Here is a 57,671-nt window from a genome sequence, read left to right as displayed (position 1 = left end):
GGACTGGACTTTGAAAAACCAGCCGATTATTAAAATGCAGGGTGGGTATGAAGAAGCGCCACTTGATGGCTGCCTGAGGTTATACGTCGCATTCCTCTCCTGGGTTTCGGGTGCACGCCTTAGGGATGTCATTGCAGAAATACAAAAACTCTACCCCAGCAGCGGGCAGAAGACGAATTCGTCGGTGATCAACTTTGAATCTTTTGCCGAAAACTTAACCTGGAAATTGATGTTTCTTGTGTCACTTATCCGGGCTTCGGAAGACAATATTTTATCTCACACTTCCACATTTAACGCAGTCCACTTCGTCATGAGATCTCGGTTTGGTTGTATTGAAGCTGCCATTCCTTTACTGTTTAAAAATAAATCAAGCCATCCGCCAATTAATAGGGTCAAAGTTCATGCTTTACTGGCGCAAGGGTATTCCAGCGCAGACGTTGCATCAGGTAAGCATAGAGATTACGATGAACTTACCAGCCGTGAAAAACGGCTCCTCCGGACTCATGTCAAAAACTTTGTCAGGGAGAGTTTTCAGGAACTGTTCAGGCAGTTCAATTATGTATCACAAGAAACAACTACTGAGGTACGTAAAGCGAACGAAAAAGTTGCCAAAGAGTATTGGTCCTATGCTGACAGGCATGTGAAAAATACCACGACCACCAAAGCCTCTGAAGCACGCTGGGTTGAAACCAGAGAAGAAGATGTGCATGCACTGACAAAAACGATCCAATCTGATGAAAAAGAAGGCCCTTTGTTGCTTCTTAAAGGCCCAGACTTTATCCAGCTACAACTCTTTTCAGCCGACTTTGATGGCGAGGGCTCTGAGAGTATTCAAATCAAAAAGCAGAAACAATACACCGTTTATTTTTCTGCCGACAGCTTTCATGCGCAGCATAACGACGTCGATCCTACGCAAGAAACGGCATTAATTGTTGATTTTCTGCCTAAGGCGGGAAGTGCTCAATACCCGCCAGGTATACGCCGCCTGTCTCCAGCTGCTTTCGGTATACTCATTAGCCTATGCGCAAGAAGTTTTATTACTGATATTGCCCAGTACCTTGAAGTGGTAGTCAACTACCCTTCTCCAGGAACGATTGGTACCAAGAAGCTATACGAGATATCTGATCGATACCTTAAGCAATCCTCCGGCTTTCCAGAGGCACTATTTGAAGCTTGGGCGAAGTTCACAGAAATTGATGAGTGCAGCTACATCGTAGAGTAACAGGTTTGTGGGTAGCTCCTCAGAGTACTTACTTCATCGTAATTCTCGAGGAGCCCCAGAGTGCTTGATAACAAAGATAAAGAAACAACAAGGACACCCACTGTTACTGTTATTTGCTTACCATGGTTATGGCAGTTTCGACTTAGGATTGCCCAAGATTGTTCATTATGTGTATCAAAAGCGCTTCTAAAATAAGGTAGCTGTTGGTGTTTGCTCATTTTTCGACACTAAAACTAGTGTATCACGCACGACAAGGGCGCTGTAATTTGCACAGCTTGAGGGGTTATCGCTAAAGGCGTTATTTGGTTAAGCTAGCAAGCGTTCACAATTTGCTAGATTTGTGCGCCGTCGTTTTTTAAGGGTTCCACAATAAGCTGTGAGTACTTGCTCTCGACCCACCGCGCCGCGGAAAACCCGAGAAAATTGTGTAGTGAGCTTCATCCAGTTATCAGGTTCGATGTTTAGTCGAGACAGAATAGGTTGAGACTCAAAGATGGCACCGCTTTTGTCGGTGCGAATACATTGACCGGTAAGCTCAACTAATTCTATATAAAACTTGAGTTCAAAAGGCAGCCCTTTTGGCATATGTTTTCGGGGGCTTCCCGCAAACCGTAATAGGCTTTTTGGTTGTTCCCTTGCCTTGCATGGTCGATACGCTTTTTGATACTGGTAAAGTCAGAGGTTTCAGGTGTTGGGGCTAATTTAGCTCGAATAGGGTTTAAGTCAACGTATGTCATACAAGCAGCTAATGCTGCTTCGTCCAGCAAGGGCTGAGATTTAAATCGTCCTTCCCAGAACCGGCCTGTACACTCATCCTCTTTATTTGCTCTACGGGCAATATCCTCGTTGAGTACCCGCATAAACCAACTAATATCAGCCAGTCTTTGTCTGTATTTGGAAGTATATTCACTGAGTATCAACTGCTCCGACTCGCTTAGAGGCTCTTCCTCGATAAACTTACCTTTAAACAGCTTGTGCCAGCGTATTACAACGGCTTTATCTGATAAGCGCTTGGCCTTTTTATCATCAACGTGCAGAACAAGGTGAGTGTGGTTACTCATCACCGCATAAGCACAGACGTCGATACAGAAAACAGCTGCCAATATCAGGAGCTTTTCTTCAACCCAATCACGGCGATGTTCATAGGATTTTCCGGTCAATTTATCTTCACCGCATAAAAACGCGCGCCTCACGCAACGGGAGATACAGTGGTAGTATTTGGTGTCGGTTAAGCTGATTTGATTTTTACGGGCAGTAGCCATCCTTTGTTTTCCTCAATCCTTTGAGTGCAGAATTAGAGCGTAGACGACTTTTAAAAAAGGCACAAATTAGTGGTGGGTGTCTTTGGTTTACTTGCTCAAAATCAAGATACTAAAGGCGCATTCAGCGCCTTTTTTATAACGGTTCAAATTAATCCGTCTTAAAAATCTCATAACTCATTTCCCCTTATGGGTTTCTGAAGTTTGCATTCTAAAAGCCAAAGCAGAAAACTTATTTATTAAATACAATTTCTTACTAGATATTTTTCTATTTATTTAAATCGTAAGTTTGTGGTACTACGCACTTAAAAAGACAGTATGAGTAACAATCAGGCACAATTCATCAAGACGTCAGGTTTTTTGTATTTGAACTGCTAATGTCAGTGGTTCTTAAATCACCATTAAGGACAAACCATGAAGTCGAATTTAGCTTTACTCACCCTATTATTTTTAAATCTCAGCGGTTGCTCTATGAATCATGCTGAAGATAAAACCAATGTAAAAGAAAGTATGTATTTTGGTGAGCAGCCACCGGGTTTAGTGCCGAAGATCTTTGAGCCTAAAATAGTTTCACCAAACGGGGAGTTTGAAAGCGGTACATTCACGCCAGATATGCAGTCTTTTTACTTCACCAAAGCGATAGGCGAAGACAAAAAGCGAGGCTTCTTTGTTATCCATAAAGAAAATAGTCAGTGGGGAAAGGCGTCAGAAACAGATCTACGTTGGCCGCAGTTTTCTTATGACGGAAACAAAATGTTTATAGGCAAAATGTATCGAGAACGCGAAGGAGATGGTTGGTCAGAGCCTAAAAGCCCTGGCGCGTTCATAAAACATATGGCGCATGGACGATCGGTTTCTGCGAGTGGCACTTATTATTTCACCGGATATAAAGAGCGGGGCATTGTTGGCGCTTTGTATTATTCGCGTCTTATTAACGGGCAGTATGAAGAGCCTATAAAGCTAAGAGACGATATGAATCAAGGAGAGTACATTGCAGGTTCTATGATAGCGCCCGATGAGTCTTATTTGATTTGGAGTGTGCAACGAGCTGAGGGTTTTGGACAATCTGATCTCTATATTAGTTTTAAAAAGCAAGATGGTACTTGGTCAAAGGTTATAAATATGGGGGCTGCAATAAACACGGAGAAACAAGAAAGCTCTCCTCAATTATCACCTGATGGAAAATATTTTTTCTTTAATCGAGGCGATTGGCATGTGAATGGAAGCGGTAAACGTGTTTATGAAGGAAAACAACATTGGGTAGATATCCAAGTGATTAAAAACTTGAGACTAAAAAGTGAGTCTACTTAATTATCTTGTGGTTTCAAACAAAGGCGCATTTGGCGTCTTTTGATTAATATCTATAGGGCACGTGACCGCTGAACGAGTATGCTATTTACGAGTTACATTTTAAGTAACCAAGTTACAAACTGCTTAGCTTCTAAGGTATTGCTAAGGCTTACTTTTCTGAAATTTGAATGATCTTTATAAACAACATTTTGTTTGTTTACAGAAATCGATGAAATTGGTGGGGGGGCTTCTATGTCAGGGGCGGAGCATACTTTGATTACTTATAAGCCAAAGAACACCTGTGCCCTAAATTTGTCGTTCCAGCCAGCTGTTTTCAATTTGCTGCGTTGACTCGGTAAGCCGCATTCACACTGCTTGAGCATATTCATTACAAAGCACCTGAATAGGGCCATATTTTCCACCGCACCATCGAGACAAATTCTTGATGAATCCTCTTTAAAGGGGGTTATAAAGACACCCATAATTATTTGTCATCAAAGCTGCACTATCCATACACAACCTAATACGATTTGCATTGGCTTAACCGAAAAACGAAAATGATTTCTGTCCAGCAAACAATACTGACAGCCACTACTATTTGCTTACCATGGTTATGGCAGTTTCGACTTAGCTTTGTACAAGGTTGTTCATTATTCGTATCAAAAGCGCTTCTAAAATAAGGTAGTTGTTGGTGTTTGCTCATTTTTCGACACTAAAACTAGTGTATCACGCACGACAAGGGCGCTGTAATTTGCACAGCTTGAGGGGGTATCGCTAAAGGCGTTATTTGGTTAAGCCAGCAAACGTGCACAATTTGCTAGATTTGTGCGCCGTCGTTTTTTAAGGGTTCCACAATAAGCTGTGGGTACTTGTTCTCGACCCACCGCGCCGTGGAAAACCCGAGAAAATTGTGTAGTGAGCTTCATCCAGTTATCAGGTTCGATGTTTAGTCGAGACAGAATAGGTTGAGACTCAAAGATGGCACCGCTTTTGTCGGTGCGAATACATTGACCGGTAAGCTCAACTAATTCTATATAAAACTTGAGTTCAAAAGGCAGCCCTTTTGGCATATGTTTTCGGGGGCTGCCAGCGAAGCGTAATAGGCTTTTTGGTTGTTTCCCTAATTTCGCATGGTCAATGCGCTTTTTGATGCTGGTGTAGTCTGAGGTTTCAGGCGTTGCGGCGATTTTGGCTCTAATTGGGTTTAGGTCTACGTAAGCGAGACAAGCAGCCAGTGCTGCCTCATCCAGTAATGCTTGGGATTTAAACCGTCCTTCCCAAAACCGACCTGTACAATTATCTTCGTTATTTGCTCGGCGGGCGATGTCTTCGTTAAGTACCCGCATAAACCAGCTAATATCTGCGAGCCTTTCTCTGTACTCATCAACCAACTCGTCGAATATCAATTGTTCCGACTCGCTGAGAGGCTCTCCTTCAATAAACTTTTGGCTTATCCAATTACCTTTAAACAACTTGTGCCACCGCATCACAATCGCTTCATCCGAAAGACGCTTAGCCTTTTTATCATCAACATATAAAACAATGTGAGTGTGATTACTCATCACAGCATGAGCACAGATATCAATACAAAACACAGACCCCAACATCAATAGCTTCTCTTCAACCCAATCCCGGCGATGTTCGTATGATTTTCCGGTGAATTTATCTTCACCACACAGAAAGGCACGCCTCACGCAACGGGAGATACAGTGGTAGTATTTGGTGTCGGTTAAGCTGATTTGGTTTTTACGGGCAGTAGCCATCCTTTGTTTTCCTCAATCCTTTGAGTGCAGAATTAGAGCGTAGACGACTTTTTAAAAAAGGCACAAATTAGTGGAGGGTGTCTTTGATTTACACAATTTACCAAGTGGAGGGTGTCTTTGATTTACACATTGATTTACACACACTAACCTTATTGACTATCTGTGGTAAGCACTAAGCTCTGCAACATATTTGTGGTAGCCATTTTCTTCTAGAGCTTCGATTATATCGGCAACGGGGGAATGCTGTGTCCCGGGCTATTAATGCGGTAATGGTGTCTGCGTGTGTTTGTTCAAATTGAATCTTAAACTAACTACGCAGTGTGTTAAAAAATATTTAAACTTGTTATGTTTTATTTAAATTTGTTATGTGTTAGGTTTGCAATGCCTTAAATTTCAAGGGCTTTTAAATTTAATAAATGTATAAAGGACTAATATACAATGAAAGTATTAAACAAAGTTTTGGGTGCAACCGTTTTAGCGTTAGGTGTATCTGCAGGGTCGGCTTCTGCTGCTGAAGTAAAAATCACAGAAGTAGATTATGGTAGCGTGGTCATCCAAACTGCTGAAGTTGTGTTAAACCACAGCCAAGCAGGCACTTTCTCTATGAATGTGAGCGAAAACCATTTAACGGTAAATGCTCAAGACTCTAATGGACGTAAGTTCCGCTGCGTAATGAATGGCACTGTAAGCTACAGCGATCCGACTATTCTTGAAAGAGTAACGAACATCGCAGCGACAATCTCTGAAGGCGACAGAGTACAATTTGAGGTGCAAAAAAATGTATTACCTCAAGTTTGTCATGTTAAAAAAATGCTAAGCTTCTAAGCTTTGCTATTTCGCAATGGAAAGTGTGTACACCTTCCATTGCTTTAGGTACTTTTTCTCACATCCATATACAGAGTGTCTATTTACCGTTAATTTTGACTACCCAGTGATAAAAGCTTGGGCAAAGTCATGACGGCTATATCTTATCAAACCACTGAATTATGCAATGACCCACTAAAAGTTGATTCAAGTAGGTAGGCAATAAATAAGTATCCTCTCGATCCTTTCAATTTTTTGATGATTCTCACTTTAATTACCATATAGGCGATAAAGGGATTATATCTACCGCTTTTGCCAACCATCCTTGATACAGTGTAAATACCTGTTTGGTGTAAGCTTGCTGATGATGAAAATCGAATGCGGCTTGATCGATGAAACGTTCGACTAAGGTGAGTTGGGTGCTAGCTTCGTTTTCATAAAGTTCAAAGCGTAAACATCCTGCTTCTGCTCGAGTGGCTGGCAAGATCTCTTGGATGGCGTTAATACAATCTTGATAGTGCTCGGTTTTAGGCGTGATATGGGCGATAAAGTTGACGTTATTGTGGCTGTTGGCCATGATATTTCTCCATAATGCGTTTAGTAACGGCGGTAACTGGGGCTGATAAAACATAGGCGGCGATGAACGAGGCCGGCCAAGCATTAGCAAAGGCATGCGCCCATCGCGTGGTGAAGTCTGCCACTAATCCCAAATTGATGTACGTGACCCATCCAGACACCATAAACGACAGGCACAATGACAGCAGTAATGTAAAAATGAGTTTTTGCATGTTTCCTCCTTTGGCTGTTGGTATGATTGTAGGGAGTTGCCAGCCGATCAGAATGGCAAAAATGGAAAGCTAAGATTGCGGAGATAACCATGCTAGATGACTTACGACTCTTTGTTGAGGTAAGCCGCCGAGGAAGTTTTGCGAAAGCGGCAGAAGACCTTGGCATAGGCGCGCCGACCTTATCTAAGCGGATGTTAGCGCTGGAAGAAAAACTCGGTTATCCGCTCTTACTGCGTAGCGCCAGAGGACTTACATTAACGAATCATGGTCAGGCGGTGGTGGATAAAATGGCGGAGTCTTTGCTCGCCTTACAAGCGCAAAGTGAGGCGTTATCAACACTAGAAGCGTCTACTTTTCACCTGTTATGCCCGCAAAACTTAATGATTGGTCCTTTGTATAATGCGCTGCAATCGTTTCAGGCCCAGCATCCTGAGCTCCAATTGCATGTGGAGCCTGCTAATAGCGTGGCCTTACTCAGCCAAAAGCGGTTTGATTTAACCGTGCGAGTTGGGGAGCTGGATGATTCAAGCGTCTATCAAAAGCGGCTGGGGCAAATTGCGGTAAGAGCGGTGGTAGCCAAGAATATTGCGACTACAAAAACCTTGTTTTTGCCCTTTAAAGCATCGCAACTACCCGCAACCGATGAGTGGCGAGCACTGCTGGCGCAGTTTAGCCACGTCTCTTATGTGGGTGATATTACCTTAGTGCGTAAATTGGTAAGCTCGGCTAACGGTGCGGGCGTATTGCCGATGACAGAAATTGCAGCGTTGGCAGCGCAATCTCAAACCGCATTTAGCTATATCGGTGACTGCCAATTTACTCGCAGTATCTACGCACTTTGGCCAAATCAACGGACTCTACCGACTTACACCAGAGATTTTATTGAGTTACTGCAAATGCGGTGTCAGGAGCTTGATTATCTGCAAGGGGCAGTTTTATCTTTGAACTGAACACTGCCACAACCGCATTTTTATCCTAAGCTCAGATTTCGCTCAAAATGCACAATATCGACATCAGGCTTTAGTTTATAGAGCTGTGCTAACCGTCCGCCTGACTTGACCTTTTCATCCAGTGCTTCAAACATGTTTGAGGCTTCAATTCGTCTTACCAAGCTCTTGCGCTGAATGGGTTTGGCGATAATGGCTTCAATGGCGGTTTTGAGTTGTCCAATGGTAAATTGATCAGGCAAACAATAAACCGGGATCATGGAATATAACGCCTTTTGCTGCAGCCTTGCCTTGGCCTTTTCAATAATGTGTTTATGATCAAAAGCCACGGCGAGATCTGGGATCTCGCTAAGATCCACCCATCTCACATCATCTACCGAGTCAATTTGCGTTGCCACTTGCTGAGGTGAAATCAAGGCGTAATAAACCAAGGTAACACTAAAGCCTCGCGGATCACGATTGATCCCAGAAAAGGCCTGAAGTTGTTCAAGGTATTGTGGGGCGACACTGGTTTTCTCTTTGATCTTACGCAGCGCGCTCATATCCGTGTTGTCATCCAGTTCAACATCAACAAACCCTCCAGGTAATCCCCAGCGGCCTTTAAAGGGAGCGTTAGCGCGTTTCACCAGCAGCACTTTTAAGCTGTCCTGCAAAATTGTAAATAACACGCTGTCTACCGTGAACAGTGGGTTTTGGTATTGGGTTAAATCGTAATCAGGGCTCATGATATTTTTAGTTTGTGTCTTTTAGACACAATAAACAATTGTAGCCAGTATGGCAAATATACTGAATATCCCTATGTTAAAAATAAACATTAAATGTCTTTTAGACATAAAGTTGTTGATTGATCAAAAAATGTTTGATACCTTATTTGTGTCTTAGGGACATTATTAAGGAAAGGTTATGAAAGTCACGAGTTATGAATTCTCTGGAAACAAAAAAGATGTTAAATATGAAGCGTTTACCTTCTCTGGTGGGGAAGAGCATATTCGTTTCAAGGCATTTGATTTCCGTGATTGCAAAAAAGTTCAAATCACAGCCAGAGTGACCAATTCTTCTCATGTCATGCGTTTACTGATGGCGGTGGATGCATTGAAGCGACTTTGTTTGGCGCGGACGCCAATAGAACTAGTGTTACCCTATTTCCCCTACGCGCGCCAAGACAGAGTATGCGTAACGGGTGAGGCGCTAGGTGCAAAAGTGATGGCGTCACTTATCAATCAACTGGCGCTAGACAAAGTCACCGTGTGGGATGCACATAGCGACGTTGTACCTGCACTCCTTGATCGAGTGGAGAATGTTGAGCAAACGACATTGATATCTCAGTGTCCGGCTTTACAGCAACAGTTGCAGTGCGGTGCACTCAGTTTAGTTTCACCAGACGCTGGAGCGAGTAAAAAAACACTGAAAATTGCGCAGCATTTTGGTGGTGAGGTTGAGGTTATCCAAGCACAAAAAGTACGTAATCTTAAAACGGGTGAAATTGTACAAACGCAGGTACTCGGTGAGGTAAAGGGTAAAGATTTACTGATCGTTGATGATATTTGCGATGGTGGCAGAACCTTCACTGAACTTGCTAAGGTACTAAAAGCACAAGGCGCTAACTCAATTGCGCTATACGTAACACACGGTATTTTCTCTCAAGGATTAGGCGTTTTTAGTGGACTGATCGATACCGTTTACACGACTAATTCGTGCCGTGATAAAGGCGACTTGGTCGAACACCACGATGTGCAACTCAACATGATTGAATTATAAGGAATATAGCCATGACAATTACCGCAGCAAGTATGCAAAAAGACGTGTATAAAGAATTTCACAGCCGCGCTTATCACCCTGAAGTGACAGAGGTTTATGCAAACTTTACCTCACGCAGTGGCAAATTAAGCAATGTTGCAAATAACGATAAAGTGGCTTTTGTGGGGCTGCAGTATTTTATCAAAAGTTACTTACAAGAAGAGTGGCAAGACTTTTTCGCAGCAGACAAGCACACCGCAGTGGCAAATCATAGACGGATCATGACAGCAATGTTGGGCTATCCGGTGGATGTAGGTTATCTCGAGGCGCTACACGACTTAGGCTATTTACCGCTGAGGATTAAAGCGCTGCCAGAAGGGACTTTAGTGCCGTATCAGGTGCCGCCCATCACTGTGGTCAATACCAAGCCTGGATTTGAATGGCTAACCAATATGATTGAGACGGTCTTAAGCTGCGAAAACTGGCCAATCCAAACGAGCGCTACCACCTCAGTTGCATATTTAAAAGTGTTCCGAGAATTTGCTCAAAAAACCGGTTTACCCCAGGAGATCGTGCCGTTTCAGGGTCATGATTTTAGTTTTCGCGGCATGTTTGGTAAGCACGCTGCGGCTATGAGTGGTTTCGGTCACCTTGCGTCTGGTCTTGTAGGGACGGATACCATCCCAGCAGTACTATTTGCTGAAAAGTACTATGGCGCGGATGTCGACAAAGAGCTGGTTGGCTGCTCAGTAGATGCAACCGAGCACTCTGTAACCTGTTCTTGGATCCAAGAAGGTGAAATCGAGTTTTTCCAATATTTGATGCGTGAGCAGTCACCGACTGGGATCCTCAGTGTGGTCTCTGATACTTGGGATTTTTGGAAGCTAGTCACCGAGTATTTGCCAGAATTAAAAGCAGAGATCATGGCGCGTGATGGCACTGTGGTGATCCGTCCTGACTCCGGAGATCCGGTGAAAATCCTGACTGGGTTTTGTGTCTCACCAGTATCAGAATATAGCGAGTTGGTTGACTCTCAGCAGCAAGCGCAAGAAATGGCGATGACAGATGGCTTTGAAGCGTATCGTTGGCAGGGAAATTACTATTCAGTTGAACCACACTCAACGCAGCTGCAGGAGTGTGAAGTAAAAGGACTGATTGAATGTCTCTGGGATACCTTTGGTGGCACTGTGACTGATAAAGGCTTTAAATTGCTAGATGAGCATATTGGTGCAATATATGGCGATGCAATTACCCTTGAGCGTCAGCGTCAAATTCTACAGCGACTGATGGACAAAGGATTTGCGTCCAAAGTGGTGCTCGGCATTGGCTCATACAGCTACCAACATGTCACCCGCGATACCCATGGCTCTGCGGTAAAAGCAACTAGTGTGGTTAAAAATAACCAGCGTGTGGCAATTTTTAAAGAGCCAAAAACCGACAGCAAAAAGCGCTCAGCAAAGGGACTGCTGAAAGTAGAACGCGTAAACGGTGAGTTGATCTGCAAGGACAATGTCACCGAGGAAGAAGAAAAGCAAGGCTTGTTAGAAGTGGTGTTTGAAGATGGAAAATTACTAAAGGAAACCACTTTGAGTGAGATCAGAGCTTTGATCAGCGCGCAAATTAGTTAGATTCCATTGTTGTTCTCAATTATTTTTTGGTCGCGATAGGTTCCAGCCATCGCGACTTTTGTGCTTCACAATTGTACAGCTAATAATTACAATCAGTACAAAAAGCGCCTCCCTATGTCTGACCGATATACAGTTTTATATGTAGAAGATGACCCAAGCAGTGCCGAGATCTTACGTTTATATCTGGCAAAAGCGGATATGCAGGTTGTCCATTTCGATAACGCCCCAGATGCCCATAGGGCGCTGCAAAATCTAACATTTCAACTCGCTATTTTAGATGTCATGCTACCCGGCGGTGATGGCCGTGAGCTACTAAAAGAAGCCGTTGCGCGCAACATTCCTACCATTATGGTGACCGCCAAAGTGTCTGAAACCGATCGTCTTGAGGGGTTTGAGCTTGGTGCGGATGATTATGTATGTAAGCCTTACAGCCCACGAGAAGTTATCTCACGAGCAAAGGCACTATGTAAGCGTAGCTATCGCGGTCAGCAGAGTGCTGCTTTGTTGTTTGATGGCTTAAGTATCAACCTTGAGAGCAAATCCGTAACGGTAACACAGCAAACACCAGCGTTAACGGCTGTGGAGTTCGAGTTATTACTGACCATGGCCAAGCAACCGCAACAAGTATTTAGTCGGGCGCAATTAATTGAACAAGTATGGGGAAGTGATGCGCCTATTACGGATCGGGCAGTCGATACTCACTTGGCTAACTTGCGTAAAAAACTAGGTGACAGTAAGGCTGAGCCCAAGTTTATCGCCACTCGTTACGGGCAAGGCTATCAATTTATCGCGCGTAAGGTGTCTTCATGAAGCTAAAAACCAAATTTACCTTACTCGTGGCGCTTTGTACCTTTGCGCTACTCGGGAGCTTCTATCAGCTATCTAAAAACTCAGCCGAGCGCACTTTTTTAGCATTTAATAAGCAAAGTGCGGTGACGTTTGGTGATTCATTGCTTGATGATGACTTAGTGGAAGAAGCATTGACTGGCAAAACCTTTGCGAGCCCAGAAGCGACGTTAACGTTTTTAGCATCAACCTTTCCTGAGCAGTTATTTATTTGGCGAGATGCTAACTCAACAGCGGATGTAAAAATCCTCAGCCCCGAGCTCACCATAGACTACGAACATGTCAAATCCGGTCATCAATTTGCTATCCATCATCCCGGTGTTGCGGCGTTTGTGGTGCAATTTAATGAGGCGCAATATGCGTTATCACCACATGGTGAGTTGTTTTGGTTACCTGAGGTATTGCTAGATAGGTCGTTTGAAAAAGAAGCGCTGCAGCAAGCGATGCTGGACGATTTTATGCTTACTTTGGTCATCTTATCGATTATTGCAGCATTACTGGCTTGGTTGGGATCATGGTACTTTTTGTCACCACTTAAACAGCTTAAACGTAGCTTTAAGGCGATAGAGTCGGGCGAGTTAGACACCCGCTTAGCGCTAAAACGCCATGATGAAGTGGGTGAAATCATTAGTAGCTTCAATAATCTTGCTGCTTGGCTACAAGGTTTGCATCAGCAGTATAAACAAATGAATTCCGATTTATCTCATGAACTTAGAACACCACTTAACGGCATTCGTTCACGCTTGGAGGCGATGGAAGACGGTATAGTCCCGATGGATAAGGCTCAGTTAGCGGTGATAACCCAAGACCTTCACAACGTTAACCGTATTATCGACGACTTGTGTTTATTATCATTAACCGAGTCAAAGCAGCTGACTTTGTCACCTGCACAGGTGAATGTCTCTGAGTTGATGACTTCACTTTTGGTGCGTTATCAAGCACAAGCAGAGGAGCAAGGTGTGGCGTTGACAGCGGACATTCAAGCGGGCGTAACGGTGACACTCGATGCTGGAAGAGTCAGACAGATAGTGGTGAATCTACTCGATAATGCGTTTAAATACGGCGCTGATGGCGGCATTGTGATGCTACATCTACATTATCAGGACAATGAACTGGTTATCACGGTCACTGACCGCGGGCAGGGTATGTCTCCTACTCAATTAACACAAGTATTTGAACGTTTTTACCGAGTGCAGGCATCACGCCATGATACATCCAGTTTGGGGCTCGGCTTACCAATTTGCCGTCAACTTGCCGAGTTAATGGGCGCGACATTGACCGCGACCAGTGCTGAAAATCAAGGCGCTAGCTTTTCACTTCGGTTTTCTCGACTAACTTGATAATTGCTTGACAATTGCTTGACAATTGCTCGGCATAGTTAGCTCAACAACGACATCAACAGTTTGAGAGCAAGATTATGAGAGCAATTATTTTATCAGCATTGGCATTTACCACCGTTGGCTGTGGGAACACCGCGTCTACCGTGCCACAATCGCTAACCTTACCAATGAAATATACCGAGAAAGGTCATGCCTATGTGATGGCAACGCTTAACCATACGGTTACCCATCCTATGATTCTAGATAGTGCTGCGAATGTTGGTATTTTACCGGTTAATCTGAAAGCAGCACTAGCCTTGCCTGAAGACAAGCTAAGCAAAATGGACGTGCAAGGCGCAAGTGGCAGCTCAGAGCTAGTATTGGCAACGATAGACCACACCAGCGTCGGTCACTTTGCAATTGAGTCGCTTCCTTATGTATTTAAAGATATGACCCGCTTAGATGTGGAAGGCGTCTTGCCTGGAATTTTGGGGCATGGATACATGTCGCAATATTGTAATGTGTTTGATTTTAAAAATAATGAACTGAGTTTGTATCAAGGGGCTTGCCCAAATAGTGTGACACAAGGCTTAGAGAGTGAAAGTTTTAAAATAGATAATAATTTCATCAAGCTAACTGCAAGTTTTAATGGCGAAGAGGTAGACGCCGTGCTTGATACCGGCGCTCCAACCAACTACATCAATTCACACTTGGCCAATAAACTGGCATTAACGCTGGGTGAAGAAGACATCAGCCGAGGGTTAAACGACCAAGCGACTAAAAAGGTGGCCATAGAATCACTGCGCTTTAGCTTGGGAGGCAAGGAAATCATCAATACCGAAAGTCACTTATCGGATATGCCAGTGTTTGAGGTGCTTGGATATAAAGATGAGCCGTTTATCCTGCTGGGTTTAAGTAATTTCAACGACGATAAGCTAATTATCGATTACGCTGAGAACAAAATTTACTTTTGATCCCAACGCTGCTGGCTTGATCCGACCAGTCAGTAGCTAATTAAATTTCATATTAATTTAGACAGTTATTGTGTTTACTATAGCGAATAGTTATTTGAATGATCATTCAAGTAAGGTTAGTCTAGCAGCCAATGAGTAGTTACCCTGAGATTAGTTAGATCTCGGGTTATACCAATACAAAATGCACCAAGAGGAGCAACTGATGACTGACTTTACAATCCATACTGTAGAAACTGCACCACAAAAAGGTAAACCACTACTTGAGAAATCCCAGCAAGCGTTTGGACGTATTCCGAATCTTCATGGTGTGATGGCGGAATCACCAGAGCATCTGCATGGCTATCAAGTGTTACATGAGGCTTTTTTAAATAGCTCGTTTAATAACGATGAAAAAACCGTGGTGTGGCAAGCGATTAATGTAGAACATGAATGTCACTACTGTGTGCCGGCTCACTCTGCCATCGCAAAATCAATGAAAGTAAGTGATGAATTGGTCAAAGCGCTGCGTGAGCAAGCACCACTTGGCGATGAGAAACTAGAAGTGCTGCGTGCCACTACACTTGAAATGCTGCGCGAGCGTGGCAAGTTGAGCGATGCAAAAACGAAAGCGTTTTTTGCCGCAGGTTATACTAAACAAAATCTGCTGGAAATTATCTTAGCGTTAAGTCAAAAAGTGATGAGTAACTACGTGAATCATATCGCGCATACTCCGCTGGATGATGCTTTTAAAGCGTTTAGCTGATCAGTAGAGAGGCATTTAGCCTCTCTACTAGGTATTTACTCGCTTTCCAAACCGTTAAGCTGTGAGCCTATCTGAGTGCTCATTCCCACTAATATTTTGTTATAAATGTGGCTGTTTTACATCCACGGGGATGACCGAAGGACGTGTAAAAATATAGCTGAGTACGGCAGCCTCAGTTATCGCAACGGACCACACTACCCAAACAGGCGCGCTACTGAAACTCAAAGCCAGTAAACCAACACTCATACCAACCGCAGCGCCAATCTTGCCTTTTATGGGGATCACCTGATGTTGCCGCCATGCAACCAGACTCGGGCCAAATTTGGGGTGGGTGAGCAGCCAATTTTCTAGCTTGGGAGATGAACGGGTAAAGCAAGCAAGAGCGAGAATAAAAAAGATGGTGGTAGGCATAACAGGCAGTGCCATGCCGATAAAGCCAAGACCAACAAAGACGATGCCAGCAACATGAAGCCAAAAACAACGATTGAATAAGGGGATTTTTTTACGCATAGGCATCCTCATATTTCGGGAGTGCTGAACTGACAGCGCATCACGATGACCTGAGCCAACATTGTTAACCAGAAGCCAATTATTAAAAGCATATCACAGCGGCTGAAATTCGCGAATTTTCAACTAAGCTAAAGCAAAGAGATTATCAGTCGGACGTCAGTGTTTAAAATAGCGAATCTGATCTCAGGTTAAATACAAGGAAGTAGTGCGACTGAAACGTTGAGGGGCAAAGTATGCAAGTAAATTTAGAACGTCTTAAGTCTACCTTATTTGCGCTCGCGGAGTTCGGCTATAACCATGAAGATAAGGGAATTTATCGCCAAGGTTTTAGCAATGAGGATTTTGCAGCGCGTAAATGGCTGATGGAATGCGCACAAAGCGAAGGATTTGTGAGTCGTATGGATGGCGCTGGCAATGTGATTATTGAAATGACCAGCCCGGATATTGCAGCAAAACCCGCTGTGATCATCGGCTCTCATCTCGATAGCGTACCAGCAGGTGGCATGTTTGATGGAACCTTGGGCGTCATTGCGGGGTTTGAGTGTATTCGTATTTTAAAAGAGCACAATGTGCAATTAGATAGGCCGATTTGGGTCATCGGTACCAGCGAAGAAGAAGGGCGCTTTGGTGGCATGATCGGGGCGCAAGCGCTCACTGGAAAATTAACGCCTCACCAATTGCTCACAAGTCATGATGCGGATGGCTGTATGCTTAGCGATGCCATGCGTGCGCAAGGGTTAGACCCTATGGATGCACTGAATGCGAGGCTAGAACCTGAGCAAATAAATAGTTTTTTTGAATTACATATAGAGCAAGGGCCCGTACTTGATCAAAAAGGTATTCAAATTGGTGTGGTGGAAGGAATTTCAGGGGTATTTAAATGGATGGTGAAATTAATTGGGAAGGCCGACCACGCAGGTACAGCCCCCATGGAGATGCGCAGCGACGCCTTTATGGGGCTGGCTGATTTTGCTTACCAGTTAGATCGCATTATTGCAGAAGACGGTACGGATACCACGAGGATCACCGTCGGTAAGGCGGAATTAAAGCCGGGTTTTGCACATACGATTGCTGGAGAGGTGGATTTCACCATCGTTGCGCGTGATATGGACGAAACGGTGATGGAGAACCTTGAAATTGCCTGTCGAAAAGTGCTTTCAGCTATCGCTCGGAAACACCATTTAATGTTTGAATACGAGCAGGTGAGTTGGTTGTCTCCAATGAAGTGCACACCTGAGATGGTTGAATTTATTAGTCAACAGGCAGAGGCCTTGTCGCTGAATTATCAAATCATGCCAAGTGGTGCTGGTCACGATAGCCAATTTTTTTCAGAAGTGTGTCCCACGGGGCTGATATTTATTCCATCACTCAATGGCGTTAGCCATGCGCCAGACGAATGGAGTCATTGGCATGATGTTGAAGCAGGGAGTAATTTGCTGCTGCAATGTGTTCAAAAAAGAGCAATAGAAACAAAAGAATAAATGTAAGGCTGGGGTGAAATTGGGTGAAGGTTTACTAGACAAATTTGATCCTTGGGCTAGTCTTTGTTACTACTAGAATAATGTGGATAGCAAAACTTGCGGCGAATTCGGACTTGGATAACCGCAGTTAGGGATTATGAGGATGTGGATCGCCCGAGTAGTAACCTTAGTCTTACTTGCTGCAAGCTTTAATGGGTTTGCCGCCTCGCTGAGGGTGAGCGATGAGGTCGTGACTGCTGGGTTTATTACGCTACACATTGAGCGCACAGGTCCGCCTCTACAGCAATCAACACAGCTATCTATTCAACATCTTTCAGAACCTTACTCCCTCTCCCTTTCGCTTCAGCCGACTCAACAAGCGGTAACCATTAGTGGCTTGGCTGATGGTGATTATCTCGCAACCTTAGGTGAGCCCTCAGCTAACTCGGCACAAACGTCGGTCTCATTTACAGTCAAACATCATCAGTTAACGCTGGCGCTTGCACTGTTTGTATTGGGCTTGTGCTTATTTGTGCTGCTTGTAGGGATGATTGTGGTGGGTAATAAGCAAACGCACGATAAGGAAAGCGTATGATAAATGCTTCATTGGCGCTCGGTCTCGCCCTGGCGTTTGCTTTGCTATGGGTATTTTTTGGCTGGTGGATTGGCAGGCGCGTACAGTCACATAATGAATTTGCGCTGGCCGGTAGAAATGTTGGGTTGGCCTTTGCTTGCGCCACTGCGATGGCAACTTGGGTCACCAGTAACACCACTTTAGTTGCGCCACAGCTCACTTATCAGTTTGGTATTTGGGGCATGATTGGCTACGCCTGTGCCGCATTCGGATTGCTGCTATTTGCGCCGCTTAGCCAACGTATCAAAACTTTACTGCCCCACGGCTACACCAGTGGCGACTTTATGCGGTTGCGGTTTGGGCGTTTCTCTTGGTGGGTCTTTTTGCTGATTTCTTTCGTGTATGCCATGAGTTGGCTCGTTAGCTTAGGCATGGCCGGTGGCATTTTGCTACACACCCTAAGTGGCTTAGATTATCACCTTGGTATGTCGATTATTCTGCTGATGTGTGTGGTCTACACGCTCTTTGGCGGTCTAAAAGCAGTTATCGCCACGGACTTTCTACAGGCCATTATTATTTTGGTAGGTGTCGTCGGAATTGCCATTGTTGTAGCGATGAATGTTGGGCTTGAACCAATTCATCAAAAACTCAGTAGCGACCACCCTAAACTACTCGACCTGCTTTTCCCTGCTGCTGTGATGTTTTTGTTCAACAATATCTTTTTTGGTTTAGGAGAGATTTTTCACAGCAACGTATGGTGGTCAAGGGCGTTTGCATTTAAAGGTGGGGTGGGCAAAAAGGCGTATTTTATCGCAGGTCTGCTGTGGCTACCGATCCCAATCGTGACTGGATTTATTGCGCTGGCAGCGCCGAGTTTAGGTTTGTATCCCGCTAGCGCCGATATGGTGGGTCCCTTGGTTGCAAGTCAAGTGCTCGGCTATACCGGCTCGATCATTCTGTTCATTGTGGTGTTCTCAGCGCTGGCATCGAGTTTGGACTCCTTGCTCGCCGCAACGTCAGATCTCATCAATCAAGATATTTACCTGCAATACATCAAACCAAAGGCGAGCGATAGCGAGCGCTTAAAAAGTGCTAAGTGGATTATTGTCATCCTCGGCGTCGTGACTTGGCTCTTGTGTTTACCAAAAATCGCCACGCTGGGTGCCTTGTTGAACTTCGCTGGCGCTTTTGTCGCCAGCACTATTTGGCCTATCGTATTTGGTTTGTACTTTGCGCGAATGACGGGAAATAGCGCTGGCTGGGCTATGTTGCTTGGTACGGTATCAGGTTTGATTGGGTATTTTTATATTGGTTTTTATGTCGCTGCATTAGTTTCTTGTGCGGTGTCGTTATTAATTTGTGTGATTGCTTGGCGTTTTAGTCAGCAATCATTCCATTGGCAAGCGTTGGGCACGCAAAGCAAAGTGGAGGATGTATGATCTCATTGGGCGCATTTTCTAGTTTAATTTGGCTGGCCATAGTGCTCAGTTGTTTATGTCCTGTTGTCCTTGTCGTTATGTTCCTTATTGATTTTAAAAAGAGGCAGTTATGGTAAGTGCGCAGCAAGTAGAGTTTAATCGAGCGCAGCCGGATGTTTACGGGGATGCACATCCCAAAGCATTACTCAGAGCGATACAAGAAGACGGTGACAGGCTGCATTGTTTGGAGAATAAGCACATTATCAGTGTCGACCATCTTGACCGAGATGTGCTGATCCAGTTGTTTCGCCTCGCCGCGAAGTATGAAAGTAATCCTGCAAGGTTCAGCTCGCCGCTTAGTGGCAAAATTTTGATCAGTGCGTTTTATGAACCCAGCACCCGCACCCGTCTGTCGTTTGAAAGTGCATGGCACCGCTTAGGGGGCGACATTATGTCGATCACTGATCGCTCCTCAACGGGCATCGCGAAAGGGGAGTCGCTGCAAGATGTCGCTGAGATGTTCAATAATTATGGCGATTGTGTCGTCTTACGCGACACCTCAGTGGAGTCTATTGAAGAGATGATCCACAGCCTACGCATTCCAATTATCAACGCTGGTAATGGCATTGATGAGCACCCAACACAAGCGATGTCTGATCTCTACACTATCTTCAAATGGCGGCCGTCGTTATTACTCCCTGACAGTGAAGCTTTTAGTCCTATAAAAATTGGCGTGATTGGTGTGCCGAGCCAAATGCGTACGGTGCGTAGCCTGTTGAAAATGTTTACGCATTTTCCGCGCATTGTGGACGAAATATTCCTGCTCTACGACGAGAGTGTCGAGGAAGCGGTGTCGAGCGAGCAATTAGCCCAGCTAGAGGAGGCGGGGGTCAAAGTGTCTATCGGCCATGACTTGAACGCCGTTTTACCTGAGCTTGATGTGGTGTATATCAATTCCATTGCATGGGTTGGTGAAAGCTTCGAAACCTATGGAAAGTCATTTAAATTAAGTGCAGATTCCCCCTTTAAGCCCGATGCGATAGTGCTTCATCCTCTGGCTCGAGGTGAAGAGTTGTGCACCAGTTTAGATGCCACGCCACACAATTGGTATTTTAGTCAGGCACGTGGTGCCGTCTTTTTACGCCAAGCCTTATTGACCTGTATGGTGCAGCGCGCCAGTACTGTGATGGATGTGATTTAGGGAGATATTATGTGCGGAATTGCTGGTATTTTTTCAACGCAAGCGCAAACACAAATAGATAATCAATTATTGGTAAACATGGCAGCCATTCAACATCATCGTGGTCCCGATGGTTTTGGCTATAAACAAATGGCTGGCGTGGGATTTAGTCACGCCAGACTATCGATAATCGACCTCGACGAGCAACGAGGTCGACAGCCCTTTATTAGTTCTGATAAGCGTCTAATGTTGGCGCACAATGGTGAGTTTTACGATTACGCGCGGATCCGAGCTGAACTAGTAGCAAAAGGGGCAAGGTTCCAAAGTAAGAGCGACTCAGAAATTGCTATGCACTTATATCAGCAGCTTGGTCTCGATGAGATGCTGACGCATTTGCGCGGTGAGTTTGCGTTTGCGTTGTATGACCAACAAACCGATACGTTGCACTTAGTGAGAGACCGCTTTGGTATTAAGCCTTTGTACTACACCCAAACAGAAGACGAAATTGTGTTTGGCTCAGAACTGAAGGTGCTGTTTGCCAACCCTAAAGTTAAGCGCCGATTCTCAAGTGAAGGCCTATTTCATCAACTGATCCAAGTCATGGTGCCCGGCAGCACGGCGTTTGCGAATGTACATCAAATCAAACCTGGACATGTTGTTAGTATCACCAGAAGCGAACAAGGTTTTAGCATTGAAGATAGACCTTATTGGGATGTTAACTTTCCAACGGCGCAATCGTATTTAAATAGCAAAGATGAAGCATACTACATTGATGGCGTGCGCAAACAGCTGCTAGAAGCGGTGCAGTTGAGACTCACCGCAGACGTTCCGGTAGGTTGTTACTTAAGTGGTGGCATAGACTCATGCGCCATTTTGGGTTTGTCTTCAGCTGCGGCACAAGCACCAATTAAGGCCTTTACCATTGGCTTTGATAGTGCAGAGTACGACGAAACGCCAATTGCAAAACAGATGGCACAAGCCACCAAGGCCGATCATCATATTATGTCGTTAAGCGGTGATGAGCTATATGGCCATTTTGAGCGAACTTTATGGCATACCGAACGAACCATTTATAACACGCTTGGTGTTGCTAAGTATTTGATGAGTAAGCAAGTTAACGAGTCTGATTATAAAGTTGTGATGACCGGGGAGGGCTCCGATGAACTTTTTGCGGGTTATCCCGCATTTAGAAAAGACCTGTTTTTATATGGTTTAGATGAACTTGACGACACCGAAAAAGCCCAGTGGCAAACCATGCTGGAAGACAGCAATAAATTATTTAAGGGTGCCATGCTCTCCCGTGAGCAATACGATAGTGCAGCATTAGACGAAGTTGTAGGCTTTACGCCGAGCTGTTTACAGCCTTGGCTGTCGTGCAGTCACTTTGCCCATCAACTCGTTGCCGCCGAACACAGAGAGCTACTCACGGGTTATGATGCAGGCAAAGCAATCGCTGAGACTTTAGATGATGCCATGTTAGAGTCCCGTCATCCACTCGATAAAGCCCAGTATGTATGGATTAAAACCATGCTTGAAGGGCAAATATTAACTTGGGGTGGAGATAGGGTCGACATGGCCAATTCGATGGAGGCAAGGCCTGCCTTTTTGGATCATCACCTCGCAGAGTTTGCCTTTACTATTCCCCCGCAATATCGCATTAAAGACCGTAAAGAAAAGTATGTGTTACGTGAAGCGATGAAAGGGCTGCTGCCAGAAGTACTGTATGAACGAGAAAAGTTTGCTTTTATGGCACCACCGGCGCACTCGGATGAGAAAAAATGGGCGGCAATGCGCGTTCTGGCCGATAAATACTTATCTAGACAAGCTGTAGAAGCCGCTGGTTTATTAGACTTTGAAGCGGTAAATGCGCTATTTGAGTTACATGAATCGCCAGACGCAGATGATTCACTCAAAGTGCAACTAGATGCCGTGATCAATCACTTGCTTGGTGTGCAAATACTGCACAAACAATTTATCGCCGCAGACTTACCTCAATTTGCCGCCGCTGAAGCGGAGCGCCTTGGTTGGAGGGCTGCCACAAACTAACGTTGGTCTTATTGGTATTACACAAAACAAGGAAATAAAAAGGCGATGCACCAACTAGCGCATCGCCTTTTTGATTTAATACCTAAGATTAATCCCTTAGATTAAAAGTAATAACCGAAGTTAATGTTGAAGCGACGCTCGCTTTCGTCACTATCGCCTGCGATTGAACCACCAATAAACGGCTGGTTTTTCGCGTGAACTAGATCAACATAGGTAAAGAATGCACCCGCAGCGAGTGACACACCTGTGACATTCATCCAAGTGTCTTCGGAATTATCAGATTTGTCGTAAATAATACCGAAGTCGTTATAAAACTGCAGATCAGTAATTGGACCGAACTCAACTGGCAGATTGTACGCTACATTAAAGTTCGACATAGTGGCTTCTGCTGCGATGGAATCATAAAACGCATAAGCACCTACTGCCATACGGTTTACATCGTCAATATCGTACTGGTACTCACCGTGTTGTAGCTGTAAATTCCAAGGGCCAATGTTGCTATTTAAATGCAGTGCCCACGCGTTGTAATCACCTGCTCGGTCATTACCATCGTGAAGGCCACCGGCAAGACCAGAGACGCCAATTTCAGTTGTGCCACCATTGTGTTCAATATGATACGCGTAGCGACCAACAAAGGTGTTGTATTCCCCGATTGGTTGCGTTGGGTCGTCATAAACGCCATCGCCCGCTTTACGGAAACCCACCACGTCATAAGAGTAGCGATCACTGCGGTCATCCACGTAACCATCGACACCACCTAGCTCATCGTTTTTGAAAAAACCAAGGTCAAGCTGCCAATTGTCCGCTACTTTACGTTTAAATACCACGCCCATGTCGTGGTCGTCTTCAAGACCAATGTAATAGGTGGTGTTAAAGAACCAGTTGTGCGAGTTGTAAGGTGAGTTACCAAAAGGCACTTTAGTCATACCAACCTGAGCTTGCCAATGGTCGGCAAAGTCATAGTCTAGGTAAGCGTATTTTACCGCAGTCATATAGTCGAAAAAGCGGATTTCGGCATTTAAGCCAAAGCCACCGACATTGCCAGAAAAGTTTAATCTGAAAATATCGAAGTCAAAATCGCCGCCACGGTTCTTGTTGTCATCGTCATAAGACGTATGGCTGTAGTTTGTTCTGATCGCGCCACCGACTTTGATGGTCGGTTTTGTTTCAGCTGCTGCAACTTGAGTTTTAGTTTCAGCTTTTGCTTCGGCTTTTTCAGCCTTAGCGATTTTTTCCTGTTGTGCTCGCGCCTGCTCTTTTTGTTCTAGCTGCGTGAGTTTCTTCTGAAGTTCAGCCAATTGGCGCTTTAACGCGTCAATTTCTGAGTTTTCGGCAAGCACTGAATTAGAGCAAAGTGCTAGACCTAATCCGAGTGAGATGGTTGAAAGTTTTAACATAGTTGTCCCGTTGTTAAATGGTTGAGCGCAAAAACCTCTTACAAATTGTAGACCACCAAAGCTATCATTGCAGAAAGCAAATAAATTTTATGGTCCTTGATTGAATGATCCATAGTAACACTGTGGTCTATCTGACCTCAAAGTTACCCAACATTTAACCATACCTAAGATGAATATAAGACGAACAAGTGATCACATTTGTATGTAATTCTTGCCCAATAGCCTATCCCTCACTATATTTTTACTATCTGTGAAATGGTGTTTATTCATGAATATATCGCAAAAATTAAAGCTGTCTTTCGCAACGGCAATTGCACTTCCTTTGTTAATCATTGCGGGGCTTATTATCAGTCAAACTCGGCAGCAGGGGATAGAGACCTTCTCGGAGCTCAGTGATCGAGAGGCGCTACAGGTTGAGAATGGTATACAGATGTTTTTTGATGAAATTGCAAAAAACGTAGACTATTTAGCAACCCATGCGCAGGTCTTGAGTGCGCAGCAAGACGTAAAAACTTATATGGATTCAACCAGCACCACTCGACTTAATTCCAAAGCTGGAAGCAAAACAGAGCAAGCAGCATATTCGTTATTTGAGCACTTTGGTAACACGCATCCCGGCATTGCCTATATCTATATGGGAAATCAGCAAGGTGGTTATATTCAATGGCCTCTAGGTGAAGTGAATGCAAACTATGACCCTAGACAGCGTCCTTGGTATCAAACAGGACAATCAGGAAATGGCGAGACGATCCGCACCAGCGCTTATTATTGGGCGCCGGATGATATGGTGATTGTATCGACGGTAAAAGCGATAACTGCCAATGGTCAAACCGTGGGTGTCCAAGGTATGGATGTGTCACTACAAGGGTTGACCAAAATCATCCGCAATATCAAGTTGGGCGAGACTGGCTATTTGATGCTAGTGGAAGACACCGGAAATGTGTTGGTCGATGCCAAGTTCTCCGAACATAGATTTAAAAAGTTGGCAGACATTGCTAATGGCCGCTATCGTGAATTGGCTCAAAATAAGGATGGGTTATTTGAGCTCGAAATTAACGGGCAAGACTATTTTGCCAACATCTATACAGCACCCAAATTAGGCTGGAAGTTTATTGGTTTAGTTGAAAAAAGTGAGGTAATGGCTGCAGCCAATGCGATGACACTGACGATTTTGATTCTGAGTGCCGTCCTGATCACCGTATTTTTGTTGCTAGCAAGTTATATTTCTAAGTTGATTTCAGCGCCCATTGTAGAAGTGAGTGATGGCTTAACTGAAATTTCGCAAGGCGGTGGTGATTTAACTCAGCGTTTAGACATTAAAGCTCAGGATGAAACGGGCAAACTGGCGACGAGCTTTAATTTGTTTTTAAATCTCATTGCTGAGTTGGTGACGCAAATTAATGAGTGTGCACAGCAAGTTAATGAAACCTCACGACAAACCGCTTCGCAGTCTGATCAGCTCACGGGCGCTACCAGTCAACAACAGCAAGCGCTTGAAATGGCTGCCACCGCAATTAATGAGATGGCGGCAACCGCAAACGAAGTGGCGGCAAGCTGCGCCAATGCGGCTGAGCTGGCAGGACAAACTCAGCAAGCATCTGAGCTGGGCCAAAGGGTGATCACAGAGTCTGTCGAGAGCGTCACAACATTATCTGAAGTGATCAACAAGGCAACCGCAGATATCATGCAGCTCGACACCGAAAGCGAAAATATTATGTCGATACTCAGCGTGATCCGAGGCATAGCTGAGCAAACCAATCTTTTGGCATTAAATGCGGCAATTGAGGCGGCACGGGCAGGTGAGCATGGCCGCGGTTTTGCTGTCGTGGCCGATGAAGTGCGAGCGTTGTCGCAGCGTACCTCTGAATCGACGGAAGAAATCGCTTCTCAGCTTGATAAGCTTAGAAAAATGACAGAAATGGTGTCGGGAGAAATGAAGCGCAGCCTAACGCGTACGGAGAAAACGGTTGAACTGACAAACTCAGCGCAACAACAATTTAGTGAAATTACCCAAGCGATTGTCAATATTAGCGACCTTAACACGCAAATCGCCACCGCAGCTGAAGAGCAGCAACATGTTGCTGAAGACATTAATCGTAACGTGGTGGAAATTAAAAATGCCGCGGATAGCGTGAGTGATATCGCTGTGAATACCAATCAAAATGGCGTGAGATTACATTCATTATCGAGCACACTCACAGAGCTGGTGGGCAAATTTAAAGTATAGCTTTAGCCCAACCCTCACGTTCCATAAACCGTGAGAGCAACACTCTCACGGTGCTACCGCATTGGTATAATTGAATAACTTTCAAATTGGATGGATAACAGTTTACTCGTAGTATTTAAGTGGTAAGGTAGGCATATCATTGAGTTGACGTAGGAATCACCATGGAATTATCACCTTCAGTTTCAATCGAGCGCACTGAGTCCGGACTTGAGTATATTTGGGTCGACAGTGCATTTTGCCAAGCAAAGATCTTTTTACAGGGTGCGCAACTTACCGAGTTTACACCAGCAGGAAAAGGCAATTTAATTTGGGTTTCTGAGGCGGAAGATTACCTTGAAGGCAAACCGGTACGTGGTGGTATTCCAATCTGTTGGCCTTGGTTTGGCGTTCATAGCAAAGCGGATTGGCCAATTCATGGGGTTGCTCGCAAGCTACTTTGGCGCGCGCACAGCGTTGAAGAAAAAAGCGATGAAATTACCGTTAAGCTCACACTACCGATGACTTTAGTTGAAGCGCAATACTGGCCACACACGTCACAATTAGAGGTCGAGTTTGTGTTATCAGACAAGCTTGAAGTGCGACTGACGAATACCAATACTGGTGATGCGCCATTTACGTTAACGCAAGCCCTACATACGTATTTCCCAACGCCAGAAGTAAGTAATACCACGGTAGACGGGTTACAAGGCGCGAAATATATCGAGTTTGATGAAGGTCCATTTGAGCAAACCGAAGTGGTTGGCTTTGCCCGCGAAACCGATATGGTATACACCCAAGCAAGCCCAGTACAAACCATCAACACGCCTGCGGGCATTATTGAAGTAAAACGTGAAAACTCAACTTCTTGTGTGCTTTGGAATCCATGGATTGAAAAATCACAGCGTTTAAGCAACTTTAATGATGATGAATACCACAAGATGTTGTGCTTAGAAGCTTGTAACGTAATGGACGATGCCGTGCAACTTGCACCGGGTGAAAGCCATACCCTAAGTACTATCATCCGTTGGTTATAATTTCATATTCGCGGAGCACACCTTGCTCCGCTGAAACCCATAAGAATAAAAATTCTCCCTATGGAAAAGTCCACAATACTGGTTATTGACGATAACGCCGAAGTACGCCTCAGCGCTGTATTCTTTTTAGAAGACCAAGGTTTCAATGTAATTGAGGCGGCAACCTTAGAGCTTGCCAAACCACTGCTCAGCGCTAAGCAAGTGTCATTAGCCTTGCTCGATATGAACTTCTCCCGCGATACCACTTCAGGCAATGAAGGATTGGACTTTTTGCGCTGGCTACGTGACTCCAACCTTAATGTGCCTGTGATCTGTATTACCGGTTGGGGAAATGTCGCGTTAGCGGTGTCCGCAATGCAGCTTGGTGCGAGCGACTTTATCGAAAAGCCGTGGGACAATCAGCAGCTGCTGCAAGCCGTGCAGCAACAACTCAAAATATCATTAAAGCAAGCGAGTATCGTAGCAAAACACAGTGAGCGCGGCGCGTTTCAATGGCGCTCTCAGGCGATGCAATCTTTATATAAGCAGCTTGCTAAAGTAGCAAAAACCGATGCTCGGGTGCTGCTTACTGGGCCAAGTGGCGCGGGCAAAAGTCATTTCGCTCAGTGGTTACACCAACAGTCTAATCGTTCAGCAGGACCTTGGGTTGAGGTGAATATGGGCGCAGTGCCAGAGTCATTATTCGAAAGTGAGATGTTTGGTCACAGCAAAGGGGCGTTTACAGATGCAAAGCAGCATCGTGTTGGTCGTTTTGCGATGGCAAAGCAGGGCACATTATTTTTGGATGAAGTTGCGACTATTCCATTGCCTCTACAAGCAAAATTACTGCGGGTGCTGGAAAATGGCAGTTATGAAGTTGTGGGTGGCAGTCAGACGCAACAAGCGGATTGCCGCCTTATTTGCGCAACCAATACCAATCTAGACGCTTTAGTGAAAGCTGGTGAGTTCCGAGAAGACTTGTTATATCGCATCAACACGATTGTGATTGAAGTGCCGAGGCTCGCCGAGCGTTTTGGCGATATCGTGCCGTTGGCTGAGTATTTTGTCGCTAAGTTTTGTGCGCAGTATGGTGAGCCAATTCGTGAACTTAGCCCAGCGGCTAAAGCTGCGTTGATTGAACACGCTTGGCCCGGCAATGTGCGTGAGTTAAGTCACGTCATGGAGCGTGCCGTGTTAATGGCGGAGGGCTTGCAGATTGAGCTCAGTGATTGCCAACTACGCTTTACCGCTGCACCTAAAGTGACCAGTGATACGCCAAGTAAGACCTTGCAACAAGTGGAGCAAGAAATGGTGGAGCAAGCGATGCAACGTGCTCAAGGCAATGTCGCAGAAGCTGCTAAAAGACTTGGGCTCACGGCTTCTTCTCTTTATCGGCGTTTGGAAAAATATGGTCTTAAAACATCTGGCTAGCGCCGAGTGGCGACTTGGGGCCTACTGTACGCTGTTGACCATTAGCTGTACGGTTTTACTGACTTTGCTGCTTCTGCAATTACAGCTTGAGGTAACGTGGGTGGCTGCCGTATCGGTGAGTGTGCTGGGGTTATTGGGCAGGCTACAACAAATACTGTTGTCTCATCTTAAACGTATTGCTATGCGTGCTAATTGGCAGCTAGAAGCGATTGCACAAAGTGATTTTACTCAAACCATTAAGCCACATTATACAGCGGGCGTGGTAGCTGAGTTTGAACAGCGCTTGCTGGCCTTAAGTGCACAGCTGCACAGTCAAAAGCGCCGCTATCATAGTCAGCAATTTATCATTTATCAGCTAATAGACAGCCTTAATACGCCTATTATGATGTTTGACGAAAAACTCAAACTTGCCTACGCCAATGGGGCATTTGAGTTGCTTTACCATCGCCCTTGGTTAGAGTGTAAGGGCATAAGCGCGGCTCAGTTTGGGCTTGTGCAACAAGATAATCACTGGCATTTTGCAGACACAGCGCAGCAATCTCGGTGGCAGCTGCAAAGCAGTGAATTCTTTCAAGAAGGTAAGCGGTTTTCCTTACTTGTCGCACTCGATATCACTAAGGCATTACGTAAAAAGGAGCTGGCAGCTTGGCAACATTTAATCCGAGTAATAAGCCATGAGATCCACAACAGTTTGACACCCGTAAGCTCCTTAGCGCAAACCTTATTGGCAAGAGCAAAGGACGAAAAAGAGCAGCATGCGCTAAGTGTTATTGGTCAGCGTTGCCAGCATTTACAACAATTTGTGAGCCAATACGCTAAGGTTACGCAAACCCCAAGGTTAGATCGTGAGTCTGTCTCTATCATGCTGTTACTGTCTTCTGTTGCTGCGCTATTTGAGGATACCGACATCCAAGTAAATTGCACCGTGAATACGCTCAATCTTGATAAAGCTTTAATTGAGCAAGTGCTGATTAACTTAATTAAAAATGCCATTGAGGCCTGTGGTGAAAATGCCAAGTTGACGCTACATGCTTATTATCAGCAGCAACAAGCGGTGATTGATGTGCAAGACAATGGCCCAGGCTTTGCCAACCTAGATAACATGCTTACACCTTTCTATTCCACCAAAGAAGGTGGGCAGGGAATAGGGTTAACCTTTAGTCGCACCATTGTGGAGTTACACGATGGACAACTGAGTTGTCACAACACCGACCCAGGTGGATTAATAAAAATCACTTTACCTTGTTGATAATAATTATCATTAGCATATAATTAAAGTTCCTTCAAAACCTTGGCAAGGAGCTACCATGTTAGTCACTTATCTGTTGGCCAGCGGCTTTATCTTTATGGCGTATAGCTACTCCAAATCATTCAACCCACATGCACATACCAAGGCAAAGTTGGCGGTGTTATTGAGCGCGGGTTTAATCGCTGCGGCAAAATGGCAGGCTGGGTTGAGTTCAACCGTGGTATTTTTTGTGTTTGCTGTGTCACTAGGGGTACTTAGCCTGTTTATCACCCTCGCACAGCCACAAAAGCACTGAAAAATTACGTGCACTTAGAGCAACTCATATCTTGCTTGCCTCAAAATAGACGTTTTAAGGTGTAACGTGCGCAAGAAATTGTTACTAAAAAGCACACTTTTTCTTTACATCTCTTGTTAAGCTAGCGCAACTGAATTTATTTAGGAAAGGTAATGCGAGCGCTACTGATAATTTTTGTTGCTTTTACTAGCTTTGGTTTACAGGCTAAGTGGCAAACCATCAAAACTGAAAACTTCAATGTGCATTATCCTCAGTCGCTTCAGCAATGGGCGTATTCTGCAGCAAATGAGCTGGAGGTAGTGCGAGATAAAGTGCTGGCACAACAAGGTAGAGCCTTGAGTGAACGTGCTGATGTGATTATTTACGATCCAGAAAATGCGGCCAATGGCTTTGCATTACCCAGCACAGATAAACCAATGATGGCACTGCAAGCAACGCCGCCTCAAGCTGATTCCGTCATCGCAAATAACACCAGTTGGCAGCAGTTGCTCATTTTGCACGAATATATTCATCTCGTTCATCTATCACAGCCTAGCCGTAACCAATGGCGACAACATCTCAGAGATTGGCACGATATTACCGACTTGCTCGATGCGGTATTACCGCGTTGGGTCAGCGAAGGCTATGCGACCTTGCTGGAGTCTAGATTAACGGGGCGAGGACGTTTGTACGATAACTATAGTGAGAGCATTGTGCGTTATTACGCGCAGCAAGGCGCATTACCGACCTATAGCGCTTTAGATGATGGCGACAAGTCTTACCTTTCCAATTCCATGGCGTACTTAGTCGGCGTACGTTTTCTAGCATGGCTTGAGGATAATTATGGCGCACAGACGTTAGATGCCGTGTGGACAAGAGTGCAGGCGGTGGAATCTCGCAGTTTTGAAACCGCATTTAGTGGGGCTTTTGGAGCGCCAGCCAGCCAGTTATATCGTCGCTTTATTGTTGAATATAGCTATCAGGCCATGCAGCAAGAGAAAGCCTTGATCCCGACACAGAGTGAACTTTGGCAGCAGTTTGCGTATGCTGCTCGAGATATCGCGTTCTCTCCAGATGGCAGTCAGTTTTTGGTGGTAGAGCAAAATCGTAAACGCCAAGTCACACTCAATATCTACGAAAGCAAAGAAAATGTAGAAGCCATTGAGCAATTTAATAAGCGCAATGAAGCGATATTAAATGCCGATCCTAAAGATATTGTGGATATCGCACCTGAAGTCTTTCCAAAGAAGCGACTCGCGCAGCTTAATGCTCATAATTTTGCTGGTATCTATTACCCCCAATGGCTGAATGACAGCCATATTTACTTCGTTGCAAAAACGCCGGCTGCAGACGATAGCTTTATTAATGATTTATTTGTCTGGAAAGTTGGTACTGGAAAGCCTAAACAACTAACCGAAGGCGCGGGTATTCGCCGCTTTAGTATTGTTGATGCTAATACCGTTATTGCGGAGGTGTCCCGTTTGGGTTACTCACAGCTAGTGATCATGGAGTTGGACTCAGGCAAGCAAGTGCCAATCACCACAAGTAAGCTTGGTGATGTCCATGACTTTCCCGTGCTTTCTAATAAAAAGACGACATTAGCTTATGTGCATGTTACTCCTAATAAACGCTGGCAGCTTGTTGTTAAAGATCTTAGCCACGATACAACCGAAATCGTCTACTTACCCAAGTCACATCAATACCTTTCGGGGTTAACTTGGTCTCATGATGATGACAAGCTGTACTTTATTTCCGGAGTCGCAGGCCACTTAGCGGTGATGCGTTATGATGTGGAAAGTAAAGTACTTGAGACCTTACCTGCAAGTGCTAAACCGCTTGAGCAAATTATTACCCATTCACAGCAGTTACTGGTGAGCTATGCGACCCCTGAAGGTGTTAAGGTTAACAAAATAGTTTCTCCGGCTTGGCGCACTGTGAGCGTGTTGGAGCAAGTGGATGAGGCGGAACAAAAAGAGCTGCATCCCCATCAATTACCTGCGGCTAAGATAGACCAAACTGTGCTGCCCAGTTCTGATTATTCTGTGTTCGAACAGTCTTATTCTATCGCCTTATCTGGCGCATTAAATAGCGCCTCCTTTGATAGTTTGGGCGTGTCACTAAAAGGGCAGGATGTGCTGCGCCAACTTGCTTGGCAGCTTGGAGCCGAGAAAAGTATGAATAATGGCGCGTTGATGGGCGCATTTGCCCAACTTGAATATCGTCATGAAAACTGGAAAACGACGTTTGATGCTGGATATCAAGAGCTAGAAGCGGATAAGCAGTCTCGCTCGCCACAAGCTAATACCTCGAATGAGAGCAGCTTTAAGCAATTTGCCTTGTCATCTAGCTATCGTTTTGGTGAAGCGTTGAACTACCTCGCTCCCGAATTGGGTGTTATTCGTGTGCAACATGGTGAAAAGACATGGAACGGCGGGCGTTATGGCTTTAACGGTCGTGCAATGTGGGATACGCAGCAGCATGGTGTAGCACTGCAAGTCTCTGCAGCTCAGTGGCTAGGTGAATTAGATGGTTTTGATTATCAGGTGAATCTGTTCGCTAAAGCATGGCAAATTCCATTCTACGCATCGGTCGATAGCCGCTACAGCAGCGAATTGCCTCTATCTGTGGGTGGTGGAGCGCATACCAGCACTAGCATTAGTAACAGTTTACATGCTGTCAGCGAACCTATGTTACCGCATCTATTTGCTACGGGAAGCCGCTATTTAGGCTATGAATTTGCAACTTCATGGCAGCAGGGTAAACCTAAGTTATTTTATAAGCAGCATCAGTTAGAAGGAGAAGTAATTGGGCAAAATTACGGTATTAAGATGCGCTTACCTTTGTCTCGAGTGATATTAGACAAGGCCGCTGATTTTGCTCCCGCAGGATTAACCGATCTGCAGTTTAGTGCTGGAGTGGGTCGTATAGAGGGGCGTAACATGACCAATGAAAACCGTGTTTGGTTTAGTGTTTGGTATGAGTTGTAGGTAATCGCTGAAGATTGCTATCAAAAAAGCGGGGGCGAGCCCCCGCAAATCATTCAGTTTGTTTATTCGAAGTTTGGCTAGTTGTGATCTGCTACGATTTGCAAACCTGAGTATGCATTATATCCGCGGATCATCACCCAATAACGCCCAGCCCCTTCATTGAGGCTGCAAGATTCAGTATTGCCAGAGCGATAAGGGCGACAAGTCCAATTACTGGTTGTGGGTTCTGTGCCTTTGAGCACGTACATATCAGCATCACCAGTGCCACCGCTTGTGTTAAATGTCACTGTATTCGCGCCTGCAGGTGCATCATAATAGAAGAATATCTCACTGTTTCTCGCTCCAGAAAGCCCCGTTTTTGCAACTCCTTTGATAAGCTTTTGCTCTTCACCTGGTAGCGTCACGGCAACTTGTTGTGTTGTTGACGCGGTGTCGCCATTACTATCTGTCACGGTGAGTTCTACGGTATAGCTGCCAGAGTTTGTGAAGCTATGTGAAGTTTGCGCACCTGAAGCGGATGCGCCGTCACCAAACTGCCAACTATGCTGTGTAATAGAACCATTTGGTGAACTAGATCCTGAACCATCGAAGCTGCAGCTTAGGTCATTACAGCTGTAAGTAAATAACGCAACAGGCAATGGATCGGTCGTGCCGTTATCACCAACAGGAATTTGGCCACCAAAGTGAGTCGAAACCTGAGGCCAAATTAAGCTAATTTTAGCGCCTTTATTGGTACATCCACCTAAGTGGTGTAGCGCAACAACATTATTGGTTGAGGCTGCAAGTACTGGTGAACCTGATGAGCCACCAATAGTGTCGCAGTAATAGCCTATATCTGTACCAGTACCTCGACCATTCGCCGTTGCTTGGTTCACAGAGCATAGTCCATTGGTGTCTTGATCAGACTCAATCGACAGCTCTTTAGGGTTACCTGAACCATGCTGAGGTATGTAAATACGCTCGCCCTGCGATGGATTACGCACATCTAAGCCAAAGTAACCAAACGGCTGGGCCTTAGCGAAATCATTGATGGTAAACAGCGTATAATCTAGCGTGTAATCTGTTTTAAGGAAGTCTTTACCTGTGACCTTTACCACAGTCTCGCGCTGGCTGCCGTTACAGCTCGTGCTTTGATAGTTAAACCATACCTCAGTATTCGCCAGCTCTGATGCTGATCCCACACAGTGATTATTGGTAAACATGCGGTTATCGGCACCAACGCGCCAACCCGTACATAAACCACTGCCGTTCATGAGCAGTCTGGCGACTGGACGTGAACGCTCGAATTCCACCGGGTGCGATTGCGCCCAGCACTGCACGTCTTTACGTTCCATTGCGCCACAAGTTGACATGGGCGTCACATCGGTCAAGCCCTCAACAGTTGCTTGTCCTTCAGTACCATGATAGTAAAAATCGATTTCGGGTGTTTTGCCAGCATTACCTTGGCCTGGGGTATATTCAATGATGACTTTATCAGCAGAGACTGACATAGCAGAAAACTGTTTAACGCCGTCATCGCCGAGGTTTGGATCAACTGTTGCAGCGCGGAGGTTTGCTTGGGTATATTCATAGCGCTCGCCACTATCCTCCGAGCGAACAACGAGTTTACCGCCGCTTGCAAGATTGAGGTTCTTAAAGTGTAGTTTGATGTAGCTTGCATCTGGGTGTGAAACCGTTTGCACAATGGTCTGTGTAGACGTTGAAGTATTTTTAGCACTGTTTTGAGTAATAAGTGGAAGGTTGAGATCGTACTTTTTACCAATCATTGCTTTGCTAGCTTTGCTGGTATATTCCATCATCTGAGCTTCCGTTAATGGCGCTTGTGCCATCGCGATACCAGATGCTAAACCTAATGCTGTGACAAGAATGTGTCGTTTCATTGTTATTCCTTTTGAGTGTGTGGTTATCCAACTTGAGATAAAAAGTTGGGCGTCGTTCAATACCGAACCAAGCCTTGGGTGCACTGTTGAGCACGACTAGTTGGTGGTATGTTTTTTGAACATCCACACACCAAAATAGAAACAATAATGTGTTTTGTAAAGTTTTATATATATTATTTTAACATAAGTTTTACTTAACTTATGTCATTCCTTATTTTATATCCTCATTACGAACCAATAAATGGTTCAACATTTTTTGCTTGGCGGTGTATAGGTCCTTTTTATACTGCTCTCTGGACTTATTGACTGCTTGCTCGAAGTATTCAGATGCGGTTTGGTATCTTTGCTCTAAATAAGCAATTTTCCCGAGCTCGACATAAACTTCCGGCAAGTAATGATAATTCAACAATAAAGGTTCAATAAGCTCCTTGGCTTTTTTATAGCGCTGTTGCTTTATGTAGCTCGAAGCTAACGAGAGGGTATCGAAAGGGGAAGTAGGGCTTTGTTCAAGCTCCGCTAGGATCATATTCTTGAGATTAGTTTGGTCTTTGGGAATATAGTTAAGGTAATTCAATAACAAATTGGTGCTGGTGAGGTGATTGTTGAAGGCATAATCATAGATTTGCTTCGCACTATTTCTATCACCAACATGCTTATGTAACAGTGCGGCAATATTGATAGCTTCAGCGTCTCTTGGGGCGTATTTGAGCGCAGCAGACAATAAAGAATAACTCATATCATAGTCAGCTTCCAACAAAGCGGAAACGGCCAAATTGGTATAAAACTTTGCGACTAAATCTTCATACTGTGCATTCCCTGAGAATACACTATCCTGCTCAGGGAAATAATCAACAACAGTTCCGCTAAAGGAAAGTCTGTTATTTAGAGTTGCTAATTCTTCCTTTGGTGTAATTAGTTTTGTCTTAAAATGACTTGAGGTGAGTACGAAATTTTGATTTTTTTGATAGATTGGAAAGCTATCGACTTTGGCGTAACTAGTTTCAATACCGAGAATATTGGCATAAGCCTGAGATAATATAGCTAGAGAAATGCAATTTCCGGACTGCTGATTTAGCAATTCACTGGCTATGAATGTTTCACCGTCGTAAGAAAAGTGGCCAATTTTTGCCTGAAGGAAATTACCAAGAATTTCGTCTTTGGTTACATTTTTACCTCTGAACCGCTCAACATAGGTTAATAAAGCTTCTGCTTCTTGCTTAGGTAAAGTGAAGATTTGTTGTTCTGAAGGAACTGATTTCAGCGCAAAAAGAGAGTGGTTGAATAGAGAAGTTACATCTACCTTCTGTCTCATGTCTGCTGTAGTGGTGTGAGTGGAATTGCATCCGCTCAAGCCAATGCTAGTAAGTATAATGAATAGCCACTTCATAGTAATTCCTTGTATTTATTTATATACACCTGTATTCCAGCCTTGCCATCTATTCAAGGTTGGATGTTAGGCGTCCAGTTGTATTTTAAAAGTTAGCTCTTAAAATGCGCGCCTTCAAAAATAAAACCTTAAAAATCATAAATTTACAATGTGTTTTTAAAGGTTTTACAGCACTTTAACTTAGCAACAATTTAGACATTTGGAGTTGGCATTGAGCGAATATTTACCGATCGTTTCTTCTTTCGTTTTGGTTTTAAGCTTTGTTCCTTTGATTAGGAAGATCCGTAAAAATCGCAGTGTGTCAGGTGTATCACTGTTAATGATGAGTTTTGGTGTTGCACAAAGCTCTTACTTTATTGCCTACAACGTTTTCTTTGAACGTTTTTTTATGGTGCTACCTTTTGTTATTACAGGCTCTTTAAGTGCACTTATTTTATATTATTTTATTCGGTACAACGCAAGCTCGAAACAGCGTAATCAATTAGCACTTTTGCTTGGTTTGTCGACGTTGCCATTTGGGCTTTTATTGGCAAAGAACGTCGAAGCTGCTGCGTTATTAAATGCGTTAACTTACTTAGGGCTAGTGATGAGTTCAATTCGAGTCATGCCACAAACCTATAAAACGATTAAAAGCGGTGATGTCTCTAACTTAAGCGCTAGGTATTTCTCACTGCAGTTTTTAGCGGGAGGAATTGGGTTGGCTGCTGAACTGAGCTTAGGTCATGTTAGCGTCGCTCACGTGTTGATGTTTGTGATGATTTTACTGACTAATGCGGCGCAATTAGGTTGTATTCAGCACTATCGCTCGAAACCTGCTTTAGCTTAGTGATATAACCAGACAAAACAAGGGCTAGCAAATTGCTAGCCCTTAACGTTTTCGCTCATTTCACTCGCGTAATACAAAAATTTTCGAGTTACGCTTCTAGCGCTTTTGTGATCATACGGTCAATATACGCTTTATGTGCCTTAGTTGCCTGATCGGCACCCCAAGCTGTGCTCTTATCCAAAATACTCTGCAGTTGGAATAGTGCAGCGGCTTTTGCCAAATTGTCGTATTTGCTCGCTTTGCTCAACCCTGCAACATTAATTAAGCGAGAAACGTACTCAATTTGTAGGTTCTGGCTTAAGGTAGTTGCATTCTTATCGGCAACGAAAATAGCGGCGGTCAGCTCGTTCATAACCTCGTTTAGGCTGTATTCGTTACCATAGTACGCAGAGTCGCTGATACGTTGTAATACATTCGCGTGTAGTACCTGGTCTAGTACCGACTTTTGCATGCCAAGTACCATCTTATGGACTTTAGGATCTTCGTTCTTACCATAGTGGTTAAAGCCACGGCGCTGTGCTTGCATGTAGTTATAAAGAGGCTGCATATTTTCAAGCACGGTCGGTGCGAAAACCATTTCCTTTAGCGCGGTCATTGCTGCTTTTTGGCGCGCAAGTGGTACTGGTGTAAATGGTTTCGTTTCACCTTCTGTACCCACTACGCTGCGCTCAACGTATACACCGCCAATTTGGCGTGAAATCACAGTTGCTTGACCACGGTATTGACCAAACAGCATATTTGCAGAGGTTAATAACTGTTGGTTAGACTGACCATCAACACGTGCTTTGTCTTTTAGTTCGGTGAATAGATGGTTGATCAGGGTCATGCGGTCAACGCCGTATGTTACTGGATCGGACGATAAGTCACCAATCATCACGCGAGGATCAATATGACGGCCCGGCGCACGCATATCGTCGGCATCGTTACCAAAAGCTAAGCCATGCTCGCCTGAGCGAGATAAGATTTTTTCAAGGCGCTGTTGCTCTTGGGTGTCATCGTTAAGTGCCGTGCTATAGCCAAATTCTATCGCCCAGTCATCATATGGACCCGGTTTGGTTTGGAAGATATCACCTTGCTCAACGCCTGGTGGGGCGATGTTAGCTGGCGCGTAGTCCATCACAGAGCCTGTTACGATACCTTGTGTTTTTGACTTGTCGTGTACTTCTTTAGGGCCCCACAAAATTGAAGACTTCATGTTATGGTTTAGGCCTAAGGTGTGTCCTACTTCGTGAAGAACCAACTGTACTAAGCCCTGTCGTAGCATTTCTTTGCGTTCGATGTCAGCACCTGTTGCTAGGCTTGCCGTCATCAATTGACCTTGCATTTCATGTCCAAGCGAACAGTGTAATGTATCGCTTGATGCCTCAGCTCCATGGCTCATTTGACCTTGAGAGTAGAGTGAGTCATACATCCAGCGGTTACGCATAAATACATACTCTAGCATGATATCGGAACCAAGAATTTGGCCAGTAAGCGGGTTGGCAGTTGCCGGACCATAGCCGCCAAACGGTGGGCGAGGTGATGAAGTCCAGCGTAGGACATTGTAGTTGATATCGCCTGCATCCCAAGTAGCGTCGTCAGGCTGTACTTTAACCACAATGGCATTTTTAAAGCCGATTTTCTCAAACGCGCTATTCCATCCTAGTACACCATCGCGAACCGTGTCACGCCATTCGACTGGCGTGGTGTTTTCAATCCACCATACGATTGGTTCAACAGGTTCAGAAAGCGCTGCGCTCGGGTCTTTTTTCACTAAGTTCCAACGCTTAATAACGTCTTTATACGGCGCCCAATCTGGTGATGTTTGCACGTCAAACTGATTGGTGAAATAACCGATACGTGCGTCATCGTAGCGAGGCTGGTAGCTATTGTCTGGCAGGGCGACAAAGCTATGTTGTACTTTTAGCGAGACAAAACGTGAGTCTGTCACTGCATTTGAGCCTGCAACTTTTGGGTCTGGGTTACTAAAGACATAATCAACAACGATATCTAAGTTGTTGCTGTATGGACGGTGCTTAACGATTCGAGATTTCTTATCGTCTAATTTGCCAAGGGCAAAACGTTTGCTTGCGTTTTTGTCATCCACACGTTTCCAAGGAGATACTTTGTGTAGTGACTCACTTAAAAATAGCTTATCCGCTTTGAATAAAATTTTACCATCTTCGGCTTTTTCAATTTCGATACTGGCGAGTACGGCTTCACTGATGTTGGCATCGCTCGCGTTGGCGATGGCTGAGTTTTCATCAAAAATAAAACGCGGTGTTTTGCTGATAATATCAATGCGGTCAAAGTGCTTTCTAAATTCAATCAGTTTAGTTTCGCGGTAATTACCTCGAAAATGACCAGCATCGGTAACGCCGTCAACAGTATGTGCGAAGTACAAGAAAGGAGTGTTGAGTTGCGACTCATTGAGCTGCATTAAATACTCGCCACTTTCTTTGTCCTGATAAAGTGGGAAAAGGCCATCAATACTGGTTTTATTTTCGATAATTGAAGCGATGGTTTTTTCTTCTTCTTTTTTGTCTTTTTTAGCAAAGCTTGGGGCGCTTGCAAAGGTGAGCGCGAGGGCAATGCTTAATGCCGTTTTCTTCATAATGTTGACTCGAAATAGTAAAAACTCGAGTGTACCCAAAACATCAGAGCCTGTCAGAAACTCAAGGTAAAATGAATGTAACAAAAGATAAACGACAGACTTGCAACTAAGTTAAAACGTCTGTTCGATTCCGAAAAGCTATGTCCGATTTCGAAAAAGTAGCAATGTTGGGTATTTTATTCTTTCTTAATGTATTGAAATTTAAAAATCTTTTTAATTTGGCATAGTTCTCGCTCTTAGTGCGTAGTCAGTTAGGAGGGGAAATGGATCTAGTCAAACCGGCAAAGCAAAAAAAAACCACACATTACATCGTTGTTGTCTGTTTAATGGCGGTGATAGTTGTCTATTTGCTGTGGCAACAATGGGCATCTCATTCCAGTGTGATGCGCGCTGAAATACTGGTCGCGGAGGTGAAACAAGGTCCGCTTACGTTGTCAGTAGACAGCTTTGGAGAGTTACGTAGTGCTGAGCAGTTTTTGTTAAACGCGCAAAGTGCGGCCATTGTTAAGGTGATCCATCACAAAGCGGGCGCAATTATTCGTAAAGGTGATGTGATTGCTGAGCTCATGAGTCCTGATCTGGTGTTGCAAGTTCAGCAAGCCAAACAAGCTTTGCGTCAGTCGTGGGCAATAAAAGAGCAGCTGCTACTCTCTCAGCAAAGGGAGCAGTTAAACGAACAAAAACAGCTGATGCAAAAGCGGGGGGAGTTAAAAACCTTAGTGTTGCGTCATCGTGCTGAGCAAAACCTTGCACAACAAGGCATTATTTCCGCGCTTAATTTTGCCCAAACTGAAACTAGTTTGAGTACCTTACAACATGAAATTACCATGCTAGAAGAGCAAGCTAAACAGCTGCAAGCACTGCATGGTTCGGCGCTTACCCTTGCCAACGAAGAAATTAACATTCGCGAGCAAGAACTCAATAACTTACTAGAAAAACAACAACAACTAGAGATTAGAGCTAGTACCTCAGGGGTTATTGAGCGAATGCCTCTGGCGCTTGGGCAACGAGTCAATGTTGGTGACGAGTTAGCATTAATTGGCTCTAACCAGTCGTTGGTGGCGGTATTGTCTGTGCCACAATCCCAAGTGCGCTGGGTTGAAACTGGGCAATATGTGATGGTGAACATGCAAGCCAATAAAGTAAAAGGCGAAGTGATCCGAGTTGACCCGGTGGTGACAAACAATAGCGTGGAAGTAGAAGTGAGTTTACCAAATGCTTTACCGAAGCAGGCGCGAGCGCAGCTGAGCATTTCTGCCAGCATCGCCATTAAGCATCTTGCCAATGCCACTTATGTACAACGTCCCGCCAATGCCAAAGATAATCAAACGCAGACCTTATTTGCACTGACTAGTGATGACACCGCAAAGCCGATAGAAATCACTTTTGGTGCTTCAACTGGGAAATATATTGTTATAGATTCTGGCGTTGAAGCCGGGAGACGATTAATCATTTCTGATCTAGCCTATCTTGCCAGTCTAGATGAGACAATCTTATTAGAGTAGGAATATCAAAATGATAGTGCTTAAAAATATTAATAAAGTGTTCGAAACCGAAGAGCTGCAAACACACGCACTGAGAAATATTTCACTGGAAATAGCAAAAGGCGATTTTATTTCGATCTCTGGCCCATCTGGTTGTGGCAAATCTACTTTGTTATCCATCATTGGTTTAATTGACCAAGCGACAAGTGGTAGTTATACGATTGGTGCTCATGATGTGACAACGCTGACGCTTGATCAAGCCGCTGAGCTTCGCAATGAGCATATTGGGTTTGTCTTTCAGGCTTTTAATCTCATTGATGAAATTTCGGTATTCGATAACGTTGCTTTACCCCTAAAGTATCGCTCTGAAAAGCTGAGTAAGGTTGAAGTAAAGCAGCGAGTCGAGTCTTGTTTACAAAAGGTTGGACTGTCGCATCGCGTTCAACATAAGCCAAATCAGCTATCAGGCGGGCAGCAGCAGCGTGTCGCGATTGCTCGTGCTTTGGTGACCGAGCCAAGTATTCTACTGGTGGACGAACCGACAGGTAATTTAGATTCGAAAAGTGGCGATCAGGTGATGCAATTAATCGCTGAATTGCATCAGCAAGGCACCACAGTTTGTATGGTGACGCACGATCCACGTTATGCCGATATGGCTCCAAGGCAGGTGAAATTGTTTGATGGTGAGCTGTTAGGTACCGTCGCTTCTGCTCAATCTGTTAGTCAACGAGCATAGAGAGGGCACCATGCAAGTGTTCAACTTAGGCCGTGCAAATATTTACCATGTTAGTGTGGTGACTACGCTGAGCTGCGTATTCGTTGTGATGCTGGTCGCGATGGGGATGTTACATAGCCTGTATTTCTCACCTCTACCATACCCGGACGCAGAGCGTATTGTTAAACTTGAATACCCGATGTTTGATGAAAATGGTAACGAGAGCAGCGAAGCCTTTAACTACCCATCATTGATGCATTTATACGAGCATAAACCAGTCGCAATGGAGCAACTGGCGATGGTGCATTATGCCGAGCAGTTACTTACCTCAGATGCTGATACGCCTCAAGTTGAATCAGCTTATGTCTCGCCACAGTGGTTTAGTATTTTTGATATGCCGCTTGCGATGGGGCGGGTTATTACTGAATCTGTCGATGAGAGCAACCCTGTTGCAGTGCTGAGCTTTCAAGCTTGGCAAAGTCACTTCAATGGCGATCCTGATATCTTAAATAAAACGCTGCGTCTGGATGAGCGAGAGTTCACGATTGTCGGGGTGGCGGCAGAGCGGTTTTATGAACCTAACTTAAAAAAGCTGATGCACAACACTGCGGTATGGCTACCTTGGCAATACAACCTAACCTCAGAGGAAGCTAAACCTTACTGGTGGAACCGTTATGCGCTTAACTTGATGGTGGGTAAACTGGCTACAGGGATGGAGCATGAACAAGTCAGCCTCTCGCTTTCCAACGAAATGAACACACTTTGGCGCAGCAAAGTGAGCGACAGTGAGTATTTTGCGAAGTGGCATATTGGCATTCGCGCAGTGTCGTTGAAATCAATTATGCTCGGTAAGTCTCCCTTATTGTTATTTGGAATGTTTGTGGTATCGCTTGGTTTACTTGGTATAGCGCTATTAAATATCAGTAATTTATACCTTGCGAGACTCAGTCAAATCCAGCGCCGGCTGGCAATTCAGGCGGTGGTGGGAGCAAAAATAAGAGATATTGCGCTGATGCAGTGGTTACCGCTGCTAATACTTTGCTTCGTATCACTCGTGGTTGCAATTGGCGCGTCTTATGTTATCTGCCAGTGGCTACAGAAAGAGCTAGTGGGATTGTTGCCGCAAGCGCAGCTGATTTCGTTAACTTGGCAAAGTGTGCTTGCACTGGGATTGGTCGCTTTATTGACGAGCTGGTTATTGTTGTTAGCTGGAATGTCAGCAATACGCTTTCGTCACTTAACGCACATGCTAAAACAAAGCGGTAAGGGGAATACCGTTGTTGTGAGTGAGCGAGTACAACGGATCATGGCGGTGAGTCAGTTAAGTATTTCTATTATCTTGACCTTCTTCTGCTTTAATGTCGGTGTTGTTGCCATCTCTCATCTCAAAAATGCTTATGCGGTAGATCTCAAGAATAAGTACGAAGTCACGTTTTATGCTCCTGACACAATGCCGAGAGACGAATACCGAGAAGTCATGCGTCAAGCCGGTGAAGCCCTAGCGAATACCGCAGAAGTTATCGCGGTGAGTCGAAGCCGTTCACCCATCGGGCAAGGCGTTGGCACTTGGTCATTGCAAGAAGTCGAGACGCTCGAACGCGTGCATCCAGTTGGCCGAGTTGTGGATAGTGGTTATCTTGAATTTTTTTCTTTACCGTTACTTCAAGGTCAGTTTTTCGATAGTGAAGCGGTGCGCCGCGGTGAGCAGCAGTTAATTATCAATAAAACCTTTGCCGAGCAACTAGGTGGAGAGGAAAAAGCGCTAGGCAAGCGCTTGAGTTTTAACATTACAGACCAAGATGCGGCATTTGAAATTATTGGTGTCGTTGCTGATTTAGCCGTGCCAGGCGAACCCGCACTGCCCCATGTGTATCGAGCAGTACAAGGAAGTAATACGGCGTTAATTAAGACTCAGCAGCCAGTTACTAAATCCCATTTTGCAGCGCTACTTACGCAAGTTCATCCAGCATTGAAAATCTTTAGTTTTAAATCACTTACAGCGCAGCGTGAGCAATACCTGTTGACTGATACCTTGGTTACCTATGGAGCACTGTTTATCTTTGCGTTGGCGTTGCTGCTCGTGATTATTGGCCTGTTTGGTGTCTTTCGTTATAGCCAATCACTTAAGGTTTCTTATTACGGCACGAAAATGGTGCTGGGGGCCAAACACAGCGATCTAACTCGAGAGGATCTTACTACCCACTTTAAGCACATAGGTATTGCGTTAATGATCGCCCTGACTGGTTGCTTATTATTGTCGCCATACTTTCAACAAACATTTAATGTGGCAGAGTTTTCGATTGCGGCAGTGGGGATAGTGTTGGTGTCGAGTTCGTGTTTGTACTTTTCACTACAACAAATACTTCGCAGGCCACTCAATGCATTAATCAACCCATCTGAATTAGGGAAGGGATAAGCATGACATTATGGCATCAACTATTGGGGCGATTGAGGTATAGGCTAAATCTAATGCTAGTTGTGTTATTGAGCGGCGCTTTCGCCGCCATATTGAATGCGCCAGTCTTTAATATTAAGCGTTTAGTCGGTGCTAAGGTACGCGATGTTCTTATCGAGCAGTGTTGGAGCCGGGCTTCTCTCGTGTTAGTCGCGGTATTTATTGCTGTTTTCTTGTCTTTAGTTGTGGCGAGTATGTTTGGCATCTTGAGTCCGCTGCTTGGGATCTATCTGTTGTTCGCTATCGTATTGGTAGGCTGTATCGTTCTAGCGCTTGAGCTTCACCATGTCACTAAGCAGATCTAGGGAGATAAATGTGACAAAAAGCCGAAAAAATTGTTATATAACTCACAAAAGTCGCACTTAGAAAGACCTTTATAAATCAAAGGTTTTGGTGCTTAATTGTTTGAAATTACTTTATAATTTCCGCTGTTTTTCGATAGTTATAAAAAGTTGTTCTAAAGGTGTAACAGATTCTTACAAATGTCACATCCGAGAACGCGCTAAACTTGGTACTATACGGTCAGGAAATTATCAATAGGTACTGTCATGCAAGCTAAAACTTTAAAATGGATTCTACCCTTTACCGTGCTTATAGTCGGTGTTGTCGGATTTATGTTCGTCAATGCCGTTGCTAAGAGTGAACCTGAGAAGCAAGAAGTCGATTCTCGTCCTGTTGTTGAAGTTGAAACTCTCGCTGCGCAAGATCACCAAGTTGTGATCCAAAGCTATGGCGAAGTAAAACCGCTAGAAAGTACACAACTTTCTATTCAAGTATCGGGCGAAGTTGAATACTGGCACCCTAACTTTGTTGAAGGCGGTGTGGTACAAAAAGGCGAGGTGTTACTGCGTATTGAGCAAGATAACTACGAAGCCGCGTTGCTACAAGCAGAAGCAGAACTTGCCAGAGCCGAGGCGCAGCTTATCGAAGAGCAAGCACAAGCTGATGTTGCCGCTGATGAAGCAAGAAGATTTCCAAATAAAAAGCATACCGACCTATTTTTACGTAAACCGCAGGTCATGAGCGCCAAAGCCTCAGTAAAATCGGCAAAAGCTGCACTGCAGCGTGCAAAGCGAGACCTAGAAAACTGCGAAGTTATCGCGCCTTATAACGCACTCGTGGTGAAAAAAGACGTTGGTCTTGGTCAGTTCGTTTCTATGGGTAGCTCAGTTGGTACGGTCAATAACATCGAAACTGCCGAAGTGATTATTCCTATCGCGGGTTTTGATTCTGTGTTTTTACCTGAGCGAGTGGCAGGCCTTGCTGCTACGGTTTATCAACGTGGTGTGAGCGCTTTTACTCGTGAAGCGGTAATTGATAGAGATTTAGGTACTGTTGACCAACAAACACGTATGAACAACCTAGTGGTACGTATCAATGACCCGTATGGTCTTACAACGCGCCAGCCAGCGATAAAATACGGTACGTATGTACAAGTTAGCTTTGCGGGTAAAACGTTAAAGCAAATCTACCGTCTACCTCAAGATATCGTGAATAATCAGTCGGTTTGGTTGCTTAATCAAGATAACCAGCTTGAGCCACGTAAAGTGCAAGTTATCCGCGAAGAGGGTGAGTTCTTCCTAATTGGTGATGGCATCACAAGTCGCGATAAAGTGGTCATGACACCACCTGAATATCCACAAAAAGGCATGGAAGTTAAAGTTGCTGGCACGGACTCTTCATCAAAGCCAAGTAGTCAGCCGGAAAAGCTGTAACAGCAAGGAGCGACCATGAGTGATATAGAAAAAGCATCGCAGCGCGGTATTATCGCTTATTTTGCGAATAATACGGTAGCGGCAAACTTGTTGATGGTCTTCATACTGATAATGGGTTTTATCAGTTATATGACTATCCAAAGGCAAATGTTTCCAAACTTTGAGATCAATTATGTAACGGTGTCAGCCGTGTATCCTGGCGCGTCTCCTCAAGAAATTGAAGAGGGGATCTTGATCAAAATTGAAGAAGCATTAAAAGACGTTACAGAAATCAAAAAAGGGGTTTACCGTGCTGCTAGAGGCAGCGGTAGTGCGCAACTTGAGATCTATAAAGATGAAGACTTAACGGAAGTAGAAGATAAAATTCGCTCGCGTGTGAATAGTATCGCGACCTTCCCAGCATCCATGGAGCCCGTGCAGGTTCAGCTTATAGAATTTCGTCAAGACGTGGTGAACGTCGCGCTGGCTGGTAATCTACCGTTGAATGCACTCAAGCCAATCGCCAAAGAAATCGAGGATGAATTACTCGAAATTCCAACGATTTCACTGGTTGACCGTTCAACCCCAGACTATGAGATTGGTATTGAAGTTGATCCAGACGCTCTGCGCCGTTACAACCTAACGATTAGTGATGTAAGTAGCGCAATTAGACGTTATTCGACCAACATTTCAGCAGGTCAAATCAGAACCGAATCTGGCATTATTGCAGTGCGTGTTGAAAATCAAATGTACCGCGGTAATGAGTTTAGAAACATTCCTGTTAAGGTCGGTGATAACGGCGCCAAAATTTATCTTCAAGATATCGCAGAAATTAAAGATGGTCTGACTGAAGGTGAATATTACTTCCGTTTGAATGGTGAAAATGCAGTATTCCTGTCGGTTAAAGCGACCAAAGACCAAAATATGATCCCAATCGCGAAAGCGGTACATAAATATATCGAAGAGAAAAACGCTAAGTTGCCTGCAGGCTTAAGATTAGAACCAATCGTTGATATGACGTACTACCTGAATGCTCGACTCGAGATGATGAAGAGCAATATGTTACAGGGGGCGTTACTCGTCGCCATCATGCTGACTATTTTCCTACGCTTCAAATTAGCGCTATGGGTAATGATTGGCTTGCCGGTGTGTTTCCTTGGTGCGTTTCTATTTATGCCAGCACTTGGGATCAGCATTAATATTGTATCGCTGTTTGCCTTTATTATGGTGCTTGGGATCGTGGTGGATGACGCCATCGTCATAGGGGAGTCCGCCTACTCCGAAATTGAACGCAAAGGTCACAGCGTTAAGAATGTGGTAATTGGCGCTAAGCGTGTTGCAACGCCAGCAACCTTCGGTGTATTAACAACTATTGCTGTGTTTGCACCTATGTTGTTCTCATCTGGTCCTGAAAGTGCATTCTTTAAGTCAATCTCGGGCGTTATTATTCTGTGCTTGGTATTCAGTTTGATTGAATCCAAATGGATTTTGCCAGCGCACATTGCTCACACTAAGATTAAACCACTACGTCCAAACAGTCGTCGTGCTGCATTTAACAAGAAGTTCTTCGCATTTGTAAACGGACCATACAGACGCTTTATTCAGCGCTGTGTTGACTGGCGCTGGACCGTATTATTAACTTTTGTGGCGATGCTGGTATTTAGCTTTAGCTTAGTAACTTCGAACTTAGTGCGCTTTATTCCGTTCCCTAAGGTGCCTGAAGATTATCCAAAGATCGAAATTACTATGAACGACAACGTATCAGACGAGCAGACCATTACAGCGATGCAGTCTATTGAGTTAATGGTACGCAATGTCGATAAAGAGATTGCCCAAGAGTTCGGTCAAGGCATGATTAAGGATGTATATTCTTGGAACCAGAGCCGCACTAAGGGCTCAGTGTTATCGACGTTAGTGGACGAAGAGCAAAGACCATTTACGGCTTTTGAACTTGCACGCCGTTGGCGCGAGGCAATGCCAGAGATCACTGCAGTGAAGTCAATTATTGTGTATGACAGTGTTGGCGATCAAAGTGGTGGTGAGGGTGAATTTGGTTATCGCTTGCTAGGTTCTGATATCGAGACTCTCAATGCAGCGGGCAGACAGCTTATTTCAATGTTGCAGCAGCAACCCGGGTTATTTGATATTAGCTCGAGTATTGACCCTGCGAGTAAAGAAATGCAGATCGCGCTTAAGCCAGTGGCTTATGAGCTTGGCTTGCAACTTGCCGATGTTGCGATTCAGGTTGGTAATAGCTTCTACGGTGGCGAAGCACAGCGTGTTATTCGTGATGGCGAAGAGATCAAAGTGATGGTGCGTTATCCTGAACTTGATCGTAAAGCTTTGGCTTCACTTAAGCGTACTATCATCACAACGCCAAAAGGCAAAGAAGTGATGCTAGGCGATGTTGTAGAGTTCACCGAGAAGCCGGGTATCAATTATATTCGTCGTGAAGATGGCTTTAGAACGGTATATGTATACGGTAGCATCGATGAAGAGCTGATTGAGCCAGATGCCGTGGTTAAGAATATCGAAGAAAATATCTTACCAGAGCTACTAAAACAGTTCCCAGGCGTAAAAACTAAGCTAGGTGGTAGCGTGGAAGAGCGTCAAGCGCAAACCAGTGAGCAGATCTTATTCTTTGCCGCTGGTATGTTGATGGTTTATATCCTATTGGCTGTACCGCTTAAGAGCTATGCACAACCGCTTATCGTGATGTCGGTAATCCCGTTTAGCTTAGTTGGCGCGCTATGGGGTCACTTAGTGTTTGGCTTAGATATGAGTACTATGTCTATGTTTGGATTGGTAGCCGCTGCTGGGGTTGTGATCAACGACTCCTTGGTAATGACGGACTATATCAACCAAGCACGTGCTGAGGGCGTTAAGCTTAAAGAGGCTGTTATTGAAGCGGGTTGTGCACGCTTTAGGGCAATCACGCTAACCTCTATCACGACGTTTGCCGGTGTCATGCCAATCATCTTTGAAACCAGTCTACAAGCAAGGTTTGTTATTCCGATGGCGGTATCACTTGGGTTTGCAGTGCTATTCGCAACGCTTATCACGCTTGTGTTAGTGCCAGCCTTATACATCATCTTAACGGATGTGCAGGGTGCGGGTTCACGCTTAAAAGCGAAGATCAGACGCAAGCCTAAATCTGACGATAACCAACTAGAGAAAGCAGAAGCTTAGAAACTCTCGTCTACACTCAATAATATAAAGGCCGCGCAGTGATGCTCGGCCTTTTTCTTTGTGCGCTGGTATGGCTCTTGAATCATGATACACTGGCGAAAAATAACGAATTTAGGATGACAACTTGGTGATGGAAAAAACTCAACCGCTAGCCAAAAAGCAGCCGAAATCCTTGCTGCACCATAATCATGAGCGTATCGACAACTACTACTGGATGCGTGATGACGAGCGTAAAAATGCTGATGTGTTGGCACACCTCAAAGCAGAGAATGATTACTGTGAAGCGCAAATGGCGCCTCACCAAGCGTTGCAAACCCAGCTGTTTGAAGAAATGAAAGGTCGTATCGTAAAAGACGATAGCTCAGTGCCCGCAAAAGATGGCAACTATTGGTATGTGAGTGAAGTGAGTGGTGATGAGGAATATGCTAAGTATTATCGCGCATCACAAGAAGATTTGTCGGATAAAAAACTGCTGTTAGACATTAATCAGTTAGCCGCTGGCAACGAGTTTTATGACATCGGTGATATTACCGTAAGCCCAGATGAGCAACTGCTTGCCTATAGCGAAGATACTGACGGGCGTCGAATTTATACCATCAAGTTTCTTGATTTAAATACCAATACATTACTGCAAGACGTGCTGTATAACACGGAAGGTCAGGTCATTTGGGCGAACGACAATAAAACCGTATTTTATGTCAAAAAAGACGAGCAAACGTTGCTCGGCTTCCAAGTGTATCGCCATGTGTTGGGAACGCCACAAAGCGATGATATTTTGGTGTTTGAAGAGCAAGATCGCCAATTTTATATGGGATTGGGTAAAAGTCGTGACGAAAGCGCTATTTATATCTATCTCGCTGCGACGGAAACGAGCGATCAGTTAATACTGGATGCAAACGATCCTTGCGGTGAGTTTAGCACCCTAATTCCAAGAGAAATTGGCCATGAATATGGTCTTGAAAAAATGGGAGAGTTCTTTTACATCCTGAGTAACAAGAATGCTAAAAACTTCAGGTTAATGCGTGCAACAGCGGCAACCGTTGGTGATGTCGAGCAATGGGAAGAGTTAGTTGCCCATCGCGACCATGTACTATTAGAAGGCTTGGAGCTGTTCAACAGTCACTTTGTGCTGACTGAGCGTGAACAAGGGCAGATCCGTTTTGTTGTCCACGATTATCAAGGGCAGAGCTATCACCTTGGATTTGATGATGCTTGTTATTTTGCCACGGTAGGAAATAACCCTGAGCCAAGTTCAAGTAATATTCGTATTCACTACTCGAGTATGACAACTCCCAGCTCAGTGTACGATTGTGATTTAACTACAGGTAAGAAGACGCTGAAAAAGCAACAGCAAGTGTTAGGTGATTTTAAACCAGAATATTATCACTCTGAACGTTTGCATATTACTGCAAGAGATGGCGTTAAAGTCCCTGTATCTTTGGTGTATCGCAAAGATAAGTTTAATCAAGACGGTAGCAATCCATTATTGCAGTATGGCTATGGTTCTTATGGTATTACTATCGATCCTAACTTTTCTAGTCAAATTCTAAGCCTGTTAGATAGAGGATTTGTATACGCGATTGCGCATATTCGAGGTTCTGAGATGCTTGGTCGTGAATGGTATGAGCAAGGCAAAAAAGCGCATAAGCAAAATACCTTCAACGACTTTATTGATGTTACCAAGGCCTTGGTTGAGCAGAGCTACGGCCATAAAGACAAAGTGTTTGCATCAGGTGGAAGTGCAGGTGGCCTGTTAATGGGCGCAATTGCAAACCAAGCTCCAGAGCTGTATTTAGGGTTAGGCTGCCATGTGCCTTTCTTGGATGTGTTAACAACCATGTTGGATGAGTCAATCCCATTGACCACCAACGAGTATGATGAATGGGGTAATCCGAATAATGAAGCGGACTACCAGAATATTTTAGCATATTCGCCGTATGACAATATTGAAGCCAAAGCCTATCCAAATATTCTAGTCACCACGGGTCTGCACGACTCGCAAGTGCAGTATTGGGAGCCAATGAAGTGGGTTGCTAAGCTTAGAGAATATAAAACGGATGATAATGTACTGGTCTTTAAAACCGACTTGGAAGCGGGTCACGGTGGTGCGTCAGGCCGATTTAAAAGCTTACATGAAAGAGCGCTAGAAATGGCATTCTTTATCAGCTTATTGGATAGTAGGTCGTAGCTGCCACGGTTTGTAGGTCGTAGCTTTAGCTCGACTTGCACATCCTGACGTTAGCTCGATAAAAAAGCGATAAAAGATCGCGAGGTAAACTCGCTCCTACCAGAGAAGAATCTGAGTAGGAGCTGGCTCGGTTTATAGGTCGTCGCTTTAGCTCGACTCGTACACCCTAGCCTTAGCCCGAAAACAGCGAGATAAAAGATCGCGAGGTGAACTAGCTCCTACCAGAGGAGAACCTAGGTAGGAGCTGCCTCGGTTTATAGGTCGTCGCTTTAGCTCGACTCGTACACCCTAGGCTTAGCCCGAAAACAGCGAGATAAAAGATCGCGAGGTGAACTCGCTCCTACCAGAGGAGAACCTAGGTAGGAGCTGCCTCGGTTTATAGGTCGTCGCTTTAGCTCGACTTGTACATCGCAGCTTTAGCCCGAACTACCGTCTATCTTAGTTTAAATATGCTTTAAGCATCCATACCAGCTTTTCTTGCTCTTTGATGTAGTCGCTCATTAGCGCTGCTGTCCCTTCATCTTCGGCTTCACCCGCCTGTGCTAAAATTTCACGCTGCATAGAAATAAGTGTTGTGTAGCCATCAAGCAAGGTTTCTAGTGCTTGTGTACCATTGCTGATCCCTTTTGCTTCTTGAATTTTACTGGTTTCCAAATAATCAGAAAACGCATGCAATGGGTTGCCTTCAATCGTCAAAATACGCTCTGCGATTTCATCGACTTTCTCAAGCAATAGCGTATAAATTTCTTCAAATTTTAGGTGCAGTTCAAAAAACTCACGACCTTTGATGTTCCAGTGAAAACCACGGGCATTCATATATTGAATTTGGTAGCTGCTTAGTAGCGTATTAAGTGACGTTACTAGCGCTTGGCTCTTGGCTTTGTCTAAACCGATAGAATTAATGTTTGTCATGCGATGCTCCTTGTTGATTCACAGTCAGTATGGCGCAACCTTAGGTGATTGCCCAATGATTAAAATCAAAGTGTTTAATCGGAAAAATCAATCAATAAAATAAAAACATATCAAATATTAATACAATATGACGTTGGGATGAGCGTGGTAAAAAACAAGATGAAACCCTAAAAAGCACTCAAAAATAACAAGATGGCATGAATACTTGGCGGGAATAAAGCTTGCCAACTTTTCCCAAAGCCTTACCAGAGCGCGTAGTTTTTGATCTAAGACAAGTGTTTAATCTCGTTCGTATTTTGGCGGTTTTAAACTTGATTTAGGTCAAAATATCACCGCATCATAAGCGCATAATCATTTCATCAAGACACAAAAAACGCGGTGTCTACTACTTGAGGAAATGAGTATGAAAGGCAAAACAAAATCAGAACATAAAATGGAACTCGTCGTCGTTGTTATCGCTTTAGTGGCTTTTGTTGTTGGGCTAGTAGGTCACTTAGCTGGCGCAAGCATCGCAAACTCAGATACCTTTGGCTATATTGCTGCGCCAGTACCGTTATTAGTTGGCTTGATCGCAGTGATTGCTTACAAAGTAGCTGCAAGTGCAGAGCACTAAGGCCTCTCTAACAGCTCGCAAATATAGTCCATTACCGCACGGGAATATATTAAGCTGGTATGGCTGAGATGAAATACTTTGTGCTCGGCCATGCCACTGAGCTTGGTTTCTTCTAACAACACAGTGCCATCTGACTGGCTACCTTTTTGTAGCAGTGGCATTAGTCCAATAGGTAAGTCACCGGCAATACTGTAAAGCTTGGCGTCGAAAGGCCAATCTTGATTGTTAGATAATAAAAACTCCACACTGTTTTTTAACAGTAGCTCCAGTCCTTTGTCGTGCATATGCTTGGCAATGGCACTGCCTTTATGTGGTGTCCCTAAGGTCACCACTTTTTTTAGTTGCTTGCTCGCTATAGAGTCTCGCTCTAAATACGCTCTTGCAACTAAGCCTCCCATGGAGTGGCAAACGAGTGCAGCGGGGCGGTCGCCAACAAAAGTATCAATAGCGGCGCAGATCTCATCAATATTTGGTGTTAACGTGTTATAGCTTAAATTGAGAATACGGTAGCCCGATTTACCTAATCGAGCGCTAAGCGGGCGCATCACAAAACCAGACATGTACAAGCCATGTAGCACCACAATGCTCTCGATGTTGGCGCTTGCGGTGATATTGAGTGGAATAGGAGCGTGGTTCATACCGCCTCTTCAAACTTGAATACTTCTAAGCCTTGCGCGAGTGTACCACCCTCACTTGAATACTTGATGTATAAATCAAACCAAATTGAAAAATCATTATCCAAGATCCTGTGATCTTGGCTAGGGCCTGTTGACCTTTGCTGTTTGATTTTTGTTCCCCTGAGTGGGTTTTGGTCGCGGCGCTCGACTTGCCGCCTAGTAATCTAAGCAAAAGTTGAGCAACAATGAACAAAGCGCACTCAGGGGAACCCAAAGGGCAGCGCTTGATTGGCATTTCTACTGCGTTATCGCCTGACTCACATAGAATAACTATGCTACACAGGCTTTGCCTTGTATAAATGGCAATCAAACTGCTGCAAAAACAAACTTGAAAGATCAACAGGCCCTAATCAAATTGCCACTCTTGCTTGTAATCGTACCTAAAGCCAATAGAGATGGAGTCCATATCGATTTGGTTGTCGAAGGACTTGTTTAAGTACTCCAAGTGCACTCTGAGGAGCGGTGTTGGTAGCCACTCAAGTGTAACATTGTAGCCATCGAAGCTTTGATTAAGCGGATCATGGCTGCCGTAACCATCATCAAAAGCAAAATATCCGGTTTTGAGCTTATAGTGTTTTGCGAGTTGATAGGCCAACGAAAGATCAAAGGTGTGGCCTTGTCGAGAATCAAGTACGCCCACTCGTTGATAGTCTTTGTCCTGATACGCCATGGCAGCGTAAAAGCGGGAGGTAAATTGATAAGCCAGCGCACCAGACCAGAGTTGGTTTTCACCAATATGCTGCTCGTTATCGTATACATTGTTTTGTTGGTAAGTAATCGCCGCATGTAAACCCGCGTTATCGTAACTTAACCCAGTGTTGAATAAATCTGTTTGATTATCGCCCTTATCACCATTAAATTGGCCAGCAGCGATAACCGTCATTGGTCCCAATTCATAGCGGTAAGTAACTAAATTATCAACGAAAAAAATACTCTCTGGATCGTAAGCAAATGGGCTGCTGGCGTGATTAAAAATATCAACGTATTCGGCAATAAACAGATACTGTGCAGGCCTTTGTTTGCCAATGCCAAACCGACCATACGGTGTACCTAGCGCTGTATAAGCACGACGTGATTTGCCAAAATTTCCTTCATTGGCGAGATCGATGCCCCATTCACCATGAAGTTCGGCCTGCCAGCCCGGCATAAATTCATGTGTCACTTTAATCCCTGCGTGGGATAAGGCATCACGAACATCCCAGTTACTTGTATCATCTTGATTGATTACGCCAAATGTCGGGCGTATTGTGGCATAGGTTTTGAGCGTGGTTGAGTGCTCAGTAGGTGGTTTTACCGGGTCACTTTGTGGTGTTGATTTTGCCACTGGAGCTGCGGCCTTTGGTTCGCTATTTTGGGTCATAAACCGAGCTTTAAGCTCAGCCAATTGCCGCTCAAGATTTTCAATGTCGGCCATGGTGACAGGTCGCTCGGCTGCCAAAACTGCTGAAGAAGTTAGTAAACAGGCTAGGCCAATCAGTGCGGTTGAGTTGCTCAGAGTAAAATTCATGGTTTTTACATCGCTCAGTTGCCAATAATCGAATTATAGACAACACTTTTGATATTCGAGCACTTTTTATTCAGGCTGTTGAATATGAAGATCCGCACTAAGTTCTCTGTGACTTCTGCCATAGTGATCTTATTGATCATCACCACGACGACGCTTTCTACTTACTGGTTTGTTAGTGATTCGGTGAAAACCAAAACTCATGCCTATGTAACGGATAGCACGCAATTGCTGGCTGTGAGCATAGAGAATTGGCTGGCCGGTAAAGCAACGCAAATTAATGTGATAAAAAGTCAGTTAGAGCAAAACTTTAGCGATGATAACTTTCAACAAGCGTTGAATACACCAGTGTTTAAAAACGAATTTTTGCTGGCTTTTGGTACTTTGGCTAATGAAGAAGGGCTCAGGTCGAACAACCCCGCTCGCAAAAATCCTCCAGGTGTCGATTTTAGAGAACGAGCTTGGTATAAGCTTGGTAAAAACCAAAATAAAACCGTTTATACCAGTCCATATACTGACGCAGCGACAGGTGAATTATTGCTGTCGGTGGTGTCTCCCATCATAGTGAACGGTAATTTTAAAGGGGTAATTGGGGGAGATTTAAGCCTAAAAACCATCGCCAATAGTGTCAATCAGGTCAACTTCGATAACACGGGTTATGCTTTTTTGGTCGATAAGTCTGGTAATGTCATTTCTCATCAACATGCCGAATTTAACGGCAAAAAACTGCAACAGGTATATCCAGCTTTACGCTTAGATAGCGTAGATAAGTTGCAAGAAGTGGATACCAAAGAAGGCAAAAGGCTGTTTTACTTACATTCGCTTGATAACACCTTTGGTACGGACTGGTATTTGGCGGTATTAATCGATAAATCAAAAGCCTACAAAACACTAACTGAAATTACTATAAACTCTCTGATCATTGCCATTTTAGCAGTGGCTATTGGAGTGTTCTGCGTACGGACTTTGGCAATTCACTTACTTCAACCATTACGGGATTTGGAATCTGCAATCACCGGCATGGCAAGTGGGGGCGGTGACTTAACTCAGCGCTTAAAAATCGTTAACGAAGACGAGTGCGGCACGGTAGCGCGACAATTTAATTTGTTCTTGGGTTTTTTGCATGGGCTAGTAAGCAATGTAAAAGAACGTGCAGACGACGTGGTGATAAGCAGTGATGCCGCCAAAGAGCTGTCGACGCATTCTTCACAGAAACTTGATCAACAAGTTAGCCTCATTGAAAACCTCGCTACCGCGATGAATGAAATGAGTACTACCTCGACTGAAATCGCGGGTAACGCGCAGCAAGCCGCAAGCTCTATTACCTCGGTAAATGAAAAGACCTCCGAAGGGCAAGAGATATTCTTTAAAGCGCGAAGCCAAATTAATGCCTTGGCTGACGATATTACTGCATCGTATGAGCTGAGTACGCAACTTGCAGAATATAGCCAAAATATTGAGAATATTCTTTCGGTCATTAATGGCATTGCAGAACAAACCAATCTACTGGCACTTAATGCTGCAATTGAAGCCGCACGTGCCGGAGAGCAAGGTCGTGGTTTTGCGGTTGTGGCCGATGAAGTGCGATCTTTAGCATCAAAAACGCAGGAATCCACCACCGAAATTAAATCCATGATCGACCAGATCCAAGCCTCGTCCATTCAAGTTCAGCAATCTATGGGAAGCAGCCGCGATAAAACCCAGCAATGTGTGTCGCAAACCGAGCAAGCGACACATATGCTAGAAGAAATCTCAGAAGCAGTAAAAGAGCTTATGGATCGCAATATTCAAATCGCAACCGCCATAGAAGAGCAAAGTGTGGTGATTGAAGAAATCAATAAAAATACAATACATATCAACGATATTAGCGTCGAAGTCGGCAGTTTTTCAGACAAACAATACAGCGCCAGCGAAGAACTCGCGAAAAACGCCCATGAACAAGAAGCGCTGCTGTCTAAGTTTACGTTGTGAGTTTTTGAGTTTGAATTATCCACTCAATTTTTGAGTGGATAATTTAAGGCGAGTATATTTTCCATTGCGCTGCTAACGCGTAACGAAACGCCTCATGAATCTGTTAGTAAACTAACTCCATGTTCCGAGTTCACTTTAATTGTTATTTTATTACGCTAGAAACCAAGCAGGCCATATCAGTGATTTCCATACCTCCCATATCTGCAATTAAGTGTAGATGTGTGATGAAGTCCATTTTTTCAATATTCTCGAGCAGGCAGTTGCTACCCATGAAAGGTGTGATGGGGGGGATAAGCTGCTTGTGAGATCTTCTACGATTTTTATTAATTAAGCTGTTTGCAAGGGTTACAAAAACTATCAGCATAACCTCCCAATTCGCAGTGCAAATAGTTTTGTGGGAGATGTATGGACTCCTCCCCCTTAACGGGAGAGTACGGTATAAAGATATTGCAAAACACTTTTACCAAATAAGGAGTCCATACATGACACAGTCTAATTTAATTGCTATCGACTTGGCAA

General features: G+C 44.4%; 43 protein-coding genes and 2 pseudogenes (1 of these 45 running past the window's edge). 31 read left to right on the top strand and 14 right to left on the bottom strand.

Annotated elements, in window-relative coordinates:
* Nucleotides 1-1,222: the 3' end of a DEAD/DEAH box helicase gene (locus NH462_RS12875; RefSeq protein ID WP_253105890.1), read on the top strand. It extends 3,764 nt beyond the left edge of the window; 1,222 of the gene's 4,986 nt are visible here — the last part of the coding sequence; the start codon falls outside the window, past its left edge; it ends in the stop codon at nt 1,220-1,222.
* A 306-nt stretch (nt 1,223-1,528) separates the two neighbouring features.
* On the opposite strand, the pseudogene NH462_RS12870 reads toward NH462_RS12875, so the two are convergent.
* A pseudogene (locus tag NH462_RS12870) lies at nt 1,529-2,484 on the bottom strand (transposase).
* Nucleotides 2,485-2,895: 411 nt separating this feature from the next.
* Here NH462_RS12870 and NH462_RS12865 point away from each other — a divergent pair.
* Nucleotides 2,896-3,792 (top strand): hypothetical protein, encoded by an 897-nt coding sequence (locus NH462_RS12865; RefSeq protein ID WP_253105889.1) that lies wholly within the window; start codon nt 2,896-2,898, stop codon nt 3,790-3,792.
* Between the two features lie 260 nt (nt 3,793-4,052).
* Here the strand turns inward: NH462_RS12865 and NH462_RS12860 are convergent.
* A pseudogene (locus NH462_RS12860) lies at nt 4,053-4,232 on the bottom strand (ISAs1 family transposase); the annotation flags it as partial.
* Between the two features lie 330 nt (nt 4,233-4,562).
* Nucleotides 4,563-5,534, bottom strand: a complete 972-nt coding sequence (locus NH462_RS12855) for a transposase (protein ID WP_253105888.1) — start codon at nt 5,532-5,534, stop codon at nt 4,563-4,565.
* A gap of 438 nt (nt 5,535-5,972) precedes the next feature.
* On the opposite strand from NH462_RS12855, the gene NH462_RS12850 reads away from it, so the two are divergent.
* Entirely contained in the window at nt 5,973-6,359 is a 387-nt protein-coding gene (locus tag NH462_RS12850) for a hypothetical protein (protein ID WP_069021141.1), read from the top strand.
* Between the two features lie 253 nt (nt 6,360-6,612).
* Here the strand turns inward: NH462_RS12850 and NH462_RS12845 are convergent, their stop codons facing one another.
* Both NH462_RS12845 and NH462_RS12840 read right to left on the bottom strand, forming a co-directional pair.
* Entirely contained in the window at nt 6,613-6,915 is a 303-nt protein-coding gene (locus tag NH462_RS12845; RefSeq protein WP_253105887.1) for a putative quinol monooxygenase, read from the bottom strand.
* Nucleotides 6,896-7,126: a DUF2798 domain-containing protein gene (locus tag NH462_RS12840; protein ID WP_010606951.1), complete on the bottom strand. Its 231-nt coding sequence runs from the start codon at nt 7,124-7,126 to the stop codon at nt 6,896-6,898. The genes NH462_RS12845 and NH462_RS12840 overlap by 20 nt, the downstream gene beginning before the upstream one ends.
* Before the next feature lie 89 nt (nt 7,127-7,215).
* Between NH462_RS12840 and NH462_RS12835 the strand changes: the two genes are divergently transcribed.
* Entirely contained in the window at nt 7,216-8,076 is an 861-nt protein-coding gene (locus NH462_RS12835) for a LysR family transcriptional regulator (RefSeq protein ID WP_253105886.1), read from the top strand.
* A gap of 20 nt (nt 8,077-8,096) precedes the next feature.
* On the opposite strand, the gene NH462_RS12830 is transcribed toward NH462_RS12835, so the two are convergent.
* Complete coding sequence (locus NH462_RS12830) at nt 8,097-8,798, bottom strand: NUDIX domain-containing protein (RefSeq protein WP_010376576.1); 702 nt, start codon at nt 8,796-8,798, stop codon at nt 8,097-8,099.
* A 178-nt stretch (nt 8,799-8,976) separates the two neighbouring features.
* Between NH462_RS12830 and prs the strand changes: the two genes are divergently transcribed.
* The 6 genes from prs to NH462_RS12800 all read left to right on the top strand — a co-directional run bounded on the left by prs (nt 8,977) and on the right by NH462_RS12800 (nt 15,319).
* On the top strand, nt 8,977-9,831 hold the full coding sequence (gene prs / locus NH462_RS12825) for a ribose-phosphate diphosphokinase (RefSeq protein ID WP_253105885.1): 855 nt from the start codon (nt 8,977-8,979) through the stop codon (nt 9,829-9,831).
* Between the two features lie 11 nt (nt 9,832-9,842).
* A complete protein-coding gene (locus NH462_RS12820) occupies nt 9,843-11,438 on the top strand; it encodes a nicotinate phosphoribosyltransferase (RefSeq protein ID WP_253105884.1) in 1,596 nt (531 codons plus the stop codon).
* A 114-nt stretch (nt 11,439-11,552) separates the two neighbouring features.
* The gene (locus NH462_RS12815; RefSeq protein ID WP_253105883.1) at nt 11,553-12,248 is read left to right on the top strand and encodes a response regulator transcription factor; all 696 of its coding nucleotides are present in this window, start codon (nt 11,553-11,555) and stop codon (nt 12,246-12,248) included.
* Entirely contained in the window at nt 12,245-13,624 is a 1,380-nt protein-coding gene (locus tag NH462_RS12810) for a HAMP domain-containing sensor histidine kinase (protein ID WP_010376568.1), read from the top strand. Before NH462_RS12815 ends, NH462_RS12810 begins: the two co-directional genes overlap by 4 nt.
* 77 nt (nt 13,625-13,701) lie before the next feature.
* Nucleotides 13,702-14,577, top strand: a complete 876-nt coding sequence (locus NH462_RS12805) for a retropepsin-like aspartic protease (RefSeq protein WP_253105882.1) — start codon at nt 13,702-13,704, stop codon at nt 14,575-14,577.
* A 202-nt stretch (nt 14,578-14,779) separates the two neighbouring features.
* On the top strand, nt 14,780-15,319 hold the full coding sequence (locus NH462_RS12800) for a carboxymuconolactone decarboxylase family protein (RefSeq protein WP_253105881.1): 540 nt from the start codon (nt 14,780-14,782) through the stop codon (nt 15,317-15,319).
* Nucleotides 15,320-15,418: 99 nt separating this feature from the next.
* On the opposite strand, the gene NH462_RS12795 is transcribed toward NH462_RS12800, so the two are convergent.
* On the bottom strand, nt 15,419-15,829 hold the full coding sequence (locus tag NH462_RS12795; protein WP_017218280.1) for a YbaN family protein: 411 nt from the start codon (nt 15,827-15,829) through the stop codon (nt 15,419-15,421).
* A gap of 233 nt (nt 15,830-16,062) precedes the next feature.
* Here NH462_RS12795 and NH462_RS12790 point away from each other — a divergent pair, with 233 nt between their 5' ends.
* The 5 genes from NH462_RS12790 (at nt 16,063) to asnB (ending at nt 22,507) form a co-directional block, all read left to right on the top strand.
* A complete protein-coding gene (locus NH462_RS12790) occupies nt 16,063-17,310 on the top strand; it encodes a Zn-dependent hydrolase (RefSeq protein ID WP_010376564.1) in 1,248 nt (415 codons plus the stop codon).
* 142 nt (nt 17,311-17,452) lie between these two features.
* Entirely contained in the window at nt 17,453-17,884 is a 432-nt protein-coding gene (locus NH462_RS12785; RefSeq protein ID WP_253105880.1) for a hypothetical protein, read from the top strand.
* Nucleotides 17,881-19,302 carry a sodium:solute symporter family protein gene (locus NH462_RS12780; protein ID WP_130127176.1) on the top strand — a complete coding sequence of 474 codons (1,422 nt, stop codon included), beginning with the start codon at nt 17,881-17,883 and terminating at the stop codon, nt 19,300-19,302. The genes NH462_RS12785 and NH462_RS12780 overlap by 4 nt, the downstream gene beginning before the upstream one ends.
* Before the next feature lie 109 nt (nt 19,303-19,411).
* Complete coding sequence (locus tag NH462_RS12775) at nt 19,412-20,482, top strand: aspartate carbamoyltransferase (RefSeq protein WP_010376561.1); 1,071 nt, start codon at nt 19,412-19,414, stop codon at nt 20,480-20,482.
* A 9-nt stretch (nt 20,483-20,491) separates the two neighbouring features.
* Nucleotides 20,492-22,507 (top strand): asparagine synthase (glutamine-hydrolyzing), encoded by a 2,016-nt coding sequence (gene asnB, locus NH462_RS12770; RefSeq protein ID WP_253105879.1) that lies wholly within the window; start codon nt 20,492-20,494, stop codon nt 22,505-22,507.
* Between the two features lie 101 nt (nt 22,508-22,608).
* Here the strand turns inward: asnB and NH462_RS12765 are convergent, their stop codons facing one another.
* Nucleotides 22,609-23,904, bottom strand: a complete 1,296-nt coding sequence (locus tag NH462_RS12765; protein ID WP_010376559.1) for a porin — start codon at nt 23,902-23,904, stop codon at nt 22,609-22,611.
* 268 nt (nt 23,905-24,172) lie between these two features.
* On the opposite strand from NH462_RS12765, the gene NH462_RS12760 reads away from it, so the two are divergent.
* The 6 genes from NH462_RS12760 to NH462_RS12735 all read left to right on the top strand — a co-directional run bounded on the left by NH462_RS12760 (nt 24,173) and on the right by NH462_RS12735 (nt 33,064).
* Complete coding sequence (locus NH462_RS12760; protein ID WP_010376557.1) at nt 24,173-26,131, top strand: methyl-accepting chemotaxis protein; 1,959 nt, start codon at nt 24,173-24,175, stop codon at nt 26,129-26,131.
* Between the two features lie 161 nt (nt 26,132-26,292).
* Nucleotides 26,293-27,144, top strand: a complete 852-nt coding sequence (locus NH462_RS12755) for a D-hexose-6-phosphate mutarotase (protein ID WP_010376554.1) — start codon at nt 26,293-26,295, stop codon at nt 27,142-27,144.
* A 60-nt stretch (nt 27,145-27,204) separates the two neighbouring features.
* Nucleotides 27,205-28,554, top strand: a complete 1,350-nt coding sequence (locus NH462_RS12750; RefSeq protein WP_253105878.1) for a sigma-54 dependent transcriptional regulator — start codon at nt 27,205-27,207, stop codon at nt 28,552-28,554.
* Nucleotides 28,532-29,803: an ATP-binding protein gene (locus tag NH462_RS12745; RefSeq protein WP_010376550.1), complete on the top strand. Its 1,272-nt coding sequence runs from the start codon at nt 28,532-28,534 to the stop codon at nt 29,801-29,803. The genes NH462_RS12750 and NH462_RS12745 overlap by 23 nt, the downstream gene beginning before the upstream one ends.
* Nucleotides 29,804-29,861: 58 nt before the next feature.
* Nucleotides 29,862-30,098 (top strand): hypothetical protein, encoded by a 237-nt coding sequence (locus tag NH462_RS12740; RefSeq protein ID WP_010376548.1) that lies wholly within the window; start codon nt 29,862-29,864, stop codon nt 30,096-30,098.
* A gap of 152 nt (nt 30,099-30,250) precedes the next feature.
* On the top strand, nt 30,251-33,064 hold the full coding sequence (locus tag NH462_RS12735; protein ID WP_253105877.1) for a hypothetical protein: 2,814 nt from the start codon (nt 30,251-30,253) through the stop codon (nt 33,062-33,064).
* 77 nt (nt 33,065-33,141) lie between these two features.
* Here the strand turns inward: NH462_RS12735 and NH462_RS12730 are convergent, their stop codons facing one another.
* Complete coding sequence (locus NH462_RS12730; protein ID WP_253105876.1) at nt 33,142-34,944, bottom strand: PKD domain-containing protein; 1,803 nt, start codon at nt 34,942-34,944, stop codon at nt 33,142-33,144.
* A gap of 211 nt (nt 34,945-35,155) precedes the next feature.
* Nucleotides 35,156-36,331: a hypothetical protein gene (locus tag NH462_RS12725; RefSeq protein WP_010376542.1), complete on the bottom strand. Its 1,176-nt coding sequence runs from the start codon at nt 36,329-36,331 to the stop codon at nt 35,156-35,158.
* Between the two features lie 211 nt (nt 36,332-36,542).
* Between NH462_RS12725 and NH462_RS12720 the strand changes: the two genes are divergently transcribed.
* Entirely contained in the window at nt 36,543-37,157 is a 615-nt protein-coding gene (locus tag NH462_RS12720) for a PQ-loop repeat-containing protein (RefSeq protein WP_010376536.1), read from the top strand.
* 88 nt (nt 37,158-37,245) lie between these two features.
* Here NH462_RS12720 and NH462_RS12715 read toward each other — a convergent pair whose 3' ends face one another.
* Nucleotides 37,246-39,750, bottom strand: coding sequence for a zinc-dependent metalloprotease (locus tag NH462_RS12715; RefSeq protein ID WP_010376534.1), 2,505 nt, complete (start codon nt 39,748-39,750; stop codon nt 37,246-37,248).
* A 263-nt stretch (nt 39,751-40,013) separates the two neighbouring features.
* Between NH462_RS12715 and NH462_RS12710 the strand changes: the two genes are divergently transcribed.
* From NH462_RS12710 to NH462_RS12680, 7 genes are all read left to right on the top strand, one after another.
* Nucleotides 40,014-41,255, top strand: coding sequence for an HlyD family efflux transporter periplasmic adaptor subunit (locus NH462_RS12710; RefSeq protein ID WP_010376533.1), 1,242 nt, complete (start codon nt 40,014-40,016; stop codon nt 41,253-41,255).
* 10 nt (nt 41,256-41,265) lie between these two features.
* Complete coding sequence (locus NH462_RS12705) at nt 41,266-41,970, top strand: ABC transporter ATP-binding protein (RefSeq protein ID WP_017218294.1); 705 nt, start codon at nt 41,266-41,268, stop codon at nt 41,968-41,970.
* 10 nt (nt 41,971-41,980) lie between these two features.
* Nucleotides 41,981-44,365, top strand: a complete 2,385-nt coding sequence (locus NH462_RS12700) for an ABC transporter permease (RefSeq protein ID WP_253105875.1) — start codon at nt 41,981-41,983, stop codon at nt 44,363-44,365.
* A gap of 2 nt (nt 44,366-44,367) precedes the next feature.
* On the top strand, nt 44,368-44,709 hold the full coding sequence (locus tag NH462_RS12695) for a hypothetical protein (RefSeq protein ID WP_010376525.1): 342 nt from the start codon (nt 44,368-44,370) through the stop codon (nt 44,707-44,709).
* Nucleotides 44,710-44,952: 243 nt separating this feature from the next.
* Complete coding sequence (locus NH462_RS12690) at nt 44,953-46,119, top strand: efflux RND transporter periplasmic adaptor subunit (RefSeq protein WP_017218297.1); 1,167 nt, start codon at nt 44,953-44,955, stop codon at nt 46,117-46,119.
* A gap of 15 nt (nt 46,120-46,134) precedes the next feature.
* The gene (locus tag NH462_RS12685; RefSeq protein WP_010376521.1) at nt 46,135-49,287 is read left to right on the top strand and encodes an efflux RND transporter permease subunit; all 3,153 of its coding nucleotides are present in this window, start codon (nt 46,135-46,137) and stop codon (nt 49,285-49,287) included.
* A 130-nt stretch (nt 49,288-49,417) separates the two neighbouring features.
* Complete coding sequence (locus NH462_RS12680; protein ID WP_253105874.1) at nt 49,418-51,475, top strand: S9 family peptidase; 2,058 nt, start codon at nt 49,418-49,420, stop codon at nt 51,473-51,475.
* Nucleotides 51,476-51,913: 438 nt separating this feature from the next.
* Here NH462_RS12680 and NH462_RS12675 read toward each other — a convergent pair whose 3' ends face one another.
* On the bottom strand, nt 51,914-52,387 hold the full coding sequence (locus NH462_RS12675) for a Dps family protein (RefSeq protein ID WP_010376518.1): 474 nt from the start codon (nt 52,385-52,387) through the stop codon (nt 51,914-51,916).
* 403 nt (nt 52,388-52,790) lie between these two features.
* Here NH462_RS12675 and NH462_RS12670 point away from each other — a divergent pair, with 403 nt between their 5' ends.
* On the top strand, nt 52,791-53,000 hold the full coding sequence (locus tag NH462_RS12670; protein WP_010376516.1) for a hypothetical protein: 210 nt from the start codon (nt 52,791-52,793) through the stop codon (nt 52,998-53,000).
* On the opposite strand, the gene NH462_RS12665 is transcribed toward NH462_RS12670, so the two are convergent.
* Together NH462_RS12665 and NH462_RS12660 are read right to left on the bottom strand one after the other, a co-directional pair.
* Entirely contained in the window at nt 52,997-53,638 is a 642-nt protein-coding gene (locus NH462_RS12665; RefSeq protein ID WP_253105873.1) for an alpha/beta fold hydrolase, read from the bottom strand. The two genes, NH462_RS12670 and NH462_RS12665, sit on opposite strands and share 4 nt — an antisense overlap.
* A 385-nt stretch (nt 53,639-54,023) precedes the next feature.
* The gene (locus NH462_RS12660; protein ID WP_253105872.1) at nt 54,024-55,184 is read right to left on the bottom strand and encodes a porin; all 1,161 of its coding nucleotides are present in this window, start codon (nt 55,182-55,184) and stop codon (nt 54,024-54,026) included.
* A gap of 84 nt (nt 55,185-55,268) precedes the next feature.
* Between NH462_RS12660 and NH462_RS12655 the strand changes: the two genes are divergently transcribed.
* A complete protein-coding gene (locus NH462_RS12655; RefSeq protein ID WP_010376512.1) occupies nt 55,269-57,152 on the top strand; it encodes a methyl-accepting chemotaxis protein in 1,884 nt (627 codons plus the stop codon).
* Nucleotides 57,153-57,671 lie beyond the last annotated feature (519 nt).

This window comes from Pseudoalteromonas sp. OANN1, from assembly GCF_024124685.1.
GTDB classification, from domain to species: domain Bacteria; phylum Pseudomonadota; class Gammaproteobacteria; order Enterobacterales; family Alteromonadaceae; genus Pseudoalteromonas; species Pseudoalteromonas piscicida.
This window is presented reverse-complemented; position numbering and strand designations above follow the sequence as displayed.

Excerpts from the sequence above, each read along its gene's own strand:
- NH462_RS12780 (WP_130127176.1), top strand. The coding sequence starts at position 17,881 with ATGATAAATGCTTCATTGGCGCTCGGTCTCGCCCTGGCGTTTGCTTTG.
- NH462_RS12815 (WP_253105883.1), top strand. The coding sequence starts at position 11,553 with ATGTCTGACCGATATACAGTTTTATATGTAGAAGATGACCCAAGCAGT.
- NH462_RS12810 (WP_010376568.1), top strand. The coding sequence starts at position 12,245 with ATGAAGCTAAAAACCAAATTTACCTTACTCGTGGCGCTTTGTACCTTT.
- NH462_RS12735 (WP_253105877.1), top strand. The coding sequence starts at position 30,251 with ATGCGAGCGCTACTGATAATTTTTGTTGCTTTTACTAGCTTTGGTTTA.
- NH462_RS12850 (WP_069021141.1), top strand. The coding sequence starts at position 5,973 with ATGAAAGTATTAAACAAAGTTTTGGGTGCAACCGTTTTAGCGTTAGGT.
- NH462_RS12680 (WP_253105874.1), top strand. The coding sequence starts at position 49,418 with ATGGAAAAAACTCAACCGCTAGCCAAAAAGCAGCCGAAATCCTTGCTG.
- NH462_RS12705 (WP_017218294.1), top strand. The coding sequence starts at position 41,266 with ATGATAGTGCTTAAAAATATTAATAAAGTGTTCGAAACCGAAGAGCTG.
- prs (WP_253105885.1), top strand. The coding sequence starts at position 8,977 with ATGAAAGTCACGAGTTATGAATTCTCTGGAAACAAAAAAGATGTTAAA.
- NH462_RS12855 (WP_253105888.1), bottom strand. The coding sequence starts at position 5,534 with ATGGCTACTGCCCGTAAAAACCAAATCAGCTTAACCGACACCAAATAC.
- NH462_RS12690 (WP_017218297.1), top strand. The coding sequence starts at position 44,953 with ATGCAAGCTAAAACTTTAAAATGGATTCTACCCTTTACCGTGCTTATA.
- asnB (WP_253105879.1), top strand. The coding sequence starts at position 20,492 with ATGTGCGGAATTGCTGGTATTTTTTCAACGCAAGCGCAAACACAAATA.
- NH462_RS12685 (WP_010376521.1), top strand. The coding sequence starts at position 46,135 with ATGAGTGATATAGAAAAAGCATCGCAGCGCGGTATTATCGCTTATTTT.
- NH462_RS12715 (WP_010376534.1), bottom strand. The coding sequence starts at position 39,750 with ATGAAGAAAACGGCATTAAGCATTGCCCTCGCGCTCACCTTTGCAAGC.
- NH462_RS12805 (WP_253105882.1), top strand. The coding sequence starts at position 13,702 with ATGAGAGCAATTATTTTATCAGCATTGGCATTTACCACCGTTGGCTGT.
- NH462_RS12730 (WP_253105876.1), bottom strand. The coding sequence starts at position 34,944 with ATGAAACGACACATTCTTGTCACAGCATTAGGTTTAGCATCTGGTATC.
- NH462_RS12695 (WP_010376525.1), top strand. The coding sequence starts at position 44,368 with ATGACATTATGGCATCAACTATTGGGGCGATTGAGGTATAGGCTAAAT.
- NH462_RS12845 (WP_253105887.1), bottom strand. The coding sequence starts at position 6,915 with ATGGCCAACAGCCACAATAACGTCAACTTTATCGCCCATATCACGCCT.
- NH462_RS12800 (WP_253105881.1), top strand. The coding sequence starts at position 14,780 with ATGACTGACTTTACAATCCATACTGTAGAAACTGCACCACAAAAAGGT.
- NH462_RS12740 (WP_010376548.1), top strand. The coding sequence starts at position 29,862 with ATGTTAGTCACTTATCTGTTGGCCAGCGGCTTTATCTTTATGGCGTAT.
- NH462_RS12865 (WP_253105889.1), top strand. The coding sequence starts at position 2,896 with ATGAAGTCGAATTTAGCTTTACTCACCCTATTATTTTTAAATCTCAGC.
- NH462_RS12750 (WP_253105878.1), top strand. The coding sequence starts at position 27,205 with ATGGAAAAGTCCACAATACTGGTTATTGACGATAACGCCGAAGTACGC.
- NH462_RS12670 (WP_010376516.1), top strand. The coding sequence starts at position 52,791 with ATGAAAGGCAAAACAAAATCAGAACATAAAATGGAACTCGTCGTCGTT.
- NH462_RS12835 (WP_253105886.1), top strand. The coding sequence starts at position 7,216 with ATGCTAGATGACTTACGACTCTTTGTTGAGGTAAGCCGCCGAGGAAGT.
- NH462_RS12830 (WP_010376576.1), bottom strand. The coding sequence starts at position 8,798 with ATGAGCCCTGATTACGATTTAACCCAATACCAAAACCCACTGTTCACG.
- NH462_RS12775 (WP_010376561.1), top strand. The coding sequence starts at position 19,412 with ATGGTAAGTGCGCAGCAAGTAGAGTTTAATCGAGCGCAGCCGGATGTT.
- NH462_RS12785 (WP_253105880.1), top strand. The coding sequence starts at position 17,453 with ATGTGGATCGCCCGAGTAGTAACCTTAGTCTTACTTGCTGCAAGCTTT.
- NH462_RS12840 (WP_010606951.1), bottom strand. The coding sequence starts at position 7,126 with ATGCAAAAACTCATTTTTACATTACTGCTGTCATTGTGCCTGTCGTTT.
- NH462_RS12795 (WP_017218280.1), bottom strand. The coding sequence starts at position 15,829 with ATGCGTAAAAAAATCCCCTTATTCAATCGTTGTTTTTGGCTTCATGTT.
- NH462_RS12790 (WP_010376564.1), top strand. The coding sequence starts at position 16,063 with ATGCAAGTAAATTTAGAACGTCTTAAGTCTACCTTATTTGCGCTCGCG.
- NH462_RS12665 (WP_253105873.1), bottom strand. The coding sequence starts at position 53,638 with ATGAACCACGCTCCTATTCCACTCAATATCACCGCAAGCGCCAACATC.
- NH462_RS12710 (WP_010376533.1), top strand. The coding sequence starts at position 40,014 with ATGGATCTAGTCAAACCGGCAAAGCAAAAAAAAACCACACATTACATC.
- NH462_RS12755 (WP_010376554.1), top strand. The coding sequence starts at position 26,293 with ATGGAATTATCACCTTCAGTTTCAATCGAGCGCACTGAGTCCGGACTT.
- NH462_RS12660 (WP_253105872.1), bottom strand. The coding sequence starts at position 55,184 with ATGAATTTTACTCTGAGCAACTCAACCGCACTGATTGGCCTAGCCTGT.
- NH462_RS12820 (WP_253105884.1), top strand. The coding sequence starts at position 9,843 with ATGACAATTACCGCAGCAAGTATGCAAAAAGACGTGTATAAAGAATTT.
- NH462_RS12675 (WP_010376518.1), bottom strand. The coding sequence starts at position 52,387 with ATGACAAACATTAATTCTATCGGTTTAGACAAAGCCAAGAGCCAAGCG.
- NH462_RS12765 (WP_010376559.1), bottom strand. The coding sequence starts at position 23,904 with ATGTTAAAACTTTCAACCATCTCACTCGGATTAGGTCTAGCACTTTGC.
- NH462_RS12700 (WP_253105875.1), top strand. The coding sequence starts at position 41,981 with ATGCAAGTGTTCAACTTAGGCCGTGCAAATATTTACCATGTTAGTGTG.
- NH462_RS12745 (WP_010376550.1), top strand. The coding sequence starts at position 28,532 with ATGGTCTTAAAACATCTGGCTAGCGCCGAGTGGCGACTTGGGGCCTAC.
- NH462_RS12655 (WP_010376512.1), top strand. The coding sequence starts at position 55,269 with ATGAAGATCCGCACTAAGTTCTCTGTGACTTCTGCCATAGTGATCTTA.
- NH462_RS12725 (WP_010376542.1), bottom strand. The coding sequence starts at position 36,331 with ATGAAGTGGCTATTCATTATACTTACTAGCATTGGCTTGAGCGGATGC.
- NH462_RS12760 (WP_010376557.1), top strand. The coding sequence starts at position 24,173 with ATGAATATATCGCAAAAATTAAAGCTGTCTTTCGCAACGGCAATTGCA.